At 37.7% G+C, this 55,575-nt stretch carries 47 protein-coding genes, 1 tRNA gene and 1 pseudogene; 22 read left to right on the top strand and 27 right to left on the bottom strand.

The window, feature by feature from the left end; all coding sequences use genetic code 11:
- Positions 1-2: 2 nt before the first annotated feature.
- Positions 3-79: transfer RNA gene (locus tag RMO03_RS02820), tRNA-Thr, on the top strand.
- A 128-nt stretch (positions 80-207) separates the two neighbouring features.
- On the opposite strand, the gene RMO03_RS02815 is transcribed toward RMO03_RS02820, so the two are convergent.
- The 10 genes from RMO03_RS02815 to RMO03_RS02770 all read right to left on the bottom strand — a co-directional run bounded on the left by RMO03_RS02815 (position 208) and on the right by RMO03_RS02770 (position 7,878).
- The gene (locus RMO03_RS02815) at positions 208-1,263 is read right to left on the bottom strand and encodes an Ig-like domain-containing protein (RefSeq protein WP_309640567.1); all 1,056 of its coding nucleotides are present in this window, start codon (positions 1,261-1,263) and stop codon (positions 208-210) included.
- A gap of 149 nt (positions 1,264-1,412) precedes the next feature.
- Positions 1,413-3,254: a peptidase M61 gene (locus RMO03_RS02810; RefSeq protein ID WP_309640566.1), complete on the bottom strand. Its 1,842-nt coding sequence runs from the start codon at positions 3,252-3,254 to the stop codon at positions 1,413-1,415.
- A gap of 54 nt (positions 3,255-3,308) precedes the next feature.
- Positions 3,309-4,244 (bottom strand): serine aminopeptidase domain-containing protein, encoded by a 936-nt coding sequence (locus RMO03_RS02805; protein ID WP_309640565.1) that lies wholly within the window; start codon positions 4,242-4,244, stop codon positions 3,309-3,311.
- A 1-nt stretch (position 4,245) separates the two neighbouring features.
- Positions 4,246-4,587 carry a hypothetical protein gene (locus tag RMO03_RS02800; protein WP_309640564.1) on the bottom strand — a complete coding sequence of 114 codons (342 nt, stop codon included), beginning with the start codon at positions 4,585-4,587 and terminating at the stop codon, positions 4,246-4,248.
- A 12-nt stretch (positions 4,588-4,599) separates the two neighbouring features.
- Positions 4,600-5,181, bottom strand: coding sequence for a hypothetical protein (locus RMO03_RS02795; protein WP_309640563.1), 582 nt, complete (start codon positions 5,179-5,181; stop codon positions 4,600-4,602).
- 3 nt (positions 5,182-5,184) lie between these two features.
- Positions 5,185-5,463, bottom strand: coding sequence for a DUF2089 family protein (locus tag RMO03_RS02790; RefSeq protein ID WP_309640562.1), 279 nt, complete (start codon positions 5,461-5,463; stop codon positions 5,185-5,187).
- Between the two features lie 191 nt (positions 5,464-5,654).
- Positions 5,655-5,933, bottom strand: coding sequence for a DUF2805 domain-containing protein (locus RMO03_RS02785; RefSeq protein ID WP_309640561.1), 279 nt, complete (start codon positions 5,931-5,933; stop codon positions 5,655-5,657).
- A gap of 102 nt (positions 5,934-6,035) precedes the next feature.
- Positions 6,036-6,854, bottom strand: coding sequence for a sterol desaturase family protein (locus RMO03_RS02780; RefSeq protein ID WP_309640560.1), 819 nt, complete (start codon positions 6,852-6,854; stop codon positions 6,036-6,038).
- Between the two features lie 27 nt (positions 6,855-6,881).
- Positions 6,882-7,484, bottom strand: a complete 603-nt coding sequence (locus RMO03_RS02775; protein WP_309640559.1) for an alpha-ketoglutarate-dependent dioxygenase AlkB — start codon at positions 7,482-7,484, stop codon at positions 6,882-6,884.
- A 1-nt stretch (position 7,485) separates the two neighbouring features.
- Positions 7,486-7,878, bottom strand: a complete 393-nt coding sequence (locus RMO03_RS02770) for a DUF2721 domain-containing protein (RefSeq protein ID WP_309640558.1) — start codon at positions 7,876-7,878, stop codon at positions 7,486-7,488.
- A gap of 192 nt (positions 7,879-8,070) precedes the next feature.
- On the opposite strand from RMO03_RS02770, the gene RMO03_RS02765 reads away from it, so the two are divergent.
- Entirely contained in the window at positions 8,071-12,207 is a 4,137-nt protein-coding gene (locus RMO03_RS02765; protein ID WP_309640557.1) for a T9SS type B sorting domain-containing protein, read from the top strand.
- 150 nt (positions 12,208-12,357) lie between these two features.
- On the opposite strand, the gene htpG is transcribed toward RMO03_RS02765, so the two are convergent.
- Positions 12,358-14,259, bottom strand: a complete 1,902-nt coding sequence (gene htpG / locus RMO03_RS02760; protein ID WP_309640556.1) for a molecular chaperone HtpG — start codon at positions 14,257-14,259, stop codon at positions 12,358-12,360.
- A gap of 163 nt (positions 14,260-14,422) precedes the next feature.
- On the opposite strand from htpG, the gene RMO03_RS02755 reads away from it, so the two are divergent.
- From RMO03_RS02755 to RMO03_RS02740, 4 genes are all read left to right on the top strand, one after another.
- On the top strand, positions 14,423-14,899 hold the full coding sequence (locus tag RMO03_RS02755; protein ID WP_309640555.1) for a lipocalin family protein: 477 nt from the start codon (positions 14,423-14,425) through the stop codon (positions 14,897-14,899).
- A gap of 7 nt (positions 14,900-14,906) precedes the next feature.
- Positions 14,907-15,584 (top strand): OmpA family protein, encoded by a 678-nt coding sequence (locus tag RMO03_RS02750; protein WP_309640554.1) that lies wholly within the window; start codon positions 14,907-14,909, stop codon positions 15,582-15,584.
- A gap of 157 nt (positions 15,585-15,741) precedes the next feature.
- Positions 15,742-16,413, top strand: coding sequence for a TetR family transcriptional regulator C-terminal domain-containing protein (locus RMO03_RS02745; RefSeq protein ID WP_309640553.1), 672 nt, complete (start codon positions 15,742-15,744; stop codon positions 16,411-16,413).
- A gap of 46 nt (positions 16,414-16,459) precedes the next feature.
- Positions 16,460-17,770 carry an AarF/UbiB family protein gene (locus tag RMO03_RS02740; protein ID WP_309640552.1) on the top strand — a complete coding sequence of 437 codons (1,311 nt, stop codon included), beginning with the start codon at positions 16,460-16,462 and terminating at the stop codon, positions 17,768-17,770.
- A gap of 70 nt (positions 17,771-17,840) precedes the next feature.
- On the opposite strand, the gene RMO03_RS02735 is transcribed toward RMO03_RS02740, so the two are convergent.
- Positions 17,841-20,750 carry a hypothetical protein gene (locus RMO03_RS02735; protein ID WP_309640551.1) on the bottom strand — a complete coding sequence of 970 codons (2,910 nt, stop codon included), beginning with the start codon at positions 20,748-20,750 and terminating at the stop codon, positions 17,841-17,843.
- Positions 20,751-20,930: 180 nt separating this feature from the next.
- Between RMO03_RS02735 and RMO03_RS02730 the strand changes: the two genes are divergently transcribed.
- From RMO03_RS02730 to RMO03_RS02715, 4 genes are all read left to right on the top strand, one after another.
- Positions 20,931-21,878, top strand: a complete 948-nt coding sequence (locus RMO03_RS02730) for an ABC transporter ATP-binding protein (RefSeq protein WP_309640550.1) — start codon at positions 20,931-20,933, stop codon at positions 21,876-21,878.
- Between the two features lie 11 nt (positions 21,879-21,889).
- Entirely contained in the window at positions 21,890-22,459 is a 570-nt protein-coding gene (locus tag RMO03_RS02725) for a DUF4256 domain-containing protein (protein ID WP_309640549.1), read from the top strand.
- A gap of 76 nt (positions 22,460-22,535) precedes the next feature.
- The gene (locus tag RMO03_RS02720) at positions 22,536-23,822 is read left to right on the top strand and encodes a YCF48-related protein (RefSeq protein WP_309640548.1); all 1,287 of its coding nucleotides are present in this window, start codon (positions 22,536-22,538) and stop codon (positions 23,820-23,822) included.
- A gap of 102 nt (positions 23,823-23,924) precedes the next feature.
- Positions 23,925-24,935 (top strand): beta-ketoacyl-ACP synthase III, encoded by a 1,011-nt coding sequence (locus tag RMO03_RS02715; protein WP_309640568.1) that lies wholly within the window; start codon positions 23,925-23,927, stop codon positions 24,933-24,935.
- Between the two features lie 198 nt (positions 24,936-25,133).
- Here the strand turns inward: RMO03_RS02715 and RMO03_RS02710 are convergent, their stop codons facing one another.
- Positions 25,134-29,726, bottom strand: coding sequence for a choice-of-anchor L domain-containing protein (locus tag RMO03_RS02710; protein ID WP_309640547.1), 4,593 nt, complete (start codon positions 29,724-29,726; stop codon positions 25,134-25,136).
- A gap of 287 nt (positions 29,727-30,013) precedes the next feature.
- Between RMO03_RS02710 and argS the strand changes: the two genes are divergently transcribed.
- A complete protein-coding gene (gene argS / locus RMO03_RS02705; protein WP_309640546.1) occupies positions 30,014-32,107 on the top strand; it encodes an arginine--tRNA ligase in 2,094 nt (697 codons plus the stop codon).
- Positions 32,108-32,164: 57 nt separating this feature from the next.
- On the top strand, positions 32,165-32,617 hold the full coding sequence (locus tag RMO03_RS02700) for a hypothetical protein (protein ID WP_309640545.1): 453 nt from the start codon (positions 32,165-32,167) through the stop codon (positions 32,615-32,617).
- Between the two features lie 152 nt (positions 32,618-32,769).
- Here RMO03_RS02700 and RMO03_RS02695 read toward each other — a convergent pair whose 3' ends face one another.
- Entirely contained in the window at positions 32,770-32,946 is a 177-nt protein-coding gene (locus RMO03_RS02695) for a hypothetical protein (RefSeq protein ID WP_309640544.1), read from the bottom strand.
- 170 nt (positions 32,947-33,116) lie between these two features.
- Between RMO03_RS02695 and ffh the strand changes: the two genes are divergently transcribed.
- Both ffh and RMO03_RS02685 read left to right on the top strand, forming a co-directional pair.
- Positions 33,117-34,457: a signal recognition particle protein gene (ffh, locus tag RMO03_RS02690; protein WP_309640543.1), complete on the top strand. Its 1,341-nt coding sequence runs from the start codon at positions 33,117-33,119 to the stop codon at positions 34,455-34,457.
- A 223-nt stretch (positions 34,458-34,680) separates the two neighbouring features.
- Positions 34,681-35,568: a tetrahydrofolate dehydrogenase/cyclohydrolase catalytic domain-containing protein gene (locus tag RMO03_RS02685; RefSeq protein WP_309640542.1), complete on the top strand. Its 888-nt coding sequence runs from the start codon at positions 34,681-34,683 to the stop codon at positions 35,566-35,568.
- Between the two features lie 72 nt (positions 35,569-35,640).
- Here the strand turns inward: RMO03_RS02685 and RMO03_RS02680 are convergent, their stop codons facing one another.
- Positions 35,641-36,630 (bottom strand): helix-turn-helix domain-containing protein, encoded by a 990-nt coding sequence (locus RMO03_RS02680; RefSeq protein ID WP_309640541.1) that lies wholly within the window; start codon positions 36,628-36,630, stop codon positions 35,641-35,643.
- 144 nt (positions 36,631-36,774) lie between these two features.
- Here RMO03_RS02680 and RMO03_RS02675 point away from each other — a divergent pair, with 144 nt between their 5' ends.
- Genes RMO03_RS02675 through RMO03_RS02660 form a run of 4 tightly spaced genes read left to right on the top strand, consistent with a single transcriptional unit; the run spans position 36,775 to position 39,045 of the window.
- Positions 36,775-37,566 (top strand): SDR family oxidoreductase, encoded by a 792-nt coding sequence (locus RMO03_RS02675; protein ID WP_309640540.1) that lies wholly within the window; start codon positions 36,775-36,777, stop codon positions 37,564-37,566.
- A 38-nt stretch (positions 37,567-37,604) separates the two neighbouring features.
- A complete protein-coding gene (locus RMO03_RS02670) occupies positions 37,605-38,084 on the top strand; it encodes a DinB family protein (protein ID WP_309640539.1) in 480 nt (159 codons plus the stop codon).
- A gap of 10 nt (positions 38,085-38,094) precedes the next feature.
- Complete coding sequence (locus tag RMO03_RS02665; protein ID WP_309640538.1) at positions 38,095-38,586, top strand: SRPBCC domain-containing protein; 492 nt, start codon at positions 38,095-38,097, stop codon at positions 38,584-38,586.
- 9 nt (positions 38,587-38,595) lie between these two features.
- Positions 38,596-39,045, top strand: a complete 450-nt coding sequence (locus RMO03_RS02660) for a hypothetical protein (RefSeq protein WP_309640537.1) — start codon at positions 38,596-38,598, stop codon at positions 39,043-39,045.
- A 97-nt stretch (positions 39,046-39,142) separates the two neighbouring features.
- On the opposite strand, the gene rluF is transcribed toward RMO03_RS02660, so the two are convergent.
- The 5 genes from rluF to RMO03_RS02635 all read right to left on the bottom strand — a co-directional run bounded on the left by rluF (position 39,143) and on the right by RMO03_RS02635 (position 43,476).
- On the bottom strand, positions 39,143-39,955 hold the full coding sequence (rluF, locus tag RMO03_RS02655; RefSeq protein ID WP_309640536.1) for a 23S rRNA pseudouridine(2604) synthase RluF: 813 nt from the start codon (positions 39,953-39,955) through the stop codon (positions 39,143-39,145).
- A gap of 182 nt (positions 39,956-40,137) precedes the next feature.
- Positions 40,138-40,971, bottom strand: coding sequence for an alpha/beta hydrolase (locus RMO03_RS02650; RefSeq protein WP_309640535.1), 834 nt, complete (start codon positions 40,969-40,971; stop codon positions 40,138-40,140).
- 43 nt (positions 40,972-41,014) lie between these two features.
- A complete protein-coding gene (locus RMO03_RS02645) occupies positions 41,015-41,794 on the bottom strand; it encodes a hypothetical protein (protein ID WP_309640534.1) in 780 nt (259 codons plus the stop codon).
- Positions 41,795-41,799: 5 nt separating this feature from the next.
- A complete protein-coding gene (locus RMO03_RS02640; RefSeq protein WP_309640533.1) occupies positions 41,800-42,894 on the bottom strand; it encodes a Nif3-like dinuclear metal center hexameric protein in 1,095 nt (364 codons plus the stop codon).
- A 12-nt stretch (positions 42,895-42,906) separates the two neighbouring features.
- On the bottom strand, positions 42,907-43,476 hold the full coding sequence (locus RMO03_RS02635; protein ID WP_309640532.1) for a hypothetical protein: 570 nt from the start codon (positions 43,474-43,476) through the stop codon (positions 42,907-42,909).
- 59 nt (positions 43,477-43,535) lie between these two features.
- On the opposite strand from RMO03_RS02635, the gene lpxK reads away from it, so the two are divergent.
- Together lpxK and RMO03_RS02625 are read left to right on the top strand one after the other, a co-directional pair.
- Positions 43,536-44,579: a tetraacyldisaccharide 4'-kinase gene (gene lpxK, locus RMO03_RS02630; RefSeq protein WP_309640531.1), complete on the top strand. Its 1,044-nt coding sequence runs from the start codon at positions 43,536-43,538 to the stop codon at positions 44,577-44,579.
- On the top strand, positions 44,551-45,363 hold the full coding sequence (locus RMO03_RS02625) for a purine-nucleoside phosphorylase (protein ID WP_309640530.1): 813 nt from the start codon (positions 44,551-44,553) through the stop codon (positions 45,361-45,363). Before lpxK ends, RMO03_RS02625 begins: the two co-directional genes overlap by 29 nt.
- On the opposite strand, the gene RMO03_RS02620 is transcribed toward RMO03_RS02625, so the two are convergent.
- From RMO03_RS02620 to RMO03_RS02605, 4 genes are all read right to left on the bottom strand, one after another.
- Positions 45,360-47,546 (bottom strand): ATP-binding protein, encoded by a 2,187-nt coding sequence (locus RMO03_RS02620; protein WP_309640529.1) that lies wholly within the window; start codon positions 47,544-47,546, stop codon positions 45,360-45,362. The two genes, RMO03_RS02625 and RMO03_RS02620, sit on opposite strands and share 4 nt — an antisense overlap.
- 42 nt (positions 47,547-47,588) lie before the next feature.
- Positions 47,589-48,590 (bottom strand): type I glyceraldehyde-3-phosphate dehydrogenase, encoded by a 1,002-nt coding sequence (gap, locus tag RMO03_RS02615; RefSeq protein WP_309640528.1) that lies wholly within the window; start codon positions 48,588-48,590, stop codon positions 47,589-47,591.
- Between the two features lie 80 nt (positions 48,591-48,670).
- Positions 48,671-49,540 carry a lipoyl synthase gene (gene lipA, locus RMO03_RS02610; protein ID WP_309640527.1) on the bottom strand — a complete coding sequence of 290 codons (870 nt, stop codon included), beginning with the start codon at positions 49,538-49,540 and terminating at the stop codon, positions 48,671-48,673.
- A gap of 296 nt (positions 49,541-49,836) precedes the next feature.
- Positions 49,837-51,087 (bottom strand): MFS transporter, encoded by a 1,251-nt coding sequence (locus tag RMO03_RS02605; RefSeq protein WP_309640526.1) that lies wholly within the window; start codon positions 51,085-51,087, stop codon positions 49,837-49,839.
- Between the two features lie 105 nt (positions 51,088-51,192).
- On the opposite strand from RMO03_RS02605, the gene RMO03_RS02600 reads away from it, so the two are divergent.
- Both RMO03_RS02600 and RMO03_RS02595 read left to right on the top strand, forming a co-directional pair.
- Complete coding sequence (locus tag RMO03_RS02600) at positions 51,193-52,065, top strand: M48 family metalloprotease (RefSeq protein ID WP_309640525.1); 873 nt, start codon at positions 51,193-51,195, stop codon at positions 52,063-52,065.
- 10 nt (positions 52,066-52,075) lie between these two features.
- Positions 52,076-52,276 (top strand): annotated as a pseudogene (locus RMO03_RS02595) (zinc ribbon domain-containing protein YjdM); the annotation flags it as partial.
- A gap of 58 nt (positions 52,277-52,334) precedes the next feature.
- Here RMO03_RS02595 and RMO03_RS02590 read toward each other — a convergent pair.
- The 3 genes from RMO03_RS02590 to RMO03_RS02580 form a co-directional block, all read right to left on the bottom strand.
- Positions 52,335-53,159: an energy transducer TonB gene (locus tag RMO03_RS02590; protein WP_309640523.1), complete on the bottom strand. Its 825-nt coding sequence runs from the start codon at positions 53,157-53,159 to the stop codon at positions 52,335-52,337.
- Positions 53,160-53,464: 305 nt separating this feature from the next.
- Complete coding sequence (locus RMO03_RS02585) at positions 53,465-54,016, bottom strand: sigma-70 family RNA polymerase sigma factor (RefSeq protein ID WP_309640522.1); 552 nt, start codon at positions 54,014-54,016, stop codon at positions 53,465-53,467.
- Entirely contained in the window at positions 54,007-55,113 is a 1,107-nt protein-coding gene (locus RMO03_RS02580) for a glycosyltransferase (protein WP_309640521.1), read from the bottom strand. Before RMO03_RS02580 ends, RMO03_RS02585 begins: the two co-directional genes overlap by 10 nt.
- Positions 55,114-55,575 lie beyond the last annotated feature (462 nt).

Raw genomic sequence — 55,575 nt, 5'->3', positions numbered from 1 at the left:
CCGCCAGCGTAGCTCAGTTGGCTAGAGCAGCTGATTTGTAATCAGCAGGTCGTGGGTTCGAGTCCCTCCGCCGGCTCCAGAAAACCATCACTTTTTGTGATGGTTTTTTTATGGATTAAAATGAACGGTTAAACTTTCAACTTTCAGGATAGTTCAAAAAAAAACCATTCAGATTATGAATGGTTTTTTTAGGATTGTATTTTTTAATTAATTATAGGTGATGTCATCAACAGAAACCACGGAAGAATATACTTGATCTGAAACATCGGTTACAATAAACGCGATATATACTTCATCTCCGACGCTGCTAAAGTTGATCGATTTGCTAAGCCATCCGGTTGAACCAGCATAACCATCTCCAGTATCCGGCATTCCAATAAAGCCATCGCAAGAAGTATTACCTGCTTTTCCAATTGTGTTAACACTAGTTACAAATTCTGAATGGGCGCCATTGGCTCCATAAACAATAGCCATAAAGGAATCGTCGTATTCACTTCCAACGAATTCTTGGAATTCAGCTGAAAGAAAATTATAATTAAAATTAATAGAAGTAATATTAGCGTTGATAGGGCCGATAATCATAATGCTAGATGCTTCTCCAATTGCAGTACCGCTTGAAATCAATTGATTACCTGAAGTTATAGATGCAAAATTATTGCCTTCAAAAGGATTTATACAACCATGAGCTCCTGAAAGTACGTTTCCATCACCAATAAAATTTACTCCAGCAATACCAGTTTCAAAACCACCATTTCCATCAAAGCTATTATCTGTAGTTGAAGCTGTTCGATAGGATATAACCTGATCACTGTCAAGACCGGTACCACTATCATCTTTCAATTCGGTAGTTAATGTTATTTCGATATCGGCATCTGCAGCGAATTTGTTTTTAGGCGTGAACGTAAAAATTGCAAATCCATTGGCAGCTTCATTAATAGAAATAGTGCCACTAACTTTAGTGTTATTTTCTTTCACAACAAACGAATCTTGTGTTATAGAACTCAATAAAATCTTATCATTAAAAAAGAAAAGAATGGGCATATTAGCAGGATAAATTTCATTTGAAACCGAAGGAATTGCTTGAGCGATTCCCAAGCTTTGAGTGTCTGCAGTATCCGTTATACTGTTAACGCCGCCACCGCCATTATTGATGATTTTATAAAAACCCTCTTCAGCCGGGGTTTCAGAATCACTACTACTACAACTTGCAAAAAAGGCTGAAATAATAATTAAATACGATAAGGAAAAGAGATTTTTTTTCATAATGTGTTTGTTTTTAGTTTATTGAGTTAAACAAACATAGTTATAAAAATGTTAAAAAAATATTTTTACATAAAGTATTTTCCTCTTGTAATGAAAAAAAAGCCTCAAACTTTTTTCAAACTTGAGGCGTAATTTATGGTAGCAATTTGTTACCCTTTCAACCAAGCAGTTCTAAGCTTTTCTTTACTTGCATCGGTTGCTTCAAAGCCAACTTTGTCTTCAGATGGGATTTTAATTTTTCCGGTAATGACTTGCTCTTGACCGCCACGACTTATTTTCACAGAGATTGGGCTGTCATTTTGCCAAGTTTGACTCGCTTGAATCAATTCGTAGATGTTGTCTAAGTTGTAGGGTTTCATATTGACTTCTTTCAAAATATCGCCACCTTTAATACCCAATTCAGTAAAGAAAACATTAAGTTCGGTTTCAGGACGTACAATAATTTCTTTCGTGGTTTGGTCTACAGTGATATAAGGTATTTGCCCTTTTATAAAAGGATTTCCAGGGCTTTTTACACCTTTTTTGGTTACACCCATTTTAGCCAAAAAAGTATCATAAGGAATTGGCGTGTTACCCGAAACATAAGTCTTTAAAAAGTCACCCACTTCAGGATACGTTAATGCTGTAATTTTAGCAAACAACTCGTCATCTTTAAACGCTTTGTTGACGCCATATTCGTTCGATAATTTTTGCATTAAATCTAAAATGCCTCGCGCACCATTACTTTTTTCACGGATGATAATATCGATGCACATGCCAATGAGCGCGCCTTTCTCATACACATTCAAATACTGATCTTTATAAGGTTTTGTCAATACATTAGCACTCATAGTTGTAAATGGCATCGTGTCGTCCATTCCTGAAGCATTGGTTATTTTACCTGCAATTCGCATACAAAAGTCATCTTCAGTAATCAATCCTTGATTCACTTGAAAAAGATTGGCAAAATATTCTGTCACACCTTCATACATCCACAAATGTTGGGACATTTTTGGCGCTGTGTAATTAAAATTTTGAATTTCATCCGAATGAATTGTCAACGGTGTCACGATATGGAAAAACTCATGCGATACCACATCTTTCAACTGTTCACCCAATTCATCAACGCCCATCATTTCAGGCATTACGACTGTTGTAGCTGTCGGATGTTCTAACGCACCAAAGCCGTGTGCATCATTTTCGACTTGCATATCCGACAAATAAATTAAAACGCTGTATTTTTTGGTGCTGTTGAATTTTCCTAAAAAGTTCTTTTGTGCCGTCATCATTGTTTTCATCGCCGGTGCAATTTCTTCAGCATTATGCGTACCATTCGGAGAATAAACAGCAATCAAAATATCCATATCGTTGATCTTGAAAGTCGTATAATCCGGTTTGCTATACATGATTGGATTTTCTACCAATGTGGCGTATCGACTCGTCTCAAAAACATCACTCGTATTGCTGGCATCAATATCAGTCATCGATGTTGCGCCCCAAAGCGTTTCCGGATGTTGTACCGTTACTTTATAATTGACATCTTTAAAATCATCGAAGAATCCTACAAAACAATGTGTGTTAAGCATCACATTTTTTCCTGCATCGATATTACTTCCGACTGGTGAGAAAATGTCATGTGTCGATTCGATGTCATACGTATCATTGACCAAATAAGAAATCGAAGCCAATTGCGTTGCATTACTAATCTTCCAAGAATTGACATCTACTTTCGAAACAGTCATGTAAACGCCCTTCTTATCGTATGCTTTAAAATCATCAATAAATCTTCCGTAATCATCTTCAGAATACGTTCCGGGAACAATTTTAGGGAAATGATAAACGATTTCTGAAGTTTTGATTTTTGGAGTCAACACCGTTACAGGAACTTTATCTTTTTCAATAGCGTTCAAATTGATAGTCACTTGAACTTGCTCTTTAGATTTCGATTGTGCCGAAGCGGTAAAATGACATAAGCATGACGACAAAGCCATTACAAAAAGTATTTTTTTCATAAGTAAAATTTCAAATTTTGAGATGTGTCGCCAAATGTATAAAATAGTTTCGCTTTAAAGCGATTTTATAAATTGATTAACAGCAGTAACCAATTCAGGCATCACCGGTAAATCTGGATTGTTATAGGATGCTTGATTTTCTGAAAGATCATCCGTTTTTATTTCTTTGAAAAGGTGGTTCATATTAGTAATGATTGCCAATTGGGCTTCAGGTTTGGCTTTTTTTAATAGTTCAGCGTCTGAAACAGGTACTTGTATGTCTTTCGTTCCGTTGATTAGTAATACTGGAATTTTCAGTTTTTGAATTTCAATTATAGGATTGTATTTAATCCATGAAATCATATAAGGCTGCACACTTTCGCGGAATAAGACACCCAATGATTGGTTTTTGAGTTCGAAGGTTTGTCCGCTTTTGAGTACCGCCAAATCTTGCTCTACTTCTTCTTTTAAATTGGGTGCTTGTTTTCCTATTTGTTCTGCAATGACTAAGTCGATTGATCTTCCCGCACCAGCAATAGAAATACAACCATCAGCATTGCCGTTGGCTGCAATCATTCCTATTAGGGAACCTTCGCTATGCCCAACTATAATAATGTGTCGGTATTGTTTTTTCGATTTGAAGAAAGTAATAATATCTTTCACATCAGTTATAAAATCTTCAAACGAAAGGTCTTTTTCAGATATATTTCCAGAAGCGATTAATGCAATAGTTCGCTTGTCGAAGCTGAAAGCCGCGATATCATTTTGAGACAGTTTTTCTGCGAGATAACGCAAAGAATTATTATTCATCCCCTTTTGATTTCCATCACGATCCGGTGCACCAGATCCGGCGATAATGATGACCAAATCGGTTGATTTTGTTAGCCGTTCCGGGCTATACAAAGTTCCGTTGATTAATGAATTGACTTTGATTTCCTCTTTTTTAAAAGGCTTATCTTGAGCAAAGCCCATCATGGAAAAAGTTAGAAATAGTAGTAAAATGGTTTTCATGTTATTTTGAGTTTAATAGTGTAATAGCGGCTTCAGGATCTTTGACTTCAATATAGAGTTTGTTGTATCGGTGGTTTTGAAGCTCCACAATAATGGTGTTTTTCTCTCGACTCACATCCCAAAAATTGGTTTTGCGTCTTAAATAATAGGTGCCAGCAGTGATTATAAACGGGATATAAGTTCCGACACGTAAACCAAGAAATTTATGCAATTCGTTTTTGTCTTGATACACTTTTACGATATCGCCTTTAGGCACATTGATTTTGCTTTTCAAAGCCCAAAATTGATGAAGTCCAATGATGTTGAATATGTATTGATTTTCTTTTAATTCGATTGTTACCATGATTTTTGAGTATTAATTTAAAATTGAGATAATGATTTTTGAAAAAATTTCAGCCAATAAAAGTGCTGCGACAAACAACACAATGCTTTTGGTTCCTTTGGCATTGGTTGCTACTTTATAGCCATTGAATAATAACATGATGGTCAATACCAATCCTGCAATTGTGACCAAACTAAAAAGCAATACAGGGATTAATGCTGAAAAATTGGGTACTTCCATCAGGTTTTCATGTATGCTTGAGAGTAATTTTGTTGAAGCATTGTAAATCCAATGGTTGGAATTGAATACCGTTAAAAGATAAAAAGGAATTTTTGCGATGCTACAAGTATTAAAAATATCAATCAATCGGGTTTTAGGATTGGTATATTTTCCGACCAAAAAAAGCATTAGGCAAGTCGTTGTAATTGTGATAAGAATATCTGTTAAAGAATTCAAAAGCGTTACTTTTTCGATAAAATGCAAATCGAAAACACCGTCATACCTTGCATCAAAAGCATAGCCTAATGCGGCACCGACAAGTATTGAAAACAAACCAATGCATAAAAGTTTTTTGTCTGAATGTTTTTCAAACGGATTAAAAAGTACGTTTTTCATATCTTATGATTTTGGTTTGAGCGCGTTCACTTTTTGAATAATATCGTCCAATTTGTTGCGCACCGTTGGGTAACTGTTGCCCATTTGTGTGGCCATTTCTTTTAAGCTGCCGCTCGCCAAAAAAAACTGTAAGATGAAGTTTTGCTCTTCTTCTGTAATTTGCAACAGCAATGGTAATGCGTAATTTCCTGAAACTATTGTGGTGCAATGATTACAAGTAAGTTGAGAAACAGATAACGAACTTTCGCAACTTGGACATTGAATAGGAAGTTTTGGCTGCATGATTTTTAAATTTATATCATACAAAATTAAACAATATTAATATATAAATAAACATTGTTTATATAAAATTAATTATTGTTTATATAAATACAAAAATTGCACTTTGGAAAAGCTTAATGAAAAGAAGTTTATACGAGTTGTTTACTTATCGTATAAAACAAAAAAACTCTTGCAGGACAAGAGTTAAATGTTTAATCAAATTTATTTTTGATATAATATTTGCCGTCTAAATCGTCGTCAAAATCATCGATTTTAATTTGTTTTGGTTTGGGTTTGGCGGCATTGGCTTTCTTTTTCCAAATTTCGAATTTGTCTGCCGTTAGTTTTTTCTTCATGATTTCCAGCACATCTTTTTCATCAATGCCTAATTCTTTCTTGATGATTTCGTACGGATTTCGTTCTTCTAATGCCAAGGTAATCAATCTTTCGTTTTGTTCCCAAGTCAATTCAATGCGTTTATTCTTTTTCATTATTTGAAAATTAATTCAACTGTGGTTTTTATATGTTACGTTTTCTAATTCAATATTAATAAAAAAACCAATTACTTTCGATATTCAAAAAATATTTTTTTATTAAGGTTTTCTTTTGGGTTGAAACGGAACCCGAAGCAAATTGCTAATGCTGTTGTGTTCTTCAGGTTTTGGATGCGTATCAATGCCATACACAATGTCTTTTTTTGAAAGCGTCATGAACGTCCCAAACAGCCGATCCCAAACCGAAAAAATATTACCGTAATTGCTGTCAGTATAAGGCAAAACATAATGATGATGCACTTTATGCATGTCTGGCGAAACGACAATATAACTCAATAAAGTATCGAGTTTTTTTGGTAAACTCATGTTGGCATGGTTGAATTGCGTGAAGACAATCGACAGCGTTTGGTATAAAAAAACAAGCCACATCGGGCTTCCAACAACCAACACGCCTAAAGTCGTAAATGCAAATCGGATGATGCTTTCGCCGGGATGATGTCGATTCGCGGAAGTCGTATCGATCCATGTGTCGGTGTGATGTATGAGGTGAAATCGCCACAAAACGGGTACTTTATGTTCAATCCAATGCACTAAATACGCGCCGATTAAATCCAATAATAACAAACCTACAATGGCATACAACCCAATATTCATTTCGGGTAACCATTGCAAAATGCCAAAGTGATTTTGAGTGGCCCAATTGGCGGTTTTGAGCAATATAAACGCCAAAACAAAATTGATTACAATCGTGGTTAGTGTAAAAAACAAATTGATTCCGGCGTGATTCCATTTTTTATAGGAGAATTGAAACAATGGAAATGCATTTTCAATCAACCAAAAAATAGTGATGCCACTCACGAGAATCAAACTTCTGTGCGAAGAAGGAATCGTTGAAAAGTAAGCTATGATTTCATTCATGGAAATAATTTTTATAAAATTAACAAATTATTGAATCACTCGAAACGTTAAATTAATGCGTCCGCCAATCGGTTTATTCGTTTTTGGAATTTGATGTTTCCAACAATGTTGCGTTGTGCCTTTCATCAATAATAAACTACCGTGTTCTAAAAGAATGCTTTGTTTTTGTTGCGTATCAACGTTATGTTTCAACTGAAAAACCCTTTCAGCACCAAAACTCAACGAAGCAATAACCGGGTTTTTACCGAGTTCTTTTTCATTGTCTGCATGCCAACCGTTACTGTCTTTTTCATCACGATAATAATTCAGTAATACTGAAGTAAATTGTGTTTCCGCCACAGTTTCGACTTGATATTTTATTTTTTGCAATAACAAATTCCACGCATGGGGTTGCATCGTAATATTCGAGTAGGAGTAGGGCTTCCCGTCATTGCCAAACAGAGCGGTGAGTCGCGGTTGTTGGTGTTCTTTGCCGAAAACTTTAATAGCATCTTGTTGCCACGGAATACCATGAAGCAAATCATTGTAGAGTTGATCTGCAATTTCGCGATTAAAAAAAGCAGGATAATAAACGATGTTAGCATCGGGTAAGTTCAGTGCAATCGGTTCAGTTGGGAAAAGTGAATTCATTTTAATTTTTGATCAAATCTTTTAAATGTAGGCGCAGCGCGGTCACCGAAATGCTGATTTCCCAAAACGAAATTCCCAATGAAATCAGTAAACTCAGCAAGCTAAGTCCAAACAGATAAATGCCCAATAATTGCAATTCTAAAAAAAGCAATAACATCGCAAAGACGGAAAGAAACAAACACAACACACCGAACATTTGCATGTATCGAATCAGCGTGAGTCGCAAGTTGAGGTTTTTGATTTCAAGTAGTGTAGTCGAACTTTCTTTTTCGTCGTAATTCTTTTTCAAATTCCTGACAATAGCAGCAATGGTCAAGAATCGGTTGGTGTATGCTAGAAGAATCAATGAAGTCGCTGAGAATAATAAGGCCGGTGTTTCTATTGTTAATGTCATGATGTTATTGATTTATGCGACGTAAATTTAGGTTTTTCACAAGCCAATTGAAATCTTTTTTTTACATTTTATAAAGGAAACCATAATCGTTAAATAAAGTTGAGTATGGTTGTAGATTCTAAATTAGTGGTAAATTGCGCAGTTAAATTTTAATTCCAAATGAATTGTCGCTTCAGCTTTAAAGCTTTTTTTTTGCTCCTACTTCTAGCATTTCCTTGTATGAATGTTTTCTCGCAATGCTTGGAAATTGAAACTATTTTAGTGGATGCTTGCGATGATTCCGGTGATGAAGGATTCAACGAAATGGCAGTATTTCGAACCGGCTCGCTTGTAACGAATACGACGCTTATGAATGTCAACTGGCCAAGTCAGTCGTGGCAAGGTTTGATTCAAAATGGCTTTACAGCATCGAAAGTGGCCACGCTCAATGCACAAATTGCAGCACTTGGAGGATGTGGGCGTTTGATAGAACCATTAAATAACATCATTCTGCCCAATTCCAAAGTCATTTTGATTACTAGTCAAAATTTCAGTCTTACCGCGAATGTGTTTGGTGCTTTGACCCAAGATGTTTATATTTTATTTCAGGATAATACTACGGTTACTGGTGGTCATTTTGGGAATTACAATGCTACGAGCGGGATCAGAACATTGACAATTTCGCTCGCTACTTGTACTGATTCTGTAAGCTACGACCGTTCTTTGTTGGTTGATGCGAATGGACTTCCAGGAGCAAGCAATGGAGCCACGGTAAATTTCACAGCAGCCGGAATTGCTACATATACGAATAATGGTTGTGTGGCACCGATTGATGTTTTTACTGTCGATGCGGGAAATCCCTTTACTGTATGTGCAGGAGCAACGATTACGTTAGCTGCAACTGCTCAAGGTCAAGCTTCGGTTTCTTGGTCGGCTCCAAGTGGTGCTTTTTCTAATGATGTGGCATTGAATTCTAATTATACAGTACCTTTTTCTGCTTCGGGGACTATAGTGTTGACAATTATCGCGACCAATTCTTGTGGTAATTCAATTACAGATACAGTATCGGTGACGGTAAGTTCGAGTCTAAGCGTAACGCCAACCTTTACCCAAGTGGGTCCAATTTGCTATGGCGCTCCTGTATCAGCCTTGCCTACAACATCATTGGAAGGAATCACAGGAACATGGTCGTCGGCCTTAAGCAATACGCAAACCGGAACTTATAATTTTACACCTACGTCCGGGCAGTGTGCTACACTAGCCTCGATGACGGTTTTTGTAAATACAGCTTCAATTATCAGTATTACAAATAATAATCCGCTGTGTAACTCCGCTGCTTTAAGTTGGGCGACGTGGGATACCGTAAGTGGCGGTAGTGCTCAAGGAACAGTGGGTAGTAACATACATATTAATGTAACCCATTCCGTAGGAGGATTGTCCACCACGACTTCGATGTATAATGGAGGCGTTTTTCCCACTCAATATACGGTTCCTGTAAGTTCAACGTCATTAAGAAATGACTTAGCGGGATTGTTTACTTTTTGTTTTGATGTACCGGTTACGAATCCACAAGTCGCCTTTGCTAGTATCGGACAATCCGGAACTCCTGTTCAAATTAATACTTCCGTTCCATACGTCGTTACTTGGGCAGGTCAGGATGTCACTTATTTGAACGGTCAGTCATTCGTTGGAAGCGAGGGCTATACCATCGTAACTTTTCCAGGAACGCATACGTGTATACAATTTGATTATTTGCAGAATGAAAGCTATTGCAATCTGGCATTTGGCGTGCAAGATATCAATTGTCAAATAGCGCCTATATGTGCCGGTGAATCTGTGACGTTGGTAGCACATGGTGCTTCAAATTATATATGGAATCCAAGTGTCGGTTTAGATACGAGTTCGGGAGCGACTGTAATTGCAACTCCTTCTTCAACAACAACTTATCGTGCTACGGATCCTAGTGGATGTTATATTCCAGGGGAAATTACAGTGACGGTCAATCAACCTGTAAACCCCACTTTTCAGGCAGTGGCACCATTTTGTTCAGGATCCATTGCGCCGACATTGCCAACGACTTCGTTAGAAGGAATTACTGGAACATGGTTGCCCGCTATGATTAGCAATACAGCAAATGATAACTACACTTTTACTCCAAATTCAGGGCAATGCGCCACTAATTTTGTAATGTCAGTTACTGTAACCAATGCGAATATTGTTCCTGATTTTGCATCACCTTTGACCTTGTGTTCGGGAAGCGTTGCGCCAATTTTAAATACAACTTCACCCAATGGAATCGTCGGCGTTTGGTCACCTACAACGATCAACAATACAACAAGTAATAATTATACATTTACACCAAATTCAGGGCAATGCGCCACTAATTTTGTAATGTCAGTTACTGTAACCAATGCGAATATTGTTCCTGATTTTGCATCACCTTTGACCTTGTGTTCGGGAAGCGTTGCGCCAATTTTAAATACAACTTCACCTAATGGAATCGTCGGCGTTTGGTCACCTACAACGATCAATAATACAACAAGTAATAATTATACATTTACACCAAATTCTGGGCAATGCGCCACTAATTTTGTAATGTCAGTAACCGTGACTAGTGCGAATATTGTTCCTAATTTTGCATCACCTTTGACCTTGTGTTCGGGAAGTGTTGCACCGATTTTAAATACAACTTCGCCCAACGGAATCACTGGAATTTGGTCGCCGTCAGTCATTAATAATACAATTGGGAATACCTATACCTTTAATCCAAATCCCGGTCAATGTGCCACTTCAACTACATTAACGGTGACCGTAACATCACCGAATATCATTCCTACTTTTAATCTGATCAGTCCGATTTGCGTTGGTGGTACTTTATCGCCTTTGCCAGTAACATCAACCAATGGCATTAGTGGTATTTGGTCGCCCGCTTTAGACAATATGCAAACTGCAACCTATAATTTCACACCAAATGCCGGACAATGTGCCGTAAATGCTACACTTAGCATCACTGTAAACAATCCGACGATTGTCCCAATTTTTAATAATAGTAGCGGAATCTCAATTTGTTCCGGAGATTCGGTGTCATTCCCAACAACATCTAACAATGGTATTACAGGAACTTGGTCGCCGGCTTTCAATGCTACCCAAACCCAAACCTATACCTTCACACCCAATACCGGACAATGCGCACTTACTTCCCAGATGCTGGTTACAGTCTTTGCAAAGGTAACTCCGAGTTTTAATCCGATAAGTCCGGTTTGCTCCGGAACCGTTTTGACAGCTTTGCCAACAACGTCATTGAATGGATTCACAGGAACTTGGTCGCCCGCTATAGACAATACACAAACTCGTACATACGATTTTATTCCTGATGTAAATCAATGTGCCACGAATGCCAATTTAACCATTACCATTACACCGGCCACATTGCCGACATTCAATCCGATTGCTCCGGTTTGTGTAGGAACAACATTCAATCCATTGCCATCAACATCATTGAATGGCATCGCCGGAACTTGGTCGCCACCATTCGACAATACCATATCGCAACTTTATACTTTTACACCGATTGCAGGACAATGTGCCACAACCGCTAGCTTAAATATTACGGTAGCTCCAAATCCGATATTTTCACAGACCGCTTACATTTGTTTTGATGCCGTAGGTCTTTTGGTCAATCCGGCTACTATTGATAGCGGTTTATCAAGTGCTGATTATACTTTTGTGTGGACACAAGATGGCAATCCGTTGGCCAATACTGCTTCATCGCTTCAAGCTACACAAATCGGAATTTATGAAGTCATTGCGACGAACAACATTACCCATTGCACCATTACTATTGAAACTTCAGTTCAAGCTTCGCCAATAGCTTTTGCTTCCGCTTATGTGAATGAAGATTTTGCCGATGTACAGCAAATCATTGTTGAAACCACCGGCGGTTTGGGCGAATTTCTATACCAACTCAACTACGGTCCATTTCAACCAAGTCCTATTTTTACCATTACTGAAGGTGGCGATTATACGATTCATGTAAAAGATGTAAGCGGTTGTAATACTTTTGAACTGCACGTCACCGCATTAAATTTCCCGAAGTTCTTCACACCCAACGACGATGGTTATAACGATTTATGGAATGTTGATGGATTGCAAGCATCACAAAACGGGCGCATCACCATTTTCGATCGCTACGGAAAATTACTCAAGCAAATTTCCGCCAATGGCGAAGGTTGGAATGGAATCTACAACGGAAAAATATTGCCGGCAACCGATTATTGGTTTGTGATTGCTTACCAAAGTCTTTTGGGTGAATCGAAAACTTTTAGATCTCATTTTTCACTCAAGCGATAATTCCTATAGCTTATTGCTTTGCGTCTGCGCCTTTGCGAGACATAATTATTTTCTCGCAAAGGCGCAGAGACGCAAAGTTGCATTAAATAAAAAAACCTGTAAACTTTCGCCCACAGGTTTTAATTTAATTCTAGAATCTTGACTTTTTTGTTATTTAATCAACTCAAAACTACGTTTCACAAAAGCAGTTAATTCTTCGCCTTTAAGTAAGTTCTGCGATAATTTTGCTAAGTCTAAGGCTTGTTTAACCAAACTTTCTTGCGTTGATTTATCAGTCGTATTGAGAATATTAGCGGCCAATGTCGAATTGGTATTGACCACCAAATTATACATATCCGGCATATTGCCCATACCAAACATACCGCCGCCGCCAGATTGACTCATCTCTTTCATACGGCGCATAAACTCAGGTTGTGTAATGATGAATGGCGCCGCATTGCTGTCTAAAGCTTCCAATTGAACCGAATAAGTTTGCTTTGGAACCACATTTTCTAAAACAGATTTTAAGTTGGTTTGCTCTTCTTCAGACAATTTAGAAATCGCAGTTTCTTCTTTCTTGATTAAGTTATCGATGTGATCTCCATCAACACGAACGAAGGTTAGATTTTCGTTATCAGCTTCTAATTTTTGAATCAAATGCGAAATGATTGGAGAATCTAAAAGCAATACTTCATACCCTTTTTCTTTAGCCGATTCGATGTAAGCATGTTGTGCGTCTTTATTTCCGGCATACAACACCACCAATTTTCCGTTCTTATCAGTTTGGTTGGCTTTGAGGTTTTCTTTGAGTTCATCTAAAGTAAAATACTTCCCGTCAACGGTTGGATACAATACAAAAGCCGCTGATTTTTCATAGAATTTATCTTCCGACAACATTCCGTATTCCAGTACAATTTTGATGTCGTTCCATTTTTTCTCGAAATCTTCACGGTTTTCTGTGAACAATGATTTGAGTTTATCTGCAACTTTTCTGGTGATGTAATTTGAGATTTTTTTCACCGCGCCATCCGCTTGAAGGTACGAACGCGATACATTCAACGGAATATCCGGAGAATCTATAACACCTTTAAGCATCGTTAAAAATTCAGGAACAATGCCTTCCACATTATCGGTCACATACACTTGATTTTGATACAGTTGAATTTTATCCTTTTGAATTTGCATATCACCACCCAATTTTGGGAAGTATAAAATTCCGGTAAGGTTGAAAGGATAATCTACATTTAAATGTATGTTGAACAACGGTTCTTCAAATTGCATTGGATACAATTCGTGGTAGAAATTTTTGTAATCTTCATCAGTCAATTCCGTTGGAAGCTTGGTCCACGCCGGATTTGGGTTGTTGATGATGTTATCGACTTCAACGGTTTTGAACACTTCGTCTTTGTCTTCCGTGGCTACTTCTTCGCCTTTTTTCTGTTCGATTTTTTCTGTTCGAGTTCCGAATTTAATTGGAATCGGCATAAACTTATTGTATTTATTCAACAAGCTTTTGATTCTGCCTTCTTCTAAAAACTCTAATGAATCTTCCGCAATATGAAGGATGATTTCCGTTCCGCGTGAAGTTTTGTCAGCTGCTTCAAGTGTAAATTCCGGGCTGCCATCGCAAATCCAATGCGCTGCAGGTTCGTCTTTGAATGATTTGGTGATGATTTCTACTTTTTCTGCTACCATGAAAGCGGAATAGAATCCGAGTCCGAAGTGACCAATGATTCCAGAATCTTTAGCCGAATCTTTATATTTATCAAGGAATTCTTCAGCACCAGAAAACGCGACTTGGTTGATGTATTTTTCAACTTCTTCTGCAGTCATTCCCAAACCTTGGTCGATGATGTGCAATTTCTTAGCTTCCTTATCGATTTTGATTTCGATGATAGGATTGCCGTATTCTACTTTGGCTTCGCCGATACTGGTTAGGTGTTTTAATTTTAGCGTGGCATCAGTCCCGTTGGAAACCAATTCCCGTAAGAAAATTTCGTGATCGCTGTATAAGAATTTTTTAATTAAGGGAAAGATGTTTTCTACCGATACGTTAATTTTTCCTGTTGTCATATTTGAATTGTTTTTTAATTTAAAATGTGCTTCCCACTTTTCAAATAGAATACCAACTTCGGCAAGAATGACAAATTGGCGCAATACTGTTTTTCAAAATATTTTCTTAAATAGCTCTGATTTATGGGCATCGGTCGTATATTTGTAATCTAATTTAAAGTATATGAAAAAAATAATTTTACTTAGTTTGATGGCATTGGTCATGGCTTCGTGTAAAACGACTTCAGCAACCAGTACCAAACTCGATTCAAAATCTGAAATGGCTTTAAAAGGCAATTGGACCATTACTTCAGTAACCTATCCTGGTTCTGATTACATTAAAGTAAATTCGTTTCAATTGGCAGATTCAAAATGTTTTGAAGGCAGTTCATGGAAGTTTGTATCGGTTAATAATTCAGGCGAAATGACCATTACTAAAGCAGATTGCCCTTCATTGTCATCGCCTATTAAATGGTTTATCAATAAAGATGGAGAGTTTGTTTTAAAGGTTCTAAATGCCGGAGAAAAAGCCAAAAAAGTGCGAGATGGTTATGTTTTGAAAATAGCTTCTCAAACAGAAGATAGCTTCCAATTGGTTGATAAAATTAATGTAGGTACTAAAGCAACAGATGTTGTTTACCAATTTCAAAAAGTAAAATAAAATAATTATGAAAAAAATATCTATAGTCGCTTTGGCCTTGGTAACATTCCTAAGCAGTTGCGAATCAGTAAAAAATACGAGTAATGCACAAAGAGGTGTAGCTATCGGCGCCGTTGGCGGTGCTGTTTTAGGAGGCGTTTTAGGAAATAACGTTGGCAAAGGCGGAAACGGCGCTTTAGGTGCTGTGCTTGGCGGTGTTATCGGTGGTGTTGCCGGTGGTGTTATTGGTAATAAAATGGATAAACAAGCCCGTGAAATTGACAATGCTTTGCCTGGAGCGGATGTAGTTCGTGTGGGTGAAGGAATCAAATTGGTTTTGGGTGAAAATGCGGTGCGTTTCGACTTTAATAAATCAACTTTAACAGCTCAAGCGAAAACGAATTTGGATAAATTGGTGAAAGTTTTCACAGAGTATCCTGATACGAATATCGTAATTTATGGTTATACCGATAGTTCAGGTGCCGATGATTATAATTTGAAATTATCACAACAAAGAGCAGCAGCTGTAAAATCATACCTGTCTAAAAAAGGTGTTTCAAGCGCAAGATTTACTACAACCGGTTTGGGTGAAGCAGATCCAATCGAATCGAACGAAACTGATGCGGGAAGAAGCAAAAACCGCCGTGTAGAATTCGCTATTACTGCCAATGACAAAATGGTTGAAGATGCTAAAAACGGTAAATAATTTTAGCTACTATATAATAAAAAGCTGTTCTTAATCGAGCAGCTTTTTTTTTGGTATGTATTGCTTGTAAAGTTTAACATAACATTTTGTTTAACATTTTGGAAAAACTATTAAACATGTTGTATTTTTGTGAATGACAATTAAAAGACTTTTACCAATGGCAACTACAAAGAAATCTACATCAAAAAAGCAGCTAGTTGATGACAATCATATTATAGTATTGTATATGAACTATGTGTTAGAGCATCATGCAGCTCCAAAAAATATTTATACATTTTGTAAAGAGAACAGCATTGAAGAAGCTGATTTTTATTCCTTTTTTGCATCATTTGGTAGTCTCAGACAAATGATTTGGGTCAAATTTTTCGAGAATGTAAAACAGACTATCGCAAAAGATAAATCTTATCCGACTTATACCGATAAGAATAAATTGCTGACGTTATATTTTTCGGTGTTTGAACTATTGACGCTAAATCGAAGTTATGTGCTTTTTTCATTGAAGGAAAGTGACAAAGGATTGAAAAACCTCAAAGACCTCAAGCATTTCCGTGATGAATTTAAAGACTTCATCAATAATATTATTGATGAAAACCCTAAGCAGGATATGGTAAAGTTGCAAAAAATTACCAAACCTGTTTTTTCTGAAGGCGCTTGGATTCAGTTCTTATTGCTATTAAAATATTGGCTTGAAGATACTTCTAAAGGTTTTGAGAAAACGGATATTCTTATAGAAAAATCAGTCAATACAGTAGTTGATTTGTTGAATACTAAACCCTTAGAAAATTTAATCGATTTAGGAAAATTCCTTTGGAAAGAAAGAAAAATGTAAGCTTTCAAAACGAAAGCAACCGATTCATCGCTATTAAAAATAACCCATGAAAACCTTAGATAAAATACCAACCAACAAAGTGGAACGCGCAGGACAATTGATTAAAACCGGTATAAAAGTCGGAGGGAATTACATTGCTTATTATGGAGAAAAAATAGTCAATCCTACTTTATCTAAAGAAAAGCTCAATGAAAACAATGCCGATGACATTTATGATGGATTACAGAATTTAAAAGGAAGCGCGCTCAAAGTTGCCCAAATGTTGAGTATGGATAAAAGCATCATGCCACAAGCTTATGTAGATAAGTTTTCATTATCGCAATTTTCGGTGCCACCACTTTCTGCACCTTTAGTACGCAAAACTTTTAAAAAATATTTGAATAAATTTCCTGAAGATCTATACGATTCGTTCACACCAGATGCAATCAATGCTGCCAGTATCGGACAAGTGCATATTGCAGTCAAAGATGGGAAAAAACTTGCTGTGAAAATCCAATATCCTGGTGTGGCGGATAGTATTAGCTCTGATTTGGCTTTGGTAAAACCTTTTGCGACGAGAATGTTTAATCTCAAAGGAAAGGATTCCGAGAAATATTTTATAGAAGTAGAAAATAAATTGTTGGAAGAAACCGATTATAATTTAGAGCTTAAGCAAAGCATCGAAATGGCCAATGCCTGCAAACATATTCCGAATTTGCTTTTTCCAAAATATTACCCTGAATGGTCATCGGAAAAAATCCTAACAATGGATTGGATGGAAGGCGAACATTTGTCAGAATTTGCATCTCATAATACCGATACCGTAAAAGGAAATCAAGTCGGGCAAGCTTTGTGGGATTTTTATATGTACCAGATGCATCACCTGCGTCAAGTGCATGCCGACCCGCATCCGGGTAATTTTCTCATAGACGATCAAGCGCATTTGATGCCCATCGATTTTGGTTGTATTAAAAAAGTTCCGAACGAGTTTTATGTGCCTTATTTCGAATTGGCTAATCCAAGAATCATCAACAATCCGATTTTATTCGAAGAAAAATTATACGAATTGGAAATATTAAGAACAGACGATTCACCTGAAGAAATTGAATATTTCACGGGTATATTTTACCGTTTGTTGAGTTTGTTTACCAAACCATTTCATACCGATTATTTTGATTTTTCGGATGAAGCCTTTTTTGGAGCCATTGCTACGATGGGTGAAGAATTTACAAAGGATACACAATTGAGAAAAATGAATGGGAATCGAGGTTCAAAACACTTTTTATACATCAACAGAACTTTTTTCGGGTTGTATAATTTGATGCATGATTTAAAAGCCGCAGTACATACGCAAAATTACGTCAAGTATATTGGATAAAAATTTGGTTTGTTTGGTTGTAAGAGTGATTGACCCAAAAGGTTTTTCGCTCTTATTTTTTTATATACTATTAACGAATCTGTTTGACTTCGAAGTAAGTCTTTCCTGAATAAGAATCTACAGTAACACCTGCTTGGTAATTCTCAGCAAATATTTCAAGGTAATCGCCAATATTCAAAAACACCAAGCCATTAATAGTTCTGGAAACTGGTCCTGCATTGGAATGATTACCCGAGTTTTGTTGATACAAAGCTCCATTTTTATAAATACCAATAGAATAAAATTGCGTATTGTTTTGGTTGTTGGTATGAAAGCCCGCATTAACTTCATAATACCCTGTTTTTAAAGCAACAAATCGATTGGTTCCGGTATTGAATTCTGTATTGATATCGAAAACTACGGTATTGAAATTGACAATTTGCCAACCTGCAGTGGTTAAAGATTGATCGGCATTCAAATTAGTGCGAACCAAAGACAACGATACCGGCGCCACCCATGAAGCATTTCCAGTTGCATCACTTTGCAAAACGGCATTATTAGATGCTCCGGTGGTCATTTGAAAATTGGTCGTTTTTGCTTTTCCATTCACTTCCAACTTATTGCCAACTGTTGGTGTGATACCGATTCCAATATTGGTTCCATCATCAACGGCAACGCCATCAACTAAAGTAGTTCCGTTCCATTTTGGTATTACATTGATAGTTGCTGAAGATACTTGTGGATCAGTTTCAGTAATCGCCAAAGTAGTCGAATTAACCCAGGCCGTGCTTCCCGCGCCATCAGTTTGTAGCACTTGTGTATTGGTTCCTCTTGAAGTAGGAAAAGCATAACCGCTAACTGTAGGATTTCCCACTTGCACTTGACCGTTAACTCTTAGAATATTGGTATTAAAATCACCATAAATCAAAGCACCATTGGCATCAGCATTGGAGTTTTCGATGTATAATTTATCGCTACCGACTTCATTACGGCCCGCTTGGAAACCAATACCAACATTGCCATTTCCTGTCACGTTTCGCAAGGCTTCATATCCTAAAGCAACATTATTGGTTCCAGTCACAGAACTTCTCAACGAAGCAAAACCAACTGCTGTATTTCCCGTATTGGCTAGAAAAGGTGCGTTGTAAGTTGTCATGGCTTGTCGTCCTATAGCTACATTAAAATTAGAAGCGGCATTACTGAATAAAGCTCCGGAACCAATCGCAGTATTTTCAGAACCGCTTGTATTCGAGTAAAGTGCAAAATCGCCCATACCCACATTTCTTTGACCGGTAGTTATTCCGGGCATTACGTTGGCACCGAAGGCGCAGTTTCTTACACCAAATTGTGAGGCGAAATTAATACTTGGGTTCAACATAGAATTCGCACCAAATGCAGTGTTTCCATTGTTGTAATTGAAACTTCCATCAAAAGAAGGATCGCCAATGTAACCCGCCCTGATACCAAATCTTTTGAAAACAATATCTTGATTATCGGTAGTTCCAAGAAAATTACTAATTGGTGTCGTACCGCTATTGCCTACAGTTTGCCATGCGGTACCATTAAGATTTTGCCAAGTCACATTTCCCGAACCGTCGGTTTGCATGAATTGCCCATTCGTACCACGTGAAGGTGGCAGTAAATAATTGTTCAAAGTGGTAGTTCCTATAGCAACATTTCCCAGAAAATACGCAGCATAATTGGTTCCTGCTTTTAAAACTTCGGAATAAATGCCATAATGCGTTCCACCGGCAGCGGGATTGATGTAGTTGTAATCGCCATATTTTAATCCGGTCCCAGCACCATCTAAAGTATTGAAAGTGCCGTAATGCGTGACATTCGCTGAATTGGTGATGGTGTTGTATGTCCCGTATTGAAGGCCGGTTCCGATTCCTGAAAGAATGTTGAAACTTCCAAAATGAACACCACTTCCAGTATTACTCACGGTATTGGCAGTCCCGTATTGAATGCCCGTTCCAGCACCACTTAAATTTGTAAAATTGCCATAGTGAATACCGTTTCCAGAGTTATTGATATTGACGCTGCTTCCAAATTGATTGCCGGTTCCTGTTCCCGATATATCGTTATAATTACCATAATGAATGGCGTTTCCGGTATTGCTTACACTAATATAACTGCCATATTGTTCTCCGGTTCCCGCTCCTGACAAATCGGTATAAACGCCATAATGAAAACCACTACCGCTACCCGATAAATTGTTATTGGTTCCGTAATGAATGGCATTGCTTGAATTAGAAACATTAATGCTGCTTCCGTATTGTTTACCGGTTCCGGTGCCTCCAATATCAGTATATACGCCGTAATGATTTCCCGTTCCTGAACCTGTCATTTCATTGTATGTCGCGTGTTGATTACCATTACCGGAATTACTAATCACATTGCCTGTACCGAATTGAAGACCGGTTGCGCCGGTACCCGACAAACTATTGAGAATACCGTAAGTATTGTCGGTCGATGAGCCACTGACATTATTATTAATGGCAATATTGTCAACAGCGTTCGAAGTATTGTTGGTATAACTAGAATTGATATTTCTTTCCAGATTACTCGATTGAATTTCTAACGGATAATTGGCCGTATTTTTCCCAATCGCAACATTGCCCGTATGAAACATATTATCGGTAATGAGCGTTGGAGCGGTTGTAGTTCCGACTTTAAACCAATCAGCATCAGAATTGACGGTTGAGTTAATGCCGATCCAAGCCGTGGTGGCATTATTCCAATAATAAAAACCAGGTTGATTGGCACCGGAAACTGTCGTAAGAAATACAAGCATTCCGTTTTGTGAAGCGGTTGGATTTGCCACAGGAAAAGCATCTACTTTTGGAACTAATATTCCGTCGGTATTGGCAGGTGCAGCTTGATTACTAGAACGAATGTCTAAAGTCGCATTTGGGGTCGTAGTTCCTATTCCAATTTGAGCTTCAACAAATTGAATCATCAAGAGTAAAACTATAGCTAAGTATACTTTTAACTTCATATTTAAGATTTATTTGTAAATAAAGGGTAAGCAAAATTAACCCTATTTTCTAAAATACAACAGATTACGAGAGAAAATCGATGATGTATTGTCTAATAACGTTAACGAACACCATTGTTTCTCTTCAATATATTTTTTATTTCATTGCAGAATGTTCAATTTTGTATTTCAAATTGAATCATGCTCCGAGTACATAATATATCATTTTCTTATTCCGATCAATCCACTATCGAAGCGGTTTCTTTTTCTGTTGCAAAAGGAAAGAACCTAGCGATTATCGGGGAAAGCGGCTGCGGGAAAAGTACTTTATTAAAACTCATTTATGGACTGTATGATTTGAATGAAGGGCAAATTTTTTGGAATGATAAAGAAGTTCTGGGACCAAAATTCAATCTAATTCCAGGTATGGATTTTATGAAATACTTGGCGCAAGATTTCGATTTGATGCCATACATCACAGTAGCAGAAAATATAGGAAAGTTCCTTACAAATGTTTATCCCGATCAAAAAAAGCAAAGAATTGCAACACTTTTGGAGTTGGTTGAAATGACTGAATTCGCCAATATAAAAGTGCAGTTTCTAAGCGGTGGACAAATGCAAAGGGTAGCCATTGCAAGAGTTTTAGCATTAGAACCGGAAGTTGTTTTACTCGACGAACCGTTTAGTCATATTGATAATTTTCGAAAGAACAGTTTGTGTAGAAAAGTATTTCAATACCTAAAGGAAAAAGAAATTACTTGCATTGTTGCGACGCATGACAGCAAAGATATTTTAGCCTACAGCGATGAAACTTTAGTCATCAAAGATGGAAAAATCATAGCGAATTCGGATACAAAAATTTTATATAAAAATCCAAATAATCGTTATGTAGCTTCACTTTATGACGATGTGAATGCAATACCAAACCAATTGTTGGGCATTGATTCGAAAGATGAAACGACAGTTTTTGCTTATCCATATCAATTGAAAGTGGTTGCTGAATCGCCTTTTGAAGTTGAGGTTGTAGCTTCGTATTTTAAAGGGAATGGTTATTTGGTAGAAGCTGTTATTCAAAACCAATCGATTTTTTTTGAAAGTAAAAAACCATTTAAAAAGTCGAACTTGGTTTGTCTTCAATATGAAAAATAAATAAAAAAATTATGACACAGATAAATAAAAAAGCGTTGTCATCAGAACAAAGTCAAGCACTAATCGGCGTATTGAAAATGCGTTTCGAAAAGAATCCGAACCGTCATGAAGGTTATGATTGGTCAAAAATCCAAGCAAAGCTAGAGGTCAATACTGAAAAACTATGGTCGCTCAACGAAATGGAAAATACCGGAGGAGAACCGGATGTAATGGATCATGATAAAAAAACAGACGAGTATATTTTTTATGATTGCTCGGCTGAAAGTCCAAAAGGACGCAGAAGCATTTGTTATGATTATGAAGGGCAAGAATCAAGGAAAGAATTCAAGCCCGAAAATAACGCTATTGATATGGCAACTGCGATGGGAATTGAACTTCTAACCGAAGCGCAATACCGAGCATTGCAGCAACTCGAACATTTCGATGCCAAAACTTCAAGCTGGATACAAACACCTTCTGACATTCGAAAACTTGGAGGTGCGCTCTTTGCCGATTACCGCTATGGAACTGTCTTCGTATATCATAACGGTGCGCCATCGTATTATGCGGCAAGAGGATTTCGAGGCTCTCTGAGGGTTTAAATTTTGATGAGAAATAAAGGCATAATCAATTCAATAGAAATTGACTTGTTTGATTAAATTTGTAAAAAACAATTCCATGAAAAAGATATTTTTTTTAAGTCTATTATTCGCATTAAACATTCAAGCACAATTGCAATGGCGACCTTTACCAACAGCCATTACGAACATAGACAACCAACGTTTTGATGATGTGTTTTTCATTAATGATAACGTAGGTTGGGCTGCCAATGGTGCTTACGCCGCAGTATATAAAACCACCGATGGCGGTGCCAATTGGACAACGCAAGTAACAGAAACTTCTTTGGGAGGCAATTATTACTTCAGAAACATTGAGTTTTTAGATGAGAATATCGGATTTCTCGGAACATTAAACAACCTCTTTTTAAAAACAATTGATGGTGGAACCAATTGGATTCCGGTCACCAATCTTCCAACGAATCCCGCAGCGATTTGCGGATTGGATGCTGTGGGAACATCAACGATTTATGGTTGCGGTGCTTATTTTTCTCCTGCATTTGTAATCAAATCTTCCGACAGTGGTGCGACATGGCAGTATACCGACATGAGTGCTTATGCTACGGCTTTGGTTGAAATTCAGTTTTTAGATGAAAGCATTGGTTATGCTTCAGGAGCGGATAGTAATGGTGGGGTGGTGCTCAAAACAACCGACGGTGGACTCACGTGGACCCCCATATTTCATTCCAGTATTGCAGGAGAATATGTATGGAAACTGCAAATATTACCTACCAATACTAATGTTGTTTTTGGATCTGTAGAAGCCAATGCGCCCAACAACGGAAAAATGATTCGCTCGCTTGATGGCGGTGCCAACTGGATCTCTAAAGAAGTGCCATTTACGAGTGTTCAAGGAATTGGTTTTTTGACTGAAACACATGGTTGGGTTGGCGGATATACAGCAACCATTGGAACCAATTTTCCGTTTATGGAAACTAATGATGGTGGTGACACATGGACGGATGCAGGTGTAGGCGGTAACCTAAACAGAATTTTTTTCCTATCCGATCATTTAGCGTATGCTTCAGGAGCTACCATTTATAAATTCAGTGAAAGCAGTTTATCCAATCCCAATTTTGTAGAAACCAACCGAGTTCCATTAAAAGTAGATGTGCTGCCAAATCCTATAAAAGATAAATTAAATGTATCGATAACATTTACCCAAAACGATCATATTGTTCTGGAATTGTATGATGCTACGGGGCGATTTATAAAATCATTGAAAAATGACGTTATTAAAAACCCTTCAACTAAAAATTATTCTTTCGATTTTCCATATCCGTCAGGAACTTACTTGCTCAACCTTCATAATGATACGGGAAGACAATCAGTGAAATTCATCAAATAGCACATTTTTGACAATCTGATAATTTGTAGTGATTTTTGTGGGTTAACATTATCAAATGATTAAATTTGATTTCCTATTTTAATAAAATTACAATATCCAATGATGTATCATTCTAAAATTGCCGGGCTCGGATATTTTGTTCCGGAGCATGTTGTGACCAACGACGATTTATCTAAAATTATCGACACCAATGATGAATGGATTCAGGAAAGAACCGGGATTCGAGAACGCAGGCATGTCGTAAAAGGCAGTGGAGAAACTACAACAACTATGGGCATCAAAGCTGCCGAAATTGCTATTGAACGTTCCGGTATTGCCAAAGATGACATCGATTTTATTGTTTTTGCTACGATCTCGCCGGATTATTATTTTCCTGGACCTGGCGTTATGTTGCAAAAAGAACTGGGATTGCGCACCATTGGCGCATTGGATATTCGCAATCAATGTTCGGGCTTTGTGTATGCTTTGTCTGTTGCTGATCAATACATCAAAACCGGAATGTATCGCAACATATTGATTGTTGGTTCTGAATTGCAATCTTTTGGTTTGGATATGACGACTCGCGGTCGCGGCGTTTCCGTAATTTTTGGCGATGGAGCAGGAGCAGCGGTCATTTCAAGAGAAGAAGATATGTCGAAAGGAATTTTATCAACACATCTGCATTCAGAAGGCGAACATGCTAAGGAATTAGCAGTATTGGCACCTGGAATGGGTGGCCGTTGGGTGACCGATATTCTTGCCGATAATGACCCAAATGATGAAAGTTATTTTCCTTATATGAATGGTCAATTTGTTTTTAAAAATGCTGTGGTTCGATTTAGCGAAGTGATTAATGAAGGGTTATTGGCCAACAATCTTACCGTGACCGATATCAATATGTTGATTCCACATCAAGCGAATCTTAGGATTTCTCAATTCATTCAAAAGAAATTCGGATTGAATGATGATCAGGTTTTCAATAACATTCAAAAATACGGCAATACTACTGCCGCATCGATTCCGATTGCTTTGACAGAAGCTTGGGAATTGGGTAAAATAAAATCGGGAGATTTGGTTGTATTAGCCGCTTTCGGTAGTGGTTTTACATGGGCCAGTGCTATTATAAGATGGTAGTGATTTCTCAGCAGTTTATAAAAACAAAAAACCAGAGTGCACACTCTGGTTTTTTTCTTTCTAACTAAAACTCAATTTATATAAAACCCAATTATACAAATTTGATAATGAATTCTATTTCTTAATTGATGTATTGAATAGACTACAAAAGGCTATCGTTGTTACATAGAATCTAAAAATAAATTTGGTATTGGCATATTACCTTTTCATGGCAAAGTGCGATTTAAATTCTTTTTCAACATCATCTTCAACATAATTTATCGTAAACCAATAATCATCTGAAGGCATGGTTTGTCCACTAAAAGTGCCATCCCATCCGCGACCGTCCGGTTTGATTTGTGTGATGATTTTACCATATCGATCGTAGATATATATCACTGATTTTGATTGACCTTTCAAATCTTTGATGTTCCAAGTATCATTAAATCCATCTCCGTTTGGCGTAAAGAATTTAGGATAATTTACAATCAATGCTTGCGAAGCAGAATTGCCACAACCATTTTTATCTCTCACCGTAATGATGTGTGTTCCTGAAGGAATATTTTCAAAAGTGGGACTGTTTTGAAACAAACCGTTATCCAATTGGTATTCGTAATCTCCACCAACTCCGGTAGCTTCTACAGTAATGACTTGATTGTCATCAAAGTTTTCTGTTACAGCATAACTTACGATTGCAGGTTCAGATGATGCGACAGTAGCCGGCATAGGCTCAGAAGCACAACCAGTAACAATGTCGGTAGCGACTACTGAATAAACACCTGGTAGCACTGCTTGATAGTTACTTCCTGTTCCAACCAAAGCGCCATCTTCGTTATACCATTTGAAGAAATAATTGGCAGCACTCAATCCGCTTGAGATTGTATATGGATTTAACAAAATGTTATTTTTTGTATCATAGCACATCATGCCACTTTGTGGTTTTGGTTCCGGAAGTTTACTGACTCTGATTTGGATGCTTTTGATGTCGAAACAACTTGCCGTTAGCGTATTGGAAACTCTTACGTAGATTGTTTTTACATCGGTAGTAGTTACTGCGTTGGTTCCAGCTACAGCGTCATTAAATGTAGTATAGTAAGTAACTGTAAATTCAGATCCGGTTTGCGTTCCTAAAATCGTAGTATCTAATGCTGATAAATCGAAGTTGGTTACACCATCATTAGTTCCGTCTGTGTCGCAAGTTTTTAGCATGCTTGCAGGAATTGAGTTTACATTGGGTGTATCCACGATAGTAACATCGAAAGAACTTTCATCATAACTTGCAGCATCAAAAGGTGCAATACCATACACATAAATTGTTTGTGAACTGCTGACCACTTGTCCCGGTAATAAATGCGTTCCTGTTCCTAAAGGTCCAGTATAATAACCGCCAAACGTTAATGCTGGCAAGGTATAACCTTCACAGATCGTAACATCGGCTACTTCATCAACATTGAAAATGGTGGTAGAAAAACTTTTCTCATCGGTACAATTGGGTACAGTTCCCGTTTCGGCATACACATAGATTGTTTGATCCGTTGTGATACTATCTCCGGCATTCAATTGCGTTCCTGCTCCGTTGGGTTGTGTATAATAATTTCCTACAGTTAATGCTGGTAAAATATAAGCATTGGTAGCATTTACATCAGCAATAGGAACTATTACCGGCGATACATTGATCGTTACATTAAAAACATTTTCATCAGTACAATTGATTCTTTCGCCAGATTCTGTATACACATAAATCGTTTGTGAAGTAGTAATAACATCACCAGCCAGCATCAAATTGCCCTCACCACTATGTGGTCCGTTAGGAAGTTTAAAGTAATTTCCAACAGTCAATGCAGGCAAAACATAGCGATCACAGGCAACAACATCTGCAGGTGCATCGGCTTCTATAGAGAATACATTAATATTGAAACTGTTTTCATTAGTACAAAATGGAGGTGTACTTGAAACCGCATGAATGTATATGGTTTGTGAAGTTGTAATGACAGTTCCTCCCGGTAGCATGGTTCCTGTTCCGTTTGGTCCGGTGTAATAATCTCCTACCGCCAAATCGGTCAATACATAAGAATTACAAATATCAATATCTGATCTCGAATCGATGACCGGTTTAGGATTGATAGTAACTACAAAACTAGATTGATTATTACAAGTGGCACTTGAAGCAGATTGTTTAAAAATATAAATGAACTGCGATACTGTAAGAACATCACCGGCATGAAGTTGTGTACCTCCTGCATTTGGAGCAGAATAGTAATCGCCACTAACTAAAGCAGGTAAAGTATAACTCTCGCATGCTGAAACACTACTCACGATATCGATAATCGGTTGCGCAATAGCTATTGAAAAATGAATATCATCGGTACAACTGTTGGCACCGGCTACATAAATATAAACGGTTTGCGATAAATTGATAACCGTTCCGGCAGGAATTTCTTGTCCGGAACCAGTTGGTCCTGTATAGTATTTCCCGATAGGTAATGCAGGCAAAGTATATGGTTCGCATTGTGAAACATCCAGTGGAGTTTGTATTCCAATGACTACTACAAACGAAGATTCTGCGGTGCAATGGTCTGGTGTTTCTGCGTATACATATATTGTTTGTGAATTTGTGATCACTGTACCAGCTGGTAAAAGTGTTCCTCCGCCGCCAGGTTGTGTGTAATAATCTCCATTTGTTAATGCAGGTAAAGTATAAGATGTACAATCAAAAACATTCGCAAAAGTTCCAATACTGATTGTTGGCAAGATCGTGATGGTAAAGTCTTCATCGATAATACAAAACGGTGCTTCAGTAGCTTCGTAGTAAAAATTGATGGTTTGTGTAGCTAAAATAGCTGTACCCGGAAGTATTTCAGTACCGGTTCCACCATGTCCTGTGAAGAAACCACCTACCGGAGGTGTTGGTAATGTATAATTACCACAGTAGCTATCACTTTGAGGAACAATAGTTTCAGGATCTAAAATGGTTACTATGAAATTACTGCTATTAGAGCATCCGCCTGGTCCGTTTGGTTGATTAAAGATGTAAATCGTTGATGTTGAAGTTACACTATCTCCAGCGAAAAGAGGAGTTCCACCACCATTTGGTTCGGTAAAATAATTTCCGTTGATGAGTGCAGGTAAAGTATAGCTTACGCATACAAAAGCACTTTGAATAACATCAACCGGTGGCAATGAACTAACGAATAATGTAAAGCTTGATGTGCTGTAGCAAAAGCTGTCAAAAGCACTTTGAACTCGTACATAAATCGTAGTATTATTGTTAGCAAAAAGAAAATTATTGCTTATCGGATTTGTGCCGCTATTGGCATTGGTTTGAGAAGTGTAATAGCTAACGGTATATTGTTGTGCTGATTGACTTCCTAAAACTGTAGCGTTTTGTTGGCTTAAATCAAATGCTGCATTGTTAAAATTCGATCCGGAGCATTTAGTCAAGTTTGGCGCTTGATGTGCCACCGGTGGCGTTGAAGTTAACAGTTGAAATGATTTTACGATATAACATGAATTATTAGAGTTTTTTATTCTAACATAAATTGTAGTTCCCGGTGCAGCTGTATAATTCGTAGGCAATGCATTGGTTCCCGCATTGGCATTGGCTAATGAAGCATAGTAACTTACTTGTGTTAACGGATTTAAACCTGCTATAACCACCGGTGTATTCATTCCTAAATCATAAGAATAAGTGGCAGCACCAGTATCGCATCGGTATAAATTAGTTGGATTCGGCGTGATGATTTCCGGTAAATATTCTACCGTGATAAAATCGGTTACCGGCTGACAACCACTCACCATTTTTTGATAAGTAATGCCGTAAACTCCGGGCTGCGTAATGTTTAAGTTAGGCCCATTTTCACCAGCTATAGCAACACCATTTTTTATCCAACTGAAATTGTAAACAGTAGGATCTAAATTAGAAGTTAATGTAGTGCTGCTCCCAAAACATAATGCAGCATTACTAGCCGCTGTCATATCTAAACCTAAAACATCTTGACCAATATTGAAAGTGTCTGATGAAATGAAAATCGCCGAATCAGAACCTTCGTCAGAACGATCGGCAATAACCAATTTAATATGATAAGTTGTATTTGGAACTAAAACCGCAGAAGCATTCATCAATTTGGTTTGACCATTAAAATTGGTCGCCGCTGTCGCCGCAGCTGAACCACCATTATAGCTCCCGAAAAATTGCGAATTAGCCGAAGGACATGATGAGTTATACAAGAAATCTCTAATCGTAACAACCGAAATCGGAATGTTTGTACTAGGAACAACCGCTAAATTTGTAGTAACGCCTGTTGCCGTATTGGTCAATAAAAATGCAAAAGCATCCGAGAATTGACATTGAAAATTCCCATACTCCTCAGAAGCAAATAAGAATTCAAAATTAAAGGTTGGTGAGATTGGCGTGAAATCAAATTCCAAAATACTCGCATTGACCGAGTTCATACTGATACCCGATTGCAATAAAGTATTTTCTAAATCGCTATCGCCCGGCCAGTTCGCTGCACCATCATTCAATGATGAAGTGTTCGGTCCTGCTCCATGCGTTACATCTCCGGTACTTAACATGACACCGGATAGCATAGGGAAATTTGGATTGGAGTTTTGAAAAAAACCAATACCATTAGATGAACTAAAGTCTGATCCTGTTTTCCAAGTGATGTTCGTTGCGGATACGCAAGGTGAGTTGATTAATACCGTATTCACTAATTGTGGAACGGTATAAGTGCTTGTGCTAACTGTAATGGCTTGCGAGAAGCACGATACAGTCATAGCCGTAGCCATGATGAGTAGTAATTTTTTCATAGTAGATTTGGGATTTACTATTAATATATTTATTTTGACGTACCAAAGATTTGCATTTATATCGGTAAAATGCAAATAAAATCGATGAAATGCATCTTTTTAATTTTATTTAATGTAAAATACTTACAAATCGCATGGAATAAATCATACAAAAACTAGGATTCAGATAACAATCGTTTCTTTTTTTCAATGGTATCAATAGCTAGTGTTCAATAAACTGTATGTCGATTTCCTTTTTATAATTGAAAGAGTTATCCTTATCTTTGGCAGCTTAAACAGAATAAACCATGTCAATATCATTGCTTCTTACACTTCCGATTCAAAAAGCCATTGCGGAACTTTTTGATGTTACTGTCGATAAAATTGAATTTCAAGCCACAAGAAAAGAATTTGAAGGTGACATTACATTGGTTTTATTTCCACTGTTGAAGTTGATCAAAAGCAATCCAGTTGAAATAGGCAATCAATTAGGAAGTTATTTGGTTGAAAATACTAATGAAGTGACCAGTTTTAATGTAGTTTCAGGATTTTTAAATATTGTAATATCGGATCAATATTACACTTCCTTTTTCAATACTATTAAAGACAATCCTCAATTTGGTTTTGTCGCTCCAAGTCAAAATGAAAAAGCCGTGATGGTCGAATATTCATCACCAAACACCAATAAACCTTTGCATTTGGGCCACGTTCGCAATAATCTTCTAGGTTATTCGGTAGCTGAAATCTGTAAAGCAGCCGGAAAGAAAGTCTATAAAACGCAAATCATCAATGATCGGGGTATTCACATTTGTAAGTCGATGTTGGCTTGGCAAAAATTCGGAAAAGAACAAACTCCAGAAAGTACCCACTTGAAAGGCGACAAATTGGTTGGTAAATTTTATGTAGAGTTTGAACAAAAATTAAGAGAAGAAACTAAACCTATTCTTAACAACTTTTTGCAAAATGATTTAAGTGCTTTTCCTGAATTGCAAGACAAAGTATCTACAATATTGAATGAAATAAAAATAATTTCAGGAAAGATAGATATTGAAATAATAAAGATTGGAAAAGTAGAAAAGAACATAAACATAAAAATCTATAATGCTTATGATGCAGGAATTAATCGAGTGAATACATTTAAGAATATTTTAAATATTTTGAAAAATAATAAGTCTGATGAAATTTCAGAAAAAGACATACTCGATTTTGAAAAAAATATAAGTTCAGTTATTTCATTAGAAAATAAAGAATCTGAAAAAACTTCTCAATTAGTTGAGATTGCACGTTTACAAACTTCTATAATGAAGGAAGCACAACAAATGTTATTGGATTGGGAAGCCGGAAAACCAGAAGTTATGACACTTTGGAAAACCATGAACGGATGGGTTTACGACGGTTTTGCGCAAACTTATAAAAATCTCGGCGTCGATTTCGATTCTTATTATTACGAAAGCAATACCTATTTATTAGGAAAAGAAGTCGTGCAAATCGGTCTCGATAAAGGTGTTTTCGAAAAAGAAGCGGATGGTTCGGTTTGGATTGATTTAACCCATGAAGGCCTCGATCGTAAAATCGTATTGCGTTCCGATGGTACTGCGGTTTATATGACGCAAGATATCGGCACAGCGATTCAACGTGTGAAAGATTTTCCTGATGTGGGCGGTATGGTGTATACTGTTGGAAACGAGCAAGATTATCATTTCAAAGTATTGTTTCTCATCTTGAAAAAGTTAGGTTTTGATTGGTCTGCCAACCTATTTCACTTATCGTACGGCATGGTCGATTTGCCTTCAGGGAAAATGAAATCGCGCGAAGGAACCGTAGTAGATGCCGATGATTTGATGAATGACATGATGCAAACCGCAAAACAGCTCGCCGAAGAATTAGGAAAACTGGAAGATTATTCAGCTGCAGAAAAAGAAAATTTATACAAAATGATTGGCTTAGGGGCTTTGAAATATTACATTTTAAAAGTTGATCCTAAAAAACGAATCCTATTTAATCCCGAAGAATCAGTAGATTTTGCAGGCAATACCGGCCCATTCATTCAATACACTTACGCCAGAATTCAATCGATCTTACGCAAAGCCGACTTCAACACCGACGTTATATTGAACTCCAACGAAGTATCGCTTCATCCCAAAGAAAAAGAACTTATCAAACAATTAGAGCTGTTTCCCGAAGTCATTCAAAACGCAGCACAAAATCACAGCCCGGCTTTAATTGCGAATTATACTTACGAATTGGTTAAAGAATACAACTCGTTCTATCAAACGGTTTCTATTCTTGGCGAAGAAAACCTTCAGAAAAAAACATTCCGCGTTCAATTGTCGAAAAAAGTTGGAGCAACGATTCAAGCTGCATTTCAATTATTAGGCATTGAAGTTCCTGATAGAATGTAATATGCTAATAGTATGGATTTTTACTTATATTTGATTCGATTTAATTTAAAAAACACCATGAAGAAATTCAAATTAATCCCAATCTTAACCCTTGTGTTTATTGCAAGTGTTTTAACAATGTGTAGTAAAGACGATAAAACGACTGCACCGGGAATTACTGCAGCACAAGTCAATACCAATATTGTAGCAGGAAATTGGAGCGTGACACTTTATAACGAAAATGGAACTATACATACTTCAGATTTTTCAGGCTATTCTTTTGTTTTTAATACCGGTGGCGCATTGGTTGCAACCAATAGTCCAACAATCAAAGAAGGAACATGGAGTTCAGGAACCGATAGTGGTTCCGTAAAAATCACCATAGATTTTACAGCTACAGAAACCACGGGATCATTCGAATCTATTAGTGATGATTGGATGGTATTGACTTCTACTGCAACGAAAACAGAATTGAAACATGTTAGTGGCGACGATGGCAGTATTGATCTTTTAACTTTCGAGAAAATTTAGTTAGAAAAACAAGTCTGCTCTCTTGTTTTATCCAGCCATTGGCTGGTTTTTTTGTGGTGAATCGAGCAAAAATATCAGTAGAGCATTTCCCAATGAAGAAAAGGAAAGTAGAAAATTAGGTCAAGTTGTGTGAAAAAATTAAAAAACCACTTCTAATTTTTATAATCATGCACCGTATTCGATTTTGGAATTTTCCCTGTTCCATTGGTAGCGCCATTGGTGCCTGTAGTATCGGAGGCACTTCCTTTCATTTTATTTCCGCCACACGAAAATAAAAGCGAAGTAGTCAATGCCAATAAAATCATTTTGAATTGTATTACAGTTTTCATCGTGTCATTTTTTAAGTTTTATAAATGTAGCGATGCCAAAGACTTTCTGTTGTACAACTTTCCGTTTTAATCTTATAAAATTGCCATGCTATTATGCAAACTTTGCTGACTTGCTGCTTTGAACGATACGTACTTTATGTTATATTTGCATCTTCAAAAACAGGTATATTATGTTCGATAATTTAAGTGATAAACTAGATAAAGCTTTTCATATCCTAAAAGGACATGGAAAAATCACCGAAGTAAACGTTGCAGAAACTTTAAAAGAAGTGCGTCGCGCGTTATTGGATGCCGATGTCAATTTTAAAATTGCGAAAGAATTTACGACCAAAGTCAAAGAAAAAGCGATTGGTCAAAATGTATTAACGACACTGCAACCAGGACAACTTTTAGTCAAATTGGTCAAAGATGAATTGACCGAATTGATGGGCGGTGAAGTAGCCGGAATCAATCTTTCAGGAAATCCAACGGTAATATTAATGTCAGGTTTGCAAGGTTCGGGTAAAACCACTTTCTCAGGAAAACTCGCTAATTTCTTAAAAACCAAGAAAGCTAAAAAACCACTTTTGGTCGCTTGTGATGTTTATCGTCCTGCGGCAATCAACCAATTGCATATCGTTGGAGACCAGATTGGCGTTGAGGTTTACTCGGAAATAGGGAATAACAATCCGGTCGAAATTTCCCTAAATGCCATCAAATACGCCAAAGAAAAAGGATATAATGTAGTCATTGTCGATACGGCCGGTCGTTTGGCTGTTGATGAACAAATGATGACCGAAATTGCCAATGTTCATAAAGCCATTCAACCGCAAGAAACTTTATTTGTTGTGGATGCGATGACAGGACAAGATGCGGTAAATACAGCAAAAGCATTCAACGATCGTTTGAATTTCGATGGTGTAATCTTGACCAAATTAGATGGTGATACACGCGGTGGTGCTGCGATTTCAATTAAATCGGTAGTCAATAAACCCATCAAGTTCGTCGGAACCGGCGAAAAAATGGAAGCTATCGATGTGTTCTATCCGGAACGTATGGCAGAACGTATTCTTGGAATGGGCGATGTCGTGTCGTTGGTAGAAAGAGCACAAGAGCAATTTGACGAAGAAGAAGCGAGAAAACTCCAAAAGAAAATTGCTAAAAACGAATTTGGTTTTGATGATTTCCTTTCTCAAATACAACAAGTAAAGAAAATGGGAAATATGAAAGACTTAGTCGGCATGATTCCAGGCGCATCAAAAGCAATGAAGGATGTCGAGATTGAAGACGATGCCTTCAAACATATTGAAGCGATTATCTATTCGATGACACCAAAAGAAAGAAGCAAACCGGCCATGATCGATATGAAAAGAAAAACACGTATCGCCAAAGGTTCTGGAAGAAAAATAGAAGAAGTCAACCAACTCATGAAACAATTCGACCAAATGAGCAAAATGATGAAAATGATGCAAGGTCCGGGCGGAAAGCAAATGATGAAGATGATGGGCGGCGGGATGAAAGGAATGCAATAAAAAATAAAGACGTGGTGATTCACGTCTTTTTCTTTAGGAGCTTATCCGGCTATCCGTTGCAATCTTTTGTGCCGAACACCGTCACAAAAGGATTTCCACTACTATCCGGGCTAGGGCAGTCAGGACTGTAAGACTGTAGGATTTTAAGATCTTGACTATGAGTCCTAAAATCCTACAGTCTAATAATCTTATAATCGAATAAACAACAACTAACTATCAAACCATGCAACTACTAGACGGAAAAAAAATCTCAGAAGAAATCAAAAACGAAATCACGGCTGAAGTCAATTTGATGAAAGCCAAAGGCGAAAAAGTACCGCATCTGGCTGCAGTCATTGTCGGTAATGATGGCGCAAGTTTGACGTATGTCGGCAGTAAAGTAAAAGCCTGTGAACGTGTTGGTTTTGAATCGACATTAATTAAAATGCCGAGCACTACTTCGGAAACGGAATTGCTTAAGAAAATCAAACAGCTCAACGAAGACGATAATATTGATGGCTTTATCGTGCAGTTGCCATTACCCGAACAAATAGATACTCAAAAAGTATTGATGGCGATTAATCCAAGCAAAGACGTGGATGGTTTTCATCCTGAAAATTTTGGTAAAATGGCGCTCGATATGACCACATTTATCCCGGCAACACCTTTCGGAATTCTAGAATTACTAGAACGTTATAACGTAGAAACCAAAGGAAAGCATACTGTTGTCATCGGAAGAAGTCATATCGTTGGACGACCTATGAGTATTTTGATGGGAAGAAAAGGATTTCCGGGAAATTCTACAGTAACCTTGACACACAGTTACACTAAAAACATTGCACAGATTACAACACAAGCCGATATTATCATTACGGCATTGGGCGTTCCTAATTATCTAAAAGCAGAAATGGTCAAAGATGGTGCAGTCGTTATTGATGTTGGCATCACACGTGTTGAAGATAAAACCACCGAAAAAGGATACCGCATTACTGGCGATGTTGATTTTGAAATGGTCAGTAAAAAAGCATCATACATTACTCCGGTTCCCGGTGGTGTTGGTCCGATGACGATTGCGATGTTGTTGAAGAATACGCTCCTCGCTAGAGAACAAAGAAGGTTGTTGAATCAATAAACTTTACGCCTCTGCGTCTTTACGAGACCTATTTATTTTCTCGCAAAGACGCAAAGGCGCAAATTCTTAGGTTTAAAATGCTGCTTCCTTATTGTATTTTCCTTTGTATGCTATCGGCGACATTCCGGTAATTTTTCTGAACACTTCTCGAAATGCTTTGAGGTCTGAGTATCCAACGTCATACATGACTTCGTTGATTGTCTTTCGACTGCTTTCAAATGCTTTTTTCGCAGATTCAATTTTTACGCGCTGTAAATATTCAACGGGCGTATTTCCTGTAGCTTTGATAAACCTTCTATCAAAGTTTCGCCTTCCTACGGAAAATTTATCGGCCAAATGTTCAAATGATATTTTTTCATTTAAGTTGCTTTCGATATAGGCTTGTGCTTTTTCAATGACTTCATCACCATGCAGTTTCTGTCCTGTAAATATGGTAAAGGCTGATTGGCTATTTCGATCCATTTCTATCTGGAAAATTTTCGAACAATAGATCGCTGTTGGCCTGTCATAATATTTCTCTACGAGATAAATCATCAAGTTTAGGAACGAATACGCTCCACCATTAGTATAGATTCCGTTTTCATCCGTAATAAGTTGATCCGACAGTAGGTTCACTTTTGGAAACAAACTTCTAAATTTATCGGCATTCGACCAATGTGTAGAGCAATTTTTGCCATCGAGCAAACCAGATGATGCCAGTACAAACGCACCACTGCATATTGATGCTATTGCCGCATCACCTTTATATTGTTTCAATAACCAAGCAATCAATACTTGATGGTCTTTAACGATTTTTTGATGATTAACAGACATCGATGGAATAATGATTAAATCTGTTTTGGTGACATCCGCATGATACACTTGAGGATTTACGGAAAACAAACCATTATAAAATGCTGCTTTTTTTGAAACACCAACGAGTTCGATTTTAAACAATTCTTTTTTGCCTTGTTGCTTCCAATAGGCATTCGCTCTTTCAAATATTTCGTGTGTGCCAACGATACAAGCAATGGTGCTTAAGTTGTTGCTAGTGTCCGGAACTATTAAAGTGAGGTGTTTCATGAATTTTGTTTTGACAAATATATAAATTTAATCTGTCCAAAACAACCCGCAAGAATGTCTATTTTACACCTTAATAAAGTCATATTTAGACAATACTTTTGAAAAACAAAATTTCATAAATCACAATCATCAAAAAATCAAAAAATGAACAGATTAAAAAACAAAGTAGCTGTAGTCTACGGAAACGGTGGAGTAGGTGCCGCCATTGCAAAAGCTTTTGCTAAAGAAGGTGCAACAGTTTATCTCGCGGGACGTACCTCGACGAAAATTAAAGCCATCGCTGATGACATTCTAGCAGATGGTGGCAAAATAGAAACTGCAATATTGGATACACTCGATGAAACCGCTGTCGAAAATCACATGGCAGCAATCATCAAAAAATCAGGAAAGATTGATATTACTTTCAACGCGATAGGTCTGCCTCAAACCAGCACACAAGGCATCGCATTGACGGAGCTTTCAACGGAACAATACATCCTTCCTATTACAACTTACAACCAATCTCATTTCATCACAGCAAAAGCAGCAGCCAAGCGTATGGTGAAACAAAAGAGCGGTGTTATTATGATGCATATACCGAATCCGAGTAGAATTAGCCAGCCATTCATTGGTGGAATGCCTTCAACTTGGGCGGGCATTGAGGCGTTATGTCGTTCGATTTCTGTTGAGTATGGAAGTCTTGGCGTGCGTTCAGTTTGTCTACTCACGACTGCTATACCTGAGACGCCGCTTATTGACGAAGTATTCGAAATTCATGGCAAAGCCCACAATACCGATTATGATCAGTTTCGTGCTGTAATGGAAAGTATGACACACAGAAAACGTTTAACTTCGCTAGAAGAGCTAATCAATACAGCCCTATTTGCAGCTTCTGATGAAGGTAGCGCCATTACTGGAACCGCTATCAACTTGACTGCAGGAATGATTGTCAATTAACAATTTGAACTTTAATATTAATCATTAAAATAGAAAAAATGAATACAACGCAAACAACAGTAAAAATGATTTTCGACCGATGGAATTCACTCAATAAAAGCTTTGATGAAATCCTGAATGCAGTAACAGATCAACAACTCGAAAAAGAAATTGCACCCAATAAAAATCGTGGAATTTACTTATTAGGACATTTGGTTGCAGTGCACGATGCGATGCTACCATTATTGGATTTTGGAGACAAATTGTTTCCTGAATTGGCCGATCCGTTTCTCACATCGCCCGACAAGTCCGTGGCTAATCTTCCTGCGGCAAAAGAATTGCGGGAAAAATGGGTAAAAATTAATGACATTCTGAACCAAAATTTCGATCGTTTGAAACCAGAACAATGGTTCGAAAGACACACGGCTGTTTCCGACGAAGATTTCATCAAAGAACCGCATCGCAATAAGTTGAATATTATGATTACGCGATCTACGCATTTGGCTTATCATACCGGGCAATTCATATTGCTTAAATAAAAGAAAGGATATGAAAACACCAGATTATACTACCGTTATATTGGTAGACCAACCTCCGAAACAAGTTTTCGATGCTGTTAATAATGTACGCGGTTGGTGGTCCGAAGAAATTGAAGGCAATACCGACAAGCTCAATGATGTGTTCAAGTATCATTACGAAGATGTGCATCGTTGTCAAATCAAATTGATCGAAGTCGTTCCCTACGAAAAAGTGGTTTGGCTTGTGGTGGACAATTATTTTAAATTCACCCAAGACGAAAGCGAATGGACGGGCACGAAAGTTATTTTCGAAATCTCTGAAAAGGATGGTAAAACGAAACTCCAAATGACACACCAAGGATTGGTTCCTCAATATGAATGTTTTGAAATTTGCAAAGACGCCTGGACAAATTATATTCAAAATAGTTTGCGAAGCTTAATCACAAACGGTAAAGGCATGCCCAATGGTAAAGACAAACCGCAAACTGAAAACGAAAGAAAACTCGCAGCTGAAGGCAAATAATAGAACTATATGAAAAATCAAGATTATACCACAAGCATGACTGTTGCCACTGCTGCAAATGAAGTATTTGAAAGCATCAACAGCATTTCAAAATGGTGGACAGAAAATGTGGAAGGTCGTTCACAACAAGTTGATGATGTTTTTACGGTTCGTTTTGGAGCCACTTTCATCACCTTAAAAGTTATCGAATCCATTCCTGATAAAAAAATTGTTTGGCTCGTTACCGACTGCAACAAACACTGGCTGCAAAACAAAAAGGAATGGAAAGACACGCAAATTGTTTGGGAAATTGCAACCAATAGTAAAGCCACACAAATTGATTTTACGCATTTGGGTCTTATCCCGAATTTGGAATGTTATGGTGCTTGTGAAAATGCCTGGACAGATTATTTACACAACAGTTTGATGCATTTAATCCTCACGGGTAAAGGCCAACCCAATCAAAAAGTAACTGCATAAAATCTAAAAAGAGGTTATTTTTACCAACTATTTTTACTTTGCGTCTTTGCGTCTTTGCGAGAAAATAAATATGTCTCGCAAAGGCGCAAAGAGTATATTAATAATCGCCTTTTTTCTTAAACCTCGGATCATCACGCTTGATGAATTCCGTTCTTCTTTTCGGTGCTTCAGTTTTGGGCAAACTCGCTTCTTCAGTTTTGCTAGACGGCTCGATGAGTTGGTTGAGTTCCTTGATTTCTGCATCGGTCAAATCGCGGTATCTTCCTACGGGAACATCAAGCGAAATGTTGATGATGCGGATGCGTTTTAAAGCCGTGACTTCATAACCCAAATATTCACACATTCTGCGGATTTGGCGGTTTAAGCCTTGCGTTAAGATGATTTTGAAGATGTATTTGCTGATTTGTTCGACTTTACATTTTCTCGTAATCGTATCTAAAATCGGAACGCCATTGCCCATTTTTTCTATGAATCGATCGGTGATGGGTTTGCTGACAGTAACCGTATATTCTTTTTCGTGGTTGTTTCTGGCGCGTAGAATTTTGTTGACGATGTCGCCGTCGTTGGTCATGAATATCAATCCTTCGCTGGCTTTGTCGAGTCGGCCAATCGGGAAAATCCGTTTGGGATAATTGATATAATCTACGATGTTGTCGCGAACGTCGAGATTGGTGGTGCATTCGATTCCGACTGGTTTGTTGAAGGCGAGGTAGACTAATTTTTCGGTATTGTCACGGATAATTTTCCCGTCGATTCGGACTTCGTCGTTGGGTGATACTTTGGTTCCCATTTCAGGCACAACGCCGTTGATCGTCACGCGGCCGTCTTCGATGAGTTTGTCGGCTTCACGGCGTGAACAGAAACCGGTTTCTCCGATGAATTTGTTGAGTCGTTTGAGGGAATCTTCCATGGCGTAAATTTAGTTTTTTTCTTGGATTGTAAGACTATAAGATTTTAAGACTGTAAGACAAGATCTTATAATCTTAAAATCTTACAATCTTATAGTCTTATAGTCTATTGCCCTAGCCCTGATGGTAATGGAAATCCTTTTGTGCCGTTGTTCGGCGCAAAAGATTGTATTGGACAGCAGGATTAAGCTCCTAATAAAAAAGCGGAAATTTTTTGATTTAATTCGACATCATGCAGGCTGTGTCCCAATCCAGTAGTGGAAATGAAGGTAGCATTTTTCCATTTCGACGCTAATTTTTCTGCTTCAGAATACAACACAATCGTGTCGAGCTTGTCATGTGCAATGATGCCTTGAAGTTTGGTATTTTGTATGAAATGCTGCCCTGAGAATTCGGAAATATTAATTTGAAATCGGTCCGTAATGTAATCGTGGAAGGCGTTTCGAATGTTGTTGTTAAGACTCAACAGATTAAGATAATTGTCGAGTATGATGCTAAAATCGGACGGTGCGCCGAGCAAAACCATTTTTTCTAACGGATGATTCGGATGCAAATATTGGTAATAAACCGCTGCAATGCCGCCCATAGAATGTCCGATGATGTATTTTGGGTTGTGTTTTTTAACGACCAGATGAATGTGGGAAGCGTATAACGGCACATTGAATTCGTTTCCGCTCGACAAACCGTGCGCCGGTGCATCGATGGCGATAATGGTATTGCCGGTTTCTAAAAGATGTGGTAAAAGTTTTTCCCAACGCGAGGCATTGCTTTCCCAACCGTGCGCTAAGAGCATGATGGTATCGTTACCCTTCCAAATATAGGTTTGAATGCTGTGTTCGTTTTCTTGTATGGTTTCGCGTTGTGCTTTTTGTAGTATTTGAGGTAAGTCTTCTGCGTTTAATCTTCCAATTCTTGGGTTGCTGAAGAATTTATACGCCAAACCAAACGCCTTTTTGGGAGCCACATAACTCAGTACATTAATGTAAAAGCCAATGGATTTTGGGAGTAGGGATGCCATTATTTTGTATAAAAAAAGCCCCGAAAATCGAGGCTTATTATTTTTAAATCAAGGAGAATAATTTCTCCATTTTTTCTCTTTCTTCTTCGGCTAGTGAAGAATCTACTAAAATTCTTCCGGAATGTTCGTCGGTGATGATTTTTTTTCTTCCGGCGATTTCCACTTGTGTTTGTGGTGGAATCGTGAAGAACGAACCTGCAGATGCGCCTCTTTCGATAGACACTACTGCCAAACCGTTGCGAACGCTAGAACGGATTCTTTTGTATGCTTTTAGCAAACGCTCTTCGATTAAAGCTTCGTACTCGGCTGATTTCTCAGATAAGAATGCTTCTTCTTTTTGCGTTTCTGACATGATGTCGCTAAGTTCCGCTTTCTTGTGTTTCAAGTGCGACATTTTAGCTTCTAGTTTTTCTTTAGAACTCGTGATAGCTTCTTTTTTATGTTCCATAGAAGCTTTGAGTTCTTTCATTTGTTTTTCGGCCAATTGAATTTCGAGTTCTTGAAATTCTACTTCTTTGGTCAATGAGTTGAATTCGCGGTTGTTGCGAACGCTATCTTGTTGTTTGGTGTATTTTTTTATAGCAACTTGGTGATCTTCTACAGCGTTTTTCTTCACTTTGATTTGCTCTTCAACGTGCTCTAAATCTTTCTTCAATTTGTCTTGACGTGCCAACAAACCAGCTACTTCATCTTCTAGATCTTCTACTTCTAAAGGCAATTCACCTCTTACGTTTCTGATTTCATCAATTCGCGTGTCAATTAATTGCAAGTCGTATAGTGCTCTTAATTTCTCTTCTACATTCAATTCTTTTGTATTCGCCATAATCTTTATAAGTACTTAACAGGATTTGTATTTTCTTCTGATAAAATGATGGCAAAATTAGGAATTTTTTTCTGAAGAAAATCAACAATATAATTTTTTGTATAACGTTCGCTTTCAAAATGTCCGATATCGGCTAAAAGTAACTGATTTTCAGCTTCATAGAAATTGTGATACTTCAAATCGGCTGTTAAAAAAGCATCGGCACCGGCTTGTATTGCATTCTTAATCGCAAAGCTTCCGGAACCGCCTAGAACCGCCACTTTCGAGATGTTTTTTCCAATGAAATTGGTGTGTCGAATACCTGGAGCCAACATTTTGTCTTTGACCAAATTTAAAAATTCTGCTTCAGCCATTGGTTTTTCAAGTGTTCCAATCGCACCTAAACCGATATTTTGATGTTTGTTTTGGAGTTCATAGATTTCGTAAGCGACTTCTTCATACACGTGATGCTCGAAAAGTGTTTTGAGGATTTTTGATTCTAGATGTTTTTCAAAAGTGACTTCAATTTTGATTTCGTTGGTTTGCGTTAATTCGCCTTTGTTGCCGACTGTTGGTTTGCTGTTTTCGTTGCCTTGATAGGTGGAGAATCCGTTCGAATTGAAACTGCAGTTGTCGTAATTTCCAATAGTTCCGGCGCCAACTTCAAACAAAGCATTGCGCACTTCGTCAGCATTTTCTGGTGTCGTGTAGGTAATAAGTTTGCGAATGAAACTCGATTTTGGAATCAGAATTTTAATGTCTTTCAAACCCAAAGCTGTTGCGAAAATATGATTCACGCCATTTTGATGGTTGTCTAAAGCGGTGTGCACGGCATAAATGGCAATGTCGTTTTTGATGGCTTTAATCAAAGCGCGTTCTACATAATTCGAACCTGTGATTTTCTTTAATCCCGAAAATAAAATAGGGTGGAAGCAAACCACAAGATTGCAGTTTTTGGCGATGGCTTCATCAATCACATTTTCTAAAGCATCATGACAAACCAAAACGCCGTTAGCTTCTGCATTGGCTTCACCGGTTAACAAGCCTACATTGTCAAAATCTTCGGCATAAGCCAATGGCGCCATTTCTTCGAGTATAACAAGTATATCTTTGATTTTCATTTAGGTATTTTTTTAAGTAGCCCAGACGTTTAAATAATCTTTGATTGTCCAAATATCGTTGGTTTTCTCCAATAAAAGATAACTGCCGCTGTTGTGTTCGATGCTGCGGTAAAAAGCTACTTTAACCAAAGCGAAATTGTTGTTCGAAAAATAAATCGGTTTGCTCACAATCATCAATCGTTGGTTATTTTCGCCATAACGGTCGGATACTTTTTGATATTCTTCGAATGACAAACAACTATTGACTTTCTTTTTGAGGTATTGATTTTGGTTGTTGAATACCAAATTATAAGCTGCCGACCAATCCTCATCGATATTGTTGATGATTTGCTTTTTGATTTCGACGGCGTTTTTTTTGAGTAAATCGCTTTTCGAAATGACTTCTAAAACTTCTTCATTGTTGGGTGCTTTTTTACAATAAAAATTCAGCAATTGCAATCTTCCTTTGGCAATCAATTTTTCGTTTGCGTAATATTTGGTAAAAATGATTTTTAAAATCGCAGCATTGTCATTCTCTTGAGCCAAAACTAACTTTGGTAGCAATAAAAAGAAGAAAAGAAATTTCAGAAAGTGAAGTTTCATATAAGAGTTGTTTCTAGAATTATTTTCTTTCAAAGATAAAAAAACGCTACTTTCGTGCTATGATTTTGTTGAGAATTTTACTTTTCCCTTTCGCCATTATCTATTGGCTTGTGACTTCAATCAGAAATTATCTGTATGATCTAGGCATATTAAAATCTTATTCGTTTAATGTTCCGATTATTGCCGTTGGAAATCTGAGTGTTGGCGGCACCGGAAAGACACCGATGATTGAGTATTTGATTCGATTATTGTCTGAGCAATATGCTGTAGCAACTCTAAGTCGAGGTTATAAAAGACAATCGACAGGGTTTATTTTAGCGGATGACAATGCAAATGCACAAACTTTAGGAGATGAGCCGTTTCAAATACACCAGAAATTCGCTAATATCCAAGTTGCCGTTGATGCCAATCGAAAAAACGGTATTGAACAATTGCTTTCTCAAAATAAAAAACCTCAAATAATTTTGCTTGATGACGCTTTTCAACATCGTAAAGTCAAAGCGGGTTTTTATATTTTGTTGACGGCTTATGGCGATTTGTTTACTGACGATTGGATGTTGCCGACTGGAAATTTGAGAGAAAGTCGGAGTGGTACGAAAAGAGCTGATTTGATAATTGTTACTAAATGTCCAACTAATATTTCTGAAACGGAGCAAAAGGAAATTAGAGGTAAGTTGGAGAGATTCCTCCTGCGTCGGAATGACAGTGATTCAATGGTGTTTTTCACTTCTATTGCTTATGATGATTCGGTTTATTCGGCGGATTCGGTAAAAAAAGTGAGTGAAATCAAAACGACATCAAAATTACTTTTGGCAGGAATTGCAAAACCCAAACCATTTTTTGCATATTTGCAGCACGTAAACGATGTCGTTCTTACGTTTCCGGATCATCATGATTTCAGCGATAGCGACATTCAAATAATAAAAAAACAAGCAGAAAATAAGCTCATCATTACGACTGAAAAAGATTATGTGCGCCTCAAAAACCACATTCCAGCTTCACAGCTTTTTTATTTACCGATAAAAACTAAGTTCGTTTTAGAAGGCAATAATTTCGATCAAACCATTTTAAATTATGTGGGAACAAGTACAGCAAACCGTTAAATACATTAAAGAAAAAACCAACTTCACTCCAGAATATGGTGTCATTTTAGGCTCCGGATTGGGAAGTTTTACCGATGATATTGCGGTTGAATTTACATTGCCTTACAGTGAAATCCCAAACTTTCCGGTTTCTACTGTTGAAGGTCACAAAGGTGCTTTGGTTTTCGGAACCATCGGAACTAAAAAAGTGGTTGCGATGCAAGGAAGATTTCATTTCTACGAAGGTTATTCGATGAAAGAAGTGACTTTCCCCGTTCGAGTAATGAAATATTTAGGCGTTGAAAAATTGGTTGTTTCCAATGCTTCAGGTGGCGTTAAAGAAACTTATAAAGTCGGTTCGATTGTATTGATCAAAGACCACATCAACATGATGCCCGAACACCCATTGCGCGGAAAAAATGACGAACGCTTCGGACCGAGATTCCTTAATATGGGTGAACCTTACAGCAGAAATATGATTGCCAAAACCAAAGAAATTGCTAAGGATTTGGGAATTGAAGTGCAAGATGGCGTTTACTTAGGATTGCAAGGCCCAACTTTCGAAACCATTTCAGAATACCGTATGGTGAAAATTCTAGGTGCTGATTGTGTAGGAATGTCAACAGTTCCTGAAGTTATCGTAGCGCGTCACATGGAAATGGAAGTTTTCGGAATTTCAGTAATCACCGATATCGGCAGCGAAGAAGCAATAGAAACCATCACACATGCCGAAGTTCTCGAAGCAGCAAGATCAGCAGAGCCGCAAGTTCGCAAATTAATTAAAGAATTGATTCAGTCGTACTAAACCGGCTTGGCTAAATTCATCGTAATAATTCTGTAGAAATCATTCGGATCGAAAGGTTTTGTAATCACATCATTCATGCCGTACGATAGCAGCATTTCGCGATTTTCATTCAACGAAATCGCTGTCAAAGCAATGATTCTGATTTTCTTATCGAAAGTTCGAATCGTTTGCGTAGCGATGGTTCCGTTGATTCCGGGTAAATGAACATCCATTAAAATCAGATCATAAACCTTATTCTTGGCAGCTTCAATCGCGTCTTCACCGTTGTCGATGACTTCGCAAACCATGCCTTTATTTTCGACCATTCTTTTGGTAATCATTTGATTGATTTTGTTGTCTTCAATCAGGAGTACTTTTTTGTCTTTTAAAATCGATTCGTCATAATCGCCCGATTTTTCAACAATTGTTTGTTCATCACCAATTTTAAAACTCAAATCGAAAGAAAACGCAGAACCTTTTCCAACTTCACTTTCGAGTTTAATTTTTCCGCCAAGTATGTCGACGAGTTTTTTCACAATCGTCAATCCCAAACCGGTACCGCCATATTTTCGGTTGATTTCAATAGAACCTTGAGAGAAACTTTCGAAAACGGACTCTATTTTTTCTTCGGGAATTCCAATTCCGGTGTCGAGAATTTTGAAGTGAATTGAAGTGAATTCTTCGTTGATTTCATTCGTATCCAAGATGACTTTCACTTCACCATTTTTAGTAAATTTCAACGCATTATTAATCAAATTGAGGAAAATCTGTGACAACTTTGTTGGATCACCAATCAGATATTCTGGAATGTTAGGATCGATTTCAATGGTGAAAGCGTTGTTGTTAATCGCCGCCAATTCTTTAAGGGAATTCTGGATGTTTTTCAACAACAATTTCAAATCAAAATTGATGTTTTCGGTTTCGATAGCACTTGATTCGATACGGTTGATTTCGAGAATTTCATTGATAAACGTCAGCAAATAATTTCCTGAAAACTTGAGCGAAGTCAAATAATTCATCTGACTCGGTTTCGGATTTTCTTCAATTAATAAATGTGTGATTCCATTAATAGCATTCAATGGCGTTCGCAATTCGTGACTTACAGTCGACAAAAATTCTGCTCTGGCTTTCGATGCTTTTTCGGCTTTTTCTTTCGCCAATTGCAACTCATTATTTTTCTCTTTCAATAACAAATTCGATTGGTTTCGGATGATGTTATTTTTATACAATGACAAACTCAACAGCGATAAAATCGAAATCAAAGCAATCGCAAGAATACTAATCAACTTGGCTACTTTATTGGCTTTTTGCTGCTCTTTGTTTTCCTTATCTAATTGCTCGATGGTTCTTAAACGCTCGTTGTCTTTGAATTCAACATAATCTTCGGTGCCTAATTTTTTATTGTTTAAAGCCGTGATGCTGTCTTTTAATTCTAAGTGTTTCTTCAAATAAAAATGCGCTTTGTTGATGTCGAGTAATTTTTCATACACCAAACTCAAAGCAAACAAAATCTCTGATTTCTGTTCCGTATTTTTATCTTTCGCATTCAAAGCATAAGCGCGCGTAAGGTAATTGAGCGCCAAATTACTTCGGTCATTTTCCAATTCAATCGTACCAATTTGGTATAATGCTTCCGCTTTCGTTTTCGATAAATCGCTCGCGTCAGGCTTGGCAATAATTTGATTCAGAATCGGAATCGCCAATTTGAATTGTCTTTTGGCTTTGTATACAATCGCTTTTTGAAGGTTCAGCAACTCGATCGCATCGGGAATTTTAATCGCAGTGTAGATTGTTTTGGCTTTATCGAAATTGTTTTCTGCAAGCAAATAACTTTCCTTTTCCATAAAACACAAACCCAATTGATAATAGCAAAAGGCTTGCTGTGTGGATGGTTTTAAAGTATTGTATAACGAAACACTTTTATAATAGGACTCAATCGCATCATCGTATTTTTTGAGTTCAAAATAAATACCACCCAACATACTATTGGCGTAAGCTTCCGACTTGATGTCTTTTTTAACATGTGCATAATCAATAGCTTTCTGTGCAAAATCTAACGAAAATTTGTAATTGTTGGTTTTGATATTAAAGTTAGACAACTCTATATAATATGCAACACTATCTACTTTTGTGGCAACTTTTTGTCGTTTCTGAGCAGATAATAATGAAGAGAAGAAAATAAAAATTACAAATAAATACCTCATAAAAAGTTAATGGCTGTTTTTCAAGGGTTTAAAAGTAAGAAATTATTTGGGAATAGTGGAAATTATTAAATCAATTATTCTCGAGGAATAACCAATCTCATTGTCATACCAACCCACTACTTTAACCATTTTGCCAATAACGGAAGTTAATTGCGCATCAAACAAACAAGAATTGGTGTTGCCAATAATATCAACAGATACAATAGGATCGTTGGTATAGGCAAGAATGCCTTTGAGTTCGTTTTTAGAAGCACGTTCGAAAGCGGCGTTGATTTCTTCAATAGTCACTTCGCGTTTCACATAACATGTAATATCCGTCAGCGAACCATCAGGAACTGGAACGCGAATACCACTGCCACCGATTTTTCCTTCATATTCGGGAAATATTTTGGTTAATGCTTTGGCTGCACCGGTTGTAGTAGGCACTATCGATTGACTCGCACCACGCGCCCGACGCAAATCTTTATGCGGTTGATCGTGCAAACTCTGATCGGTCGTGTAGGAGTGAACCGTCGTAATATAAGCCTGTTCAATGCCGCACAATTCGCTGATAATTTTAATCATCGGCGCCGCATTATTGGTCGTGCAACTCGCATTAGAAATAATTTTTTCTGAACCGTCAAGTATTGATTCATTCACACCAAGCACCACTGTTTTTATCGAATCAACTTCTGAAGGCGCGGAAAGAATGACTTTTTTAGCACCCGAAATAATATGTGCATTAATCTCATCAAAGGTTTTGTACTTGCCGGTCGATTCAATGACCACATCAATATCAATCGATTTCCAATCGAGATTCGCAATATTTTTTTGATGAAAAAACAAATACGATTTTCCATTGACAATAATCGAAGTGTCATCAAACGAACATTCATAAGGCAACACGCCGTGAATGCTGTCGTACTTAATCAAATGCGCCATCGTTCTGTTATCGGCAATATCATTAATCGCAACCACTTCAATCAAAGGATGATTGATCAGTAATCGAAAAAGATTCCTTCCGATACGTCCAAATCCATTAATGGCAATTTTAATATGAGTCATAAGTCTAAAAGTCTAAAGCCGAAGGCGTGTCTATAGGCGTAGCCGTGTCCAAAGCGCAGCGTGTCCAAAAGCGAAGCGGTCTATAATATATGTTTCGCCGCCTTATAAGAAGAACGCACCAAAGCGCCGCTTTCCACATGACGGAAGCCCATTTCCAAACCAATTTTTTCATATTTCTGAAACTGATCCGGCGTAATAAATTCTTTAACAGGCAAGTGTTTTTTACTCGGTTGCAAATATTGACCAATTGTCACGACATCCACATTCGCATCGCGTAAATCACGCATCGTTTGAATTACTTCTTCTTCGGTTTCGCCCAAACCCAACATAATGCCCGACTTGGTTCGGTTGATGCCTTTCGCTTTCAAGTAGCGCAACACTTCTAAACTTCGGTCGTATTTCGCTTGAATTCTGACTTCACGAGTTAATCGTCGAACCGTTTCTACGTTATGCGAAACCACTTCTGGATTGGCTTCTACGATGCGGTCTAAGTTTCTTTCAATGCCTTGAAAATCTGGAATCAAAGTTTCCAAAGTTGTCGTCGGATTCATACGTCGAATGGCTTTCACAGTTTCAATCCAAATGATCGAACCGCCATCTTTCAAATCGTCGCGATCGACACTCGTCACAACCGCATGTTTGATATTCATAATCTTAATCGACCGCGCCACTTTCTCAGGTTCATCCCAATCTACGGTTTCGGGTCTGCCGGTTTTCACGCCGCAAAACCCACAAGAACGCGTACATATATTGCCTAAAATCATGAATGTCGCTGTGCCTTCACCCCAACATTCACCCATATTTGGGCAACTTCCCGAAGTGCAAATCGTGTTCAATTTATATTTGTCTACCAAACCGCGAAGCTCAGTATATTTCTGTCCAATCGGTAATTTTACCTTGAGCCATTTTGGCTTTCCAACGGGTAAAGTATTGTCTAAAACGCTTTCCATAGCAGTGATTTTTGCAGCACAAAGATAACGATTGTTTTGATTTGATACGTTAAAATGATGTTAGGGAAAAGAAGGTTCTGAGTTCCTAAGGTTCTAAGGTTTTTTAGGAGCCGGGAACCTGCTATCCACTACAATCTTTCGCGCCGAACGCCGTCGCAAAAGTATTTTCGCTACTATCAGGGCTAGGGTTCTTCGGTGAAAAGAAACTATCTCTACGTTTTTAAACTTTGCGTCTTTGCGTCTTTGCGAGAAAATAATTATCTCTCGCAAAGGCGCAAAGACGCAAAGAAATAGCATTATTCTCCCTCCACAAAATCCAAATCCCGTCCGTGCGTTTCATCAATCGTCATGGTGGAGTAAATCCCAAGAGAAAATACAATGACACCAACTATACTTGCCGAAACTATCACACCATAATCCACTTTAAAGAAATCAAAAGCGATTAACATTACTGCGAGTAATCCACGCACGATATTCGGAACTGTTGTGGTGGCTGTACTTCGCAAATTGGTACCAAACTGCTCAGAAGCTACCGTCACAAACATGGCCCAATAACCGTTTCCAAAACCAATGCAAACGCAATAAACATAATACATCGTTTGGGTTTTCGTACCGCTGAAAAGCAATAATAAAATGCCGAGAATGCTAATACTCATCATCAATAGGATGGCTTTTTTTCTTGAATGTAACGCGTGTGAGATGAATCCGCTCGAAAAATCGCCAACCGAACCGCCAACATACGCCCACATGATTGCTTTCCCGGGTTCGAGGTGGGTAATTCCCATGGCCGCCGCAAATTGATTCGCCATCATAATCAGAATTCCGGTTGTAAACCAAATGGGTACACCAATCGCAATACATTTCAAATACTTAACGAACCGCTTTCGATCGGTAAAGAAGCAAAAGAAATTCCCTTTGGCAATCGAAGTTTTCTGGATTAGATTTTTATACATACCGCTTTCCATAACGCCAACTCGGAGTAGCAATAACATTAATCCTAAAATCCCGCCGACAAAATATGCGGTGGTCCAATCGCTGGCTAATTCAACGGTGCATTCCGCAACCACAGCACCAAGCAAACCGAATCCGGCTACCAATGAAGTACCGATCGCACGTAATTCTTTAGGAAGGCTTTCTGAAACCAAAGTAATTCCGGCACCCAGTTCTCCTGCCAATCCGATGCCGGCTATAAATCGCAAGCAGGCATAGATAGTTACTGTATCAGCAAAATGCATTTGAGGTAAAAAACCACACGCAATATTAGCCAAAGAATACACTAAAATAGAACCAAAAAGCACTGATAATCTTCCTTTTTTATCCCCTAAAATACCCCATAAAATACCGCCTAATAGTAAACCCATCACTTGAAAATTGATGATGTGTGTACCGGCAACATCTACATCCAAACCCAGTGATTTTAGACTCGGAACACGTACAATTCCAAAAAGCAATAAATCATAAATATCTACAAAATAGCCTAAAGCCGCCACGATTACTGGGAATCCTAAAAGATGTTTTATTTTTTCTTGGGTGGTGAATTGTCGCATAAATAGATTGTGGTTTGTTTCAAAAGTATTAAAATTCATCACAAATCAAAAACAAATGCATTGAAGTTATTATATTTGCGGTTCAAATTTTTAAGAATTCATATTATGAAAACTAGAGTTTTATTGGCTGGATTTGCCATGACCATTTTTGGGATTACCAATGCGCAAATTGATTTAAACAAAATAAATCTAAACGAGCGTGCTTTGGGCGCGGTTCAAAAAGGCATGTCGGGATTTATGTTTAGCGATGCCGATGCTGCCAATTTATCGAAACAAGCAGTTGATAAAATGGACACGGAAAACAAAGTAGCAGGTCCAAAAGATGCTTACACCATTCGACTCAATAAAGTTTTCGGAAATCATAAAACCGAAGCTGGATTGGATTTAAACTATAAAGTATATCTCATCAAAGAAGTCAATGCTTTTGCTACTGCTGATGGAAGCGTACGCGTATTTTCAGGTTTGATGGATATCATGGATGACAACGAATTGCTCGCAGTAATTGGTCACGAAATTGGTCACGTTGCCAATCATGATTCACGCGATGCGATGAAAGCGGCTTACCAAAAAGAAGCATTGATTGATGCAGCAGCTTCACAATCGGATAAAGTGGCAGCAGTGGCGGATAGTCAAATCGGGAAAATTGCGAATGCTATTCTCGACAGCAAGCACAGTAGAAAACAAGAATCGGAAGCGGATTTGTATGCTTATGATTTTTTGAAACGCAACCAATACGATGTTAATGCTGAAGAAGCGGCTTTCAATATATTAGCCAGTATGAGCGAAGGAAAAGAAGCGTCATTCATTGATAAAATGATGAGTTCACATCCGGATTCAAAAGACAGAGCGGCAAATGCAAAAAGCAGAGCGGAAGCAGATGGTCTGTATAAACCTTATGTGAAGAAAACGGTTAAAACGACCACCAAAACGACTGCCAAAAAGCCAACCAAGAAAGCCACTACTAAAAAGAAAAAATAACATGGATGTAAAAGACAGCAACGGAAATCTATTGAATGATGGTGATTCTGTATCCGTAATCAAAGATTTGAAAGTAAGAGGTTCGTCGGATGTGATTAAAAGAGGAACGATGGTGAAGAACATTCGTTTGACCGATGATCCCGCTGAAATTGATTGTCGTGTGAATAAAACCGCGATGGTTTTAAGAACTGAGTTTGTTAAGAAAGCTTAGTATTAGATTAATATTTTTTAAACCTACTAGGTTTTAAAAACCTAGTAGGTTTAAATCTTTAACTATTTTTTACTTTAATAGGTAGTTTATATTCCGTTCTTACCGGTTTTCCGTCTTTAATGCCCGGTTTCCATTTGGTTCGCAATGACTTTAACACACGAATCGCTTCTCTATCAATGCTGGGTGCGGCACTTCTGAGCACTTTAATGTCGGTCATGCTACCATCTTTTTCGATGACGAAAGAAACAACGACACTGATGGTTTCTTCGACTTCCAACTTCTCGAAATTTTCTCCTATATAATTGTAAAAGGCAACGATTCCACCCGGAAATTCTGGGCGTTTATCAACGGTTATCATCGTGTTGAGAACGTCTTCAGGAATCGTTGGAGTAGTGGTCGGCTGTGTTGTTCCTGTTGGTGTAGTAATTCTTGTGTCAGGATTATTTCCTTTGCCGGTATTGTCGCCCGCATCAGGATTGTTTTTTACAGGATGTTCGTTATTTTTTGCAATATCAGGATTGGCATCGATGGGTTTTACGATTTCGGGATCGATTAGTCCCTCCTTCTTAGTCTCATCGTCAGCTGATTTTTTAGTCACAGGCAACGCTAATTTTACCGGAGTTTGTGGTTTGTTGGGTTTGAAATTCGTGATTTGAATCGTAGGAAAAACAGGATCTAAAACTTCCGTTTCGTGATTGGGTGAAAAACTCGAAATAAGCATCGGAATTGTAGCTAACATCGCCACAAAAGAAATTCCTAAACAAAAGGCTAGCAATGTGGTTTCATCACTTTTTTGGCGCAATTGAAATGCACCGTACGCTTGGTTTTTTCCTTCGAAAACGAGGTCAATCCAGCTGTTGGCATAAATACTTAATCTTGACATAATTCAAAATTTAATGGGTTAAGTATTTATACGATCATAAGAGTGTTTTTTATTATCAACGCAATCGATGTGAAAATATTGTTAATTGTTAGTTTGTCATTCCGAGGTAGGAGGAATCTGCTCAACTTCAAAAGGTTTCTCCTACGTCGGAATGACAATGGTGTATTGTAATGGATTTGGTGCCCTAGCCCCGATAGAAGGGAAAATCCTTGGCATTGCGCCGTAAGTATTCAACAGATTGCTTCACTGCGTTCGCAATGACAAGATTGGAATGATAGCGGGAAATAGCTCCTGAAAAACACGATTCAACGCTTATTCTCAATAATTTCCGCCAATAATTTCTTAGCGCGCAGTAATTTTATTTTGACATTGTTTAAAGATTCGCCCAAGATATCAGCAATCTCCTGATACGTCATTTCTTGAAAATACCGCAGTTGAATAACTTCCTGATAATGCGGCTTGAGCTCTTTAATGTATTGCAGCAATTGCGACAAATTTTGCTCGGTGATGAGCTTGTCTTCAGCCGATGGCGTGGTGTCGGCGATGTTGTAGGTATGGTAATCATCTTCGTCAGAAAAATCGACAAACAATGAGGATTTGCGTTTGCGCAACATGTCGATATGGACGTTTTTCGCAATGGCAATGAGCCAAGTATTGAACTGAAATTCGGGGTTGTAAGTAGCAATTTTATCGAACGCTTTGGCAAAAGTTTCAATCGTAATATCTTCGGCATCGGTTTCGTTTTCGGTGCGTTTGAGCATGAAACCATAGACTTCGTTCCAATAATGATCGAGCAAGAATGTAAAGGCAACTTGATCACCATTCTTAGCCAGTTCTATATTTTTTTTTATTTCCAATGTACAGGTTTCGCGAAAACGTTAGTAATAAAGATATTCAATTGCACAAACAAAACGACCATTTCGAGGATTGGAAACCAATACATCACGTCTTTTTCTTTGAGTTTTCCGGCCGCCAAACCTAATGTAATCCATGTGAATATATATCGGAATCCAATCAAACTTAACACAATAATCCATTGATATTGAAAAGCCAATAACACGATTGGCAACAATATAAATAACAACTGAGAAACATAAAATCCGCCCAATTGCATACGATCAAATGATTTGTAAAAATGTGCGGTCGACACATGGCGTCTTTTCTGGATGAACCAATCTCTAAAAGAAGTTTTCGGCATCGAATAAGTAAAGCTATCGGGTGAAAAACAAATCGTAGTATTTTTGCCCTTCGCCGCTTGGTTGATAAACAAATCATCATCGCCCGAACGGATTTTCATGTGGTCGATAAACCCATTCACATTAAAAAATTCTTCCTTTTTATAGGCCAAGTTTCGCCCAACACCCATATAAGGGCGCCCTATTTTGGCCCAAGAAAAATATTGAACTGCCGTGAGTAATGTTTCAAAACGAATCAATTTATTCAAAAACGAACCCGCCATTTTTTCATACGCGCCATAACCCAAAACAATGGTTTTTTCGGTCGTAAAATGCGAACTCATTTCCTTAATCCAATCTTTCGAAGTCGGGTAACAATCGGCATCGGTAAACAGCAAATATTCTTTTTTTGCAGCTTTGATTCCGAGTGTTAAAGCAAATTTTTTGTTACCCCAAAACGCTTCGTTATTGACGACTTTCACCAAACGAATGTTCGGATATTGTTTTTCAAAACCTTCAAAAAGATCTAAAGTAGTATCGCTCGAAGCATCGTCAATCAAGACAATTTCGTAGTCAGGATAATCTTGTTCGGCTAATATGGGGATAAATTTCACGACATTTTCCTCTTCATTTTTAGCACAAACAATCACCGAAATCGGTATTTTTTTGGGTGTACTTTTCTGCAATTTCAAAAAAGAAAACTTCCCAAAAATAAACACGTAATAAAACAGTTGAATCGCAACAATACCAATAAAAACGAAAAATAAAATAGCCAGCATAGTGTATCAATTGTTTTTTAAAAACGTGCGCAAAGGTATGAATTCCATCGTGAACTTTAAATCTTAAAATGAACAGATTTTTCAACAATGGTTTTTAGGAGCTGTTTCCGGCTGTCCACTAAATCTTTTGCGCCGAACAACGGCACAAAAGGATATCGTTTCCATCCGGGCTAGGGCAGTATTTTGGATTGAAGGCTTTCGTTTTCAATAAAATAAATTGAATTGTCCATATCTTAATTTTAAAATAGTTTGTATAAGCAAAAATTAGTTTTATATTTGCACCCGCTTCGGGGTGTAGCGTAGCCCGGTTATCGCGCCTGCTTTGGGAGCAGGCGCGATAACCGGGCTACGCAACACCCCGAAGCGGGTGAAAATATAAAAATAATTTTTGATTATACAAAAAATTTTAAAATTAATATATGGACAATTCAATTTATTTTATTGAAAACGAAAGCCTTAAAT

This window comes from Flavobacterium sp. (assembly GCF_031411595.1).
GTDB lineage: Bacteria > Bacteroidota > Bacteroidia > Flavobacteriales > Flavobacteriaceae > Flavobacterium.
The sequence above is the reverse complement of the archived record's forward strand: the minus strand, read 5'-3'. Positions and strand labels throughout refer to the sequence as shown.

Coding starts and splice junctions, on each gene's coding strand:
- RMO03_RS02665 (WP_309640538.1), top strand. CDS start 38,095: ATGAAAACACCAGATTATACTACCGTTATATTGGTAGACCAACCTCCG.
- RMO03_RS02670 (WP_309640539.1), top strand. CDS start 37,605: ATGAATACAACGCAAACAACAGTAAAAATGATTTTCGACCGATGGAAT.
- RMO03_RS02620 (WP_309640529.1), bottom strand. CDS start 47,546: ATGAGGTATTTATTTGTAATTTTTATTTTCTTCTCTTCATTATTATCT.
- RMO03_RS02660 (WP_309640537.1), top strand. CDS start 38,596: ATGAAAAATCAAGATTATACCACAAGCATGACTGTTGCCACTGCTGCA.
- RMO03_RS02600 (WP_309640525.1), top strand. CDS start 51,193: ATGAAAACTAGAGTTTTATTGGCTGGATTTGCCATGACCATTTTTGGG.
- RMO03_RS02640 (WP_309640533.1), bottom strand. CDS start 42,894: ATGAAAATCAAAGATATACTTGTTATACTCGAAGAAATGGCGCCATTG.
- RMO03_RS02715 (WP_309640568.1), top strand. CDS start 23,925: ATGTATCATTCTAAAATTGCCGGGCTCGGATATTTTGTTCCGGAGCAT.
- RMO03_RS02710 (WP_309640547.1), bottom strand. CDS start 29,726: ATGAAAAAATTACTACTCATCATGGCTACGGCTATGACTGTATCGTGC.
- RMO03_RS02590 (WP_309640523.1), bottom strand. CDS start 53,159: ATGTCAAGATTAAGTATTTATGCCAACAGCTGGATTGACCTCGTTTTC.
- gap (WP_309640528.1), bottom strand. CDS start 48,590: ATGACTCATATTAAAATTGCCATTAATGGATTTGGACGTATCGGAAGG.
- RMO03_RS02730 (WP_309640550.1), top strand. CDS start 20,931: ATGCTCCGAGTACATAATATATCATTTTCTTATTCCGATCAATCCACT.
- ffh (WP_309640543.1), top strand. CDS start 33,117: ATGTTCGATAATTTAAGTGATAAACTAGATAAAGCTTTTCATATCCTA.
- lpxK (WP_309640531.1), top strand. CDS start 43,536: ATGATTTTGTTGAGAATTTTACTTTTCCCTTTCGCCATTATCTATTGG.
- RMO03_RS02725 (WP_309640549.1), top strand. CDS start 21,890: ATGACACAGATAAATAAAAAAGCGTTGTCATCAGAACAAAGTCAAGCA.
- lipA (WP_309640527.1), bottom strand. CDS start 49,540: ATGGAAAGCGTTTTAGACAATACTTTACCCGTTGGAAAGCCAAAATGG.
- RMO03_RS02785 (WP_309640561.1), bottom strand. CDS start 5,933: ATGAAAAAGAATAAACGCATTGAATTGACTTGGGAACAAAACGAAAGA.
- RMO03_RS02770 (WP_309640558.1), bottom strand. CDS start 7,878: ATGACATTAACAATAGAAACACCGGCCTTATTATTCTCAGCGACTTCA.
- RMO03_RS02800 (WP_309640564.1), bottom strand. CDS start 4,587: ATGGTAACAATCGAATTAAAAGAAAATCAATACATATTCAACATCATT.
- RMO03_RS02815 (WP_309640567.1), bottom strand. CDS start 1,263: ATGAAAAAAAATCTCTTTTCCTTATCGTATTTAATTATTATTTCAGCC.
- RMO03_RS02605 (WP_309640526.1), bottom strand. CDS start 51,087: ATGCGACAATTCACCACCCAAGAAAAAATAAAACATCTTTTAGGATTC.
- RMO03_RS02675 (WP_309640540.1), top strand. CDS start 36,775: ATGAACAGATTAAAAAACAAAGTAGCTGTAGTCTACGGAAACGGTGGA.
- htpG (WP_309640556.1), bottom strand. CDS start 14,259: ATGACAACAGGAAAAATTAACGTATCGGTAGAAAACATCTTTCCCTTA.
- RMO03_RS02635 (WP_309640532.1), bottom strand. CDS start 43,476: ATGAAACTTCACTTTCTGAAATTTCTTTTCTTCTTTTTATTGCTACCA.
- RMO03_RS02580 (WP_309640521.1), bottom strand. CDS start 55,113: ATGCTGGCTATTTTATTTTTCGTTTTTATTGGTATTGTTGCGATTCAA.
- RMO03_RS02700 (WP_309640545.1), top strand. CDS start 32,165: ATGAAGAAATTCAAATTAATCCCAATCTTAACCCTTGTGTTTATTGCA.
- argS (WP_309640546.1), top strand. CDS start 30,014: ATGTCAATATCATTGCTTCTTACACTTCCGATTCAAAAAGCCATTGCG.
- rluF (WP_309640536.1), bottom strand. CDS start 39,955: ATGGAAGATTCCCTCAAACGACTCAACAAATTCATCGGAGAAACCGGT.
- RMO03_RS02790 (WP_309640562.1), bottom strand. CDS start 5,463: ATGCAGCCAAAACTTCCTATTCAATGTCCAAGTTGCGAAAGTTCGTTA.
- RMO03_RS02650 (WP_309640535.1), bottom strand. CDS start 40,971: ATGGCATCCCTACTCCCAAAATCCATTGGCTTTTACATTAATGTACTG.
- RMO03_RS02735 (WP_309640551.1), bottom strand. CDS start 20,750: ATGAAGTTAAAAGTATACTTAGCTATAGTTTTACTCTTGATGATTCAA.
- RMO03_RS02755 (WP_309640555.1), top strand. CDS start 14,423: ATGAAAAAAATAATTTTACTTAGTTTGATGGCATTGGTCATGGCTTCG.
- RMO03_RS02625 (WP_309640530.1), top strand. CDS start 44,551: ATGTGGGAACAAGTACAGCAAACCGTTAAATACATTAAAGAAAAAACC.
- RMO03_RS02745 (WP_309640553.1), top strand. CDS start 15,742: ATGGCAACTACAAAGAAATCTACATCAAAAAAGCAGCTAGTTGATGAC.
- RMO03_RS02810 (WP_309640566.1), bottom strand. CDS start 3,254: ATGAAAAAAATACTTTTTGTAATGGCTTTGTCGTCATGCTTATGTCAT.
- RMO03_RS02795 (WP_309640563.1), bottom strand. CDS start 5,181: ATGAAAAACGTACTTTTTAATCCGTTTGAAAAACATTCAGACAAAAAA.
- RMO03_RS02680 (WP_309640541.1), bottom strand. CDS start 36,630: ATGAAACACCTCACTTTAATAGTTCCGGACACTAGCAACAACTTAAGC.
- RMO03_RS02695 (WP_309640544.1), bottom strand. CDS start 32,946: ATGAAAACTGTAATACAATTCAAAATGATTTTATTGGCATTGACTACT.
- RMO03_RS02645 (WP_309640534.1), bottom strand. CDS start 41,794: ATGGCGAATACAAAAGAATTGAATGTAGAAGAGAAATTAAGAGCACTA.
- RMO03_RS02740 (WP_309640552.1), top strand. CDS start 16,460: ATGAAAACCTTAGATAAAATACCAACCAACAAAGTGGAACGCGCAGGA.
- RMO03_RS02805 (WP_309640565.1), bottom strand. CDS start 4,244: ATGAAAACCATTTTACTACTATTTCTAACTTTTTCCATGATGGGCTTT.
- RMO03_RS02780 (WP_309640560.1), bottom strand. CDS start 6,854: ATGAATGAAATCATAGCTTACTTTTCAACGATTCCTTCTTCGCACAGA.
- RMO03_RS02775 (WP_309640559.1), bottom strand. CDS start 7,484: ATGAATTCACTTTTCCCAACTGAACCGATTGCACTGAACTTACCCGAT.
- RMO03_RS02685 (WP_309640542.1), top strand. CDS start 34,681: ATGCAACTACTAGACGGAAAAAAAATCTCAGAAGAAATCAAAAACGAA.
- RMO03_RS02720 (WP_309640548.1), top strand. CDS start 22,536: ATGAAAAAGATATTTTTTTTAAGTCTATTATTCGCATTAAACATTCAA.
- RMO03_RS02750 (WP_309640554.1), top strand. CDS start 14,907: ATGAAAAAAATATCTATAGTCGCTTTGGCCTTGGTAACATTCCTAAGC.